The 56,725-nt window shown below is 47.1% G+C and carries 63 protein-coding genes, 1 pseudogene and 1 riboswitch (1 of these 65 cut by a window edge); of the genes and pseudogenes, 13 read left to right on the top strand and 51 right to left on the bottom strand.

Translation table 11 applies throughout. The features are described 5' to 3' along the window. The 17 genes from IEX81_RS04395 to IEX81_RS04315 all read right to left on the bottom strand — a co-directional run. On the bottom strand, positions 1-152 hold the 5' portion of the coding sequence (locus IEX81_RS04395; protein ID WP_188801860.1) for a segregation/condensation protein A. The gene continues 637 nt to the left of window position 1, outside the view; 152 of the gene's 789 nt are visible here — the first part of the coding sequence; its start codon is at positions 150-152; its stop codon lies off the left edge, out of view. A gap of 256 nt (positions 153-408) precedes the next feature. Beyond that, positions 409-783 carry a GNAT family N-acetyltransferase gene (locus tag IEX81_RS04390; protein ID WP_188801859.1) on the bottom strand — a complete coding sequence of 125 codons (375 nt, stop codon included), beginning with the start codon at positions 781-783 and terminating at the stop codon, positions 409-411. A gap of 150 nt (positions 784-933) precedes the next feature. Then, the gene (gene lysA, locus IEX81_RS04385) at positions 934-2,262 is read right to left on the bottom strand and encodes a diaminopimelate decarboxylase (RefSeq protein ID WP_188802088.1); all 1,329 of its coding nucleotides are present in this window, start codon (positions 2,260-2,262) and stop codon (positions 934-936) included. A 125-nt stretch (positions 2,263-2,387) separates the two neighbouring features. Beyond that, positions 2,388-2,571: riboswitch (Lysine riboswitch) on the bottom strand. Between the two features lie 62 nt (positions 2,572-2,633). Next, positions 2,634-4,124: a spore germination protein gene (locus IEX81_RS04380; RefSeq protein WP_188801858.1), complete on the bottom strand. Its 1,491-nt coding sequence runs from the start codon at positions 4,122-4,124 to the stop codon at positions 2,634-2,636. Positions 4,125-4,155: 31 nt separating this feature from the next. Then, entirely contained in the window at positions 4,156-4,506 is a 351-nt protein-coding gene (spoVAE, locus tag IEX81_RS04375; RefSeq protein WP_188801857.1) for a stage V sporulation protein AE, read from the bottom strand. Next, complete coding sequence (gene spoVAD, locus IEX81_RS04370) at positions 4,503-5,522, bottom strand: stage V sporulation protein AD (RefSeq protein ID WP_188801856.1); 1,020 nt, start codon at positions 5,520-5,522, stop codon at positions 4,503-4,505. Before spoVAD ends, spoVAE begins: the two co-directional genes overlap by 4 nt. A 16-nt stretch (positions 5,523-5,538) precedes the next feature. Further along, a complete protein-coding gene (gene spoVAC / locus IEX81_RS04365) occupies positions 5,539-5,988 on the bottom strand; it encodes a stage V sporulation protein AC (RefSeq protein WP_188801855.1) in 450 nt (149 codons plus the stop codon). A 182-nt stretch (positions 5,989-6,170) separates the two neighbouring features. After that, positions 6,171-6,929 carry an RNA polymerase sporulation sigma factor SigF gene (gene sigF, locus IEX81_RS04360; RefSeq protein ID WP_188801854.1) on the bottom strand — a complete coding sequence of 253 codons (759 nt, stop codon included), beginning with the start codon at positions 6,927-6,929 and terminating at the stop codon, positions 6,171-6,173. A gap of 12 nt (positions 6,930-6,941) precedes the next feature. Continuing rightward, complete coding sequence (spoIIAB, locus tag IEX81_RS04355; protein ID WP_188801853.1) at positions 6,942-7,382, bottom strand: anti-sigma F factor; 441 nt, start codon at positions 7,380-7,382, stop codon at positions 6,942-6,944. Then, on the bottom strand, positions 7,383-7,733 hold the full coding sequence (gene spoIIAA / locus IEX81_RS04350) for an anti-sigma F factor antagonist (RefSeq protein WP_188801852.1): 351 nt from the start codon (positions 7,731-7,733) through the stop codon (positions 7,383-7,385). 157 nt (positions 7,734-7,890) lie between these two features. Then, entirely contained in the window at positions 7,891-9,063 is a 1,173-nt protein-coding gene (locus IEX81_RS04345; RefSeq protein WP_188801851.1) for a D-alanyl-D-alanine carboxypeptidase family protein, read from the bottom strand. Between the two features lie 329 nt (positions 9,064-9,392). Continuing rightward, the gene (locus IEX81_RS04340; RefSeq protein WP_229727468.1) at positions 9,393-10,214 is read right to left on the bottom strand and encodes a purine-nucleoside phosphorylase; all 822 of its coding nucleotides are present in this window, start codon (positions 10,212-10,214) and stop codon (positions 9,393-9,395) included. A 41-nt stretch (positions 10,215-10,255) separates the two neighbouring features. Next, positions 10,256-11,146 (bottom strand): tyrosine recombinase, encoded by an 891-nt coding sequence (locus tag IEX81_RS04335; RefSeq protein WP_188801850.1) that lies wholly within the window; start codon positions 11,144-11,146, stop codon positions 10,256-10,258. Between the two features lie 5 nt (positions 11,147-11,151). Further along, the gene (locus IEX81_RS04330) at positions 11,152-11,403 is read right to left on the bottom strand and encodes a DUF4227 family protein (protein WP_188801849.1); all 252 of its coding nucleotides are present in this window, start codon (positions 11,401-11,403) and stop codon (positions 11,152-11,154) included. A 277-nt stretch (positions 11,404-11,680) separates the two neighbouring features. Beyond that, positions 11,681-12,181, bottom strand: a complete 501-nt coding sequence (gene fur, locus IEX81_RS04325) for a ferric iron uptake transcriptional regulator (protein WP_188801848.1) — start codon at positions 12,179-12,181, stop codon at positions 11,681-11,683. A 190-nt stretch (positions 12,182-12,371) separates the two neighbouring features. Further along, positions 12,372-13,004, bottom strand: coding sequence for a stage II sporulation protein M (gene spoIIM, locus IEX81_RS04320; protein ID WP_188801847.1), 633 nt, complete (start codon positions 13,002-13,004; stop codon positions 12,372-12,374). 118 nt (positions 13,005-13,122) lie between these two features. Beyond that, positions 13,123-13,665 carry an NUDIX domain-containing protein gene (locus tag IEX81_RS04315; protein ID WP_188801846.1) on the bottom strand — a complete coding sequence of 181 codons (543 nt, stop codon included), beginning with the start codon at positions 13,663-13,665 and terminating at the stop codon, positions 13,123-13,125. Between the two features lie 365 nt (positions 13,666-14,030). Here IEX81_RS04315 and IEX81_RS04310 point away from each other — a divergent pair. Next, a pseudogene (locus tag IEX81_RS04310) lies at positions 14,031-15,294 on the top strand (MFS transporter). 17 nt (positions 15,295-15,311) lie between these two features. On the opposite strand, the gene IEX81_RS04305 reads toward IEX81_RS04310, so the two are convergent. Together IEX81_RS04305 and IEX81_RS04300 are read right to left on the bottom strand one after the other, a co-directional pair. Then, positions 15,312-15,908 carry a DNA-3-methyladenine glycosylase I gene (locus IEX81_RS04305; RefSeq protein WP_188801845.1) on the bottom strand — a complete coding sequence of 199 codons (597 nt, stop codon included), beginning with the start codon at positions 15,906-15,908 and terminating at the stop codon, positions 15,312-15,314. An 82-nt stretch (positions 15,909-15,990) separates the two neighbouring features. Continuing rightward, positions 15,991-16,986, bottom strand: a complete 996-nt coding sequence (locus IEX81_RS04300; RefSeq protein WP_188801844.1) for an LLM class flavin-dependent oxidoreductase — start codon at positions 16,984-16,986, stop codon at positions 15,991-15,993. Between the two features lie 279 nt (positions 16,987-17,265). Between IEX81_RS04300 and IEX81_RS04295 the strand changes: the two genes are divergently transcribed. Then, the gene (locus IEX81_RS04295) at positions 17,266-17,580 is read left to right on the top strand and encodes a thioredoxin family protein (protein ID WP_188801843.1); all 315 of its coding nucleotides are present in this window, start codon (positions 17,266-17,268) and stop codon (positions 17,578-17,580) included. Positions 17,581-17,745: 165 nt separating this feature from the next. On the opposite strand, the gene IEX81_RS04290 is transcribed toward IEX81_RS04295, so the two are convergent. Then, positions 17,746-18,669 carry a cation diffusion facilitator family transporter gene (locus tag IEX81_RS04290; RefSeq protein WP_373292335.1) on the bottom strand — a complete coding sequence of 308 codons (924 nt, stop codon included), beginning with the start codon at positions 18,667-18,669 and terminating at the stop codon, positions 17,746-17,748. 251 nt (positions 18,670-18,920) lie between these two features. Here IEX81_RS04290 and gloA2 point away from each other — a divergent pair, with 251 nt between their 5' ends. Then, positions 18,921-19,313 carry an SMU1112c/YaeR family gloxylase I-like metalloprotein gene (gloA2, locus tag IEX81_RS04285; protein ID WP_188801841.1) on the top strand — a complete coding sequence of 131 codons (393 nt, stop codon included), beginning with the start codon at positions 18,921-18,923 and terminating at the stop codon, positions 19,311-19,313. Between the two features lie 85 nt (positions 19,314-19,398). Beyond that, positions 19,399-20,103: a purine-nucleoside phosphorylase gene (gene deoD / locus IEX81_RS04280; protein WP_188801840.1), complete on the top strand. Its 705-nt coding sequence runs from the start codon at positions 19,399-19,401 to the stop codon at positions 20,101-20,103. A gap of 121 nt (positions 20,104-20,224) precedes the next feature. On the opposite strand, the gene IEX81_RS04275 is transcribed toward deoD, so the two are convergent. The 14 genes from IEX81_RS04275 to IEX81_RS04210 form a co-directional block, all read right to left on the bottom strand. Beyond that, positions 20,225-20,668, bottom strand: a complete 444-nt coding sequence (locus IEX81_RS04275) for an NUDIX hydrolase (RefSeq protein ID WP_188801839.1) — start codon at positions 20,666-20,668, stop codon at positions 20,225-20,227. Between the two features lie 199 nt (positions 20,669-20,867). Next, a complete protein-coding gene (locus IEX81_RS04270) occupies positions 20,868-21,779 on the bottom strand; it encodes an RnfABCDGE type electron transport complex subunit D (protein ID WP_229727467.1) in 912 nt (303 codons plus the stop codon). After that, a complete protein-coding gene (locus IEX81_RS04265; protein ID WP_229727466.1) occupies positions 21,767-22,663 on the bottom strand; it encodes an FAD:protein FMN transferase in 897 nt (298 codons plus the stop codon). The genes IEX81_RS04270 and IEX81_RS04265 overlap by 13 nt, the downstream gene beginning before the upstream one ends. 88 nt (positions 22,664-22,751) lie before the next feature. Beyond that, positions 22,752-23,288 (bottom strand): FMN-binding protein, encoded by a 537-nt coding sequence (locus IEX81_RS04260; protein ID WP_188801837.1) that lies wholly within the window; start codon positions 23,286-23,288, stop codon positions 22,752-22,754. A gap of 142 nt (positions 23,289-23,430) precedes the next feature. After that, on the bottom strand, positions 23,431-24,507 hold the full coding sequence (locus IEX81_RS04255; RefSeq protein WP_188801836.1) for an AI-2E family transporter: 1,077 nt from the start codon (positions 24,505-24,507) through the stop codon (positions 23,431-23,433). Positions 24,508-24,923: 416 nt separating this feature from the next. Beyond that, positions 24,924-26,183, bottom strand: a complete 1,260-nt coding sequence (locus IEX81_RS04250; protein ID WP_188801835.1) for a dihydrolipoamide acetyltransferase family protein — start codon at positions 26,181-26,183, stop codon at positions 24,924-24,926. Positions 26,184-26,283: 100 nt separating this feature from the next. After that, positions 26,284-27,318 (bottom strand): alpha-ketoacid dehydrogenase subunit beta, encoded by a 1,035-nt coding sequence (locus IEX81_RS04245; protein WP_188801834.1) that lies wholly within the window; start codon positions 27,316-27,318, stop codon positions 26,284-26,286. 32 nt (positions 27,319-27,350) lie between these two features. Then, positions 27,351-28,358, bottom strand: coding sequence for a thiamine pyrophosphate-dependent dehydrogenase E1 component subunit alpha (locus IEX81_RS04240; protein WP_188801833.1), 1,008 nt, complete (start codon positions 28,356-28,358; stop codon positions 27,351-27,353). Positions 28,359-28,475: 117 nt separating this feature from the next. Next, the gene (locus IEX81_RS04235) at positions 28,476-29,258 is read right to left on the bottom strand and encodes an SDR family NAD(P)-dependent oxidoreductase (protein ID WP_188801832.1); all 783 of its coding nucleotides are present in this window, start codon (positions 29,256-29,258) and stop codon (positions 28,476-28,478) included. 835 nt (positions 29,259-30,093) lie between these two features. Continuing rightward, on the bottom strand, positions 30,094-30,360 hold the full coding sequence (locus IEX81_RS04230) for a DUF2933 domain-containing protein (protein WP_188801831.1): 267 nt from the start codon (positions 30,358-30,360) through the stop codon (positions 30,094-30,096). 21 nt (positions 30,361-30,381) lie between these two features. Further along, positions 30,382-30,579 carry a DUF2933 domain-containing protein gene (locus tag IEX81_RS04225; RefSeq protein ID WP_188801830.1) on the bottom strand — a complete coding sequence of 66 codons (198 nt, stop codon included), beginning with the start codon at positions 30,577-30,579 and terminating at the stop codon, positions 30,382-30,384. Between the two features lie 114 nt (positions 30,580-30,693). Continuing rightward, positions 30,694-30,897 (bottom strand): hypothetical protein, encoded by a 204-nt coding sequence (locus IEX81_RS04220; RefSeq protein WP_188801829.1) that lies wholly within the window; start codon positions 30,895-30,897, stop codon positions 30,694-30,696. Next, entirely contained in the window at positions 30,894-32,306 is a 1,413-nt protein-coding gene (locus IEX81_RS04215) for a HAMP domain-containing sensor histidine kinase (RefSeq protein WP_188801828.1), read from the bottom strand. Before IEX81_RS04215 ends, IEX81_RS04220 begins: the two co-directional genes overlap by 4 nt. Continuing rightward, positions 32,303-33,016 (bottom strand): response regulator transcription factor, encoded by a 714-nt coding sequence (locus IEX81_RS04210; protein ID WP_188801827.1) that lies wholly within the window; start codon positions 33,014-33,016, stop codon positions 32,303-32,305. The genes IEX81_RS04215 and IEX81_RS04210 overlap by 4 nt, the downstream gene beginning before the upstream one ends. A 409-nt stretch (positions 33,017-33,425) precedes the next feature. Between IEX81_RS04210 and IEX81_RS04205 the strand changes: the two genes are divergently transcribed. Further along, complete coding sequence (locus IEX81_RS04205) at positions 33,426-34,700, top strand: ammonium transporter (RefSeq protein WP_188801826.1); 1,275 nt, start codon at positions 33,426-33,428, stop codon at positions 34,698-34,700. Between the two features lie 148 nt (positions 34,701-34,848). On the opposite strand, the gene rnz is transcribed toward IEX81_RS04205, so the two are convergent. The 3 genes from rnz to IEX81_RS04190 all read right to left on the bottom strand — a co-directional run bounded on the left by rnz (position 34,849) and on the right by IEX81_RS04190 (position 38,264). After that, on the bottom strand, positions 34,849-35,781 hold the full coding sequence (rnz, locus tag IEX81_RS04200; protein WP_188801825.1) for a ribonuclease Z: 933 nt from the start codon (positions 35,779-35,781) through the stop codon (positions 34,849-34,851). Between the two features lie 101 nt (positions 35,782-35,882). Beyond that, positions 35,883-37,103, bottom strand: a complete 1,221-nt coding sequence (locus IEX81_RS04195) for a DNA polymerase IV (protein WP_188801824.1) — start codon at positions 37,101-37,103, stop codon at positions 35,883-35,885. 42 nt (positions 37,104-37,145) lie between these two features. Further along, a complete protein-coding gene (locus IEX81_RS04190; protein WP_188801823.1) occupies positions 37,146-38,264 on the bottom strand; it encodes a M20/M25/M40 family metallo-hydrolase in 1,119 nt (372 codons plus the stop codon). Between the two features lie 184 nt (positions 38,265-38,448). On the opposite strand from IEX81_RS04190, the gene prli42 reads away from it, so the two are divergent. Continuing rightward, the gene (gene prli42, locus IEX81_RS04185; protein WP_188801822.1) at positions 38,449-38,544 is read left to right on the top strand and encodes a stressosome-associated protein Prli42; all 96 of its coding nucleotides are present in this window, start codon (positions 38,449-38,451) and stop codon (positions 38,542-38,544) included. Positions 38,545-38,569: 25 nt separating this feature from the next. On the opposite strand, the gene IEX81_RS04180 is transcribed toward prli42, so the two are convergent. Continuing rightward, positions 38,570-39,328 (bottom strand): sulfite exporter TauE/SafE family protein, encoded by a 759-nt coding sequence (locus IEX81_RS04180; RefSeq protein WP_188801821.1) that lies wholly within the window; start codon positions 39,326-39,328, stop codon positions 38,570-38,572. A gap of 464 nt (positions 39,329-39,792) precedes the next feature. Here IEX81_RS04180 and IEX81_RS04175 point away from each other — a divergent pair, with 464 nt between their 5' ends. Further along, positions 39,793-40,551, top strand: a complete 759-nt coding sequence (locus tag IEX81_RS04175; RefSeq protein ID WP_188801820.1) for a phosphatase PAP2 family protein — start codon at positions 39,793-39,795, stop codon at positions 40,549-40,551. Between the two features lie 161 nt (positions 40,552-40,712). Here the strand turns inward: IEX81_RS04175 and IEX81_RS04170 are convergent, their stop codons facing one another. Further along, positions 40,713-41,663 carry a DMT family transporter gene (locus IEX81_RS04170; protein ID WP_188801819.1) on the bottom strand — a complete coding sequence of 317 codons (951 nt, stop codon included), beginning with the start codon at positions 41,661-41,663 and terminating at the stop codon, positions 40,713-40,715. 134 nt (positions 41,664-41,797) lie between these two features. On the opposite strand from IEX81_RS04170, the gene IEX81_RS04165 reads away from it, so the two are divergent. After that, positions 41,798-42,685: a LysR family transcriptional regulator gene (locus tag IEX81_RS04165; RefSeq protein WP_188801818.1), complete on the top strand. Its 888-nt coding sequence runs from the start codon at positions 41,798-41,800 to the stop codon at positions 42,683-42,685. Between the two features lie 96 nt (positions 42,686-42,781). Here IEX81_RS04165 and IEX81_RS04160 read toward each other — a convergent pair whose 3' ends face one another. From IEX81_RS04160 to lpdA, 4 genes are read right to left on the bottom strand one after another with little or no spacing between them, the layout of a single operon-like run. After that, positions 42,782-44,077 carry a dihydrolipoamide acetyltransferase family protein gene (locus tag IEX81_RS04160; RefSeq protein WP_188801817.1) on the bottom strand — a complete coding sequence of 432 codons (1,296 nt, stop codon included), beginning with the start codon at positions 44,075-44,077 and terminating at the stop codon, positions 42,782-42,784. 17 nt (positions 44,078-44,094) lie between these two features. Further along, positions 44,095-45,078, bottom strand: a complete 984-nt coding sequence (locus IEX81_RS04155; RefSeq protein ID WP_188801816.1) for an alpha-ketoacid dehydrogenase subunit beta — start codon at positions 45,076-45,078, stop codon at positions 44,095-44,097. 12 nt (positions 45,079-45,090) lie between these two features. Further along, positions 45,091-46,116, bottom strand: a complete 1,026-nt coding sequence (locus IEX81_RS04150) for a thiamine pyrophosphate-dependent dehydrogenase E1 component subunit alpha (RefSeq protein ID WP_188801815.1) — start codon at positions 46,114-46,116, stop codon at positions 45,091-45,093. Beyond that, the gene (gene lpdA, locus IEX81_RS04145) at positions 46,113-47,531 is read right to left on the bottom strand and encodes a dihydrolipoyl dehydrogenase (protein ID WP_188801814.1); all 1,419 of its coding nucleotides are present in this window, start codon (positions 47,529-47,531) and stop codon (positions 46,113-46,115) included. Before lpdA ends, IEX81_RS04150 begins: the two co-directional genes overlap by 4 nt. A gap of 250 nt (positions 47,532-47,781) precedes the next feature. Here lpdA and IEX81_RS04140 point away from each other — a divergent pair, with 250 nt between their 5' ends. The 4 genes from IEX81_RS04140 (at position 47,782) to IEX81_RS04125 (ending at position 49,560) form a co-directional block, all read left to right on the top strand. Then, positions 47,782-47,982, top strand: coding sequence for a helix-turn-helix transcriptional regulator (locus IEX81_RS04140; RefSeq protein ID WP_188801813.1), 201 nt, complete (start codon positions 47,782-47,784; stop codon positions 47,980-47,982). A 2-nt stretch (positions 47,983-47,984) separates the two neighbouring features. Next, a complete protein-coding gene (locus IEX81_RS04135; RefSeq protein WP_188801812.1) occupies positions 47,985-48,425 on the top strand; it encodes a hypothetical protein in 441 nt (146 codons plus the stop codon). Between the two features lie 139 nt (positions 48,426-48,564). Continuing rightward, positions 48,565-48,903, top strand: coding sequence for a YrdB family protein (locus IEX81_RS04130; RefSeq protein WP_188801811.1), 339 nt, complete (start codon positions 48,565-48,567; stop codon positions 48,901-48,903). Between the two features lie 231 nt (positions 48,904-49,134). After that, entirely contained in the window at positions 49,135-49,560 is a 426-nt protein-coding gene (locus IEX81_RS04125) for a VOC family protein (protein ID WP_188801810.1), read from the top strand. A 154-nt stretch (positions 49,561-49,714) separates the two neighbouring features. On the opposite strand, the gene IEX81_RS04120 is transcribed toward IEX81_RS04125, so the two are convergent. The 5 genes from IEX81_RS04120 to IEX81_RS04100 form a co-directional block, all read right to left on the bottom strand. Beyond that, entirely contained in the window at positions 49,715-50,098 is a 384-nt protein-coding gene (locus tag IEX81_RS04120) for a DUF4064 domain-containing protein (RefSeq protein WP_188801809.1), read from the bottom strand. Between the two features lie 87 nt (positions 50,099-50,185). Further along, positions 50,186-50,839, bottom strand: coding sequence for an ABC-2 transporter permease (locus IEX81_RS04115; RefSeq protein ID WP_188801808.1), 654 nt, complete (start codon positions 50,837-50,839; stop codon positions 50,186-50,188). 54 nt (positions 50,840-50,893) lie between these two features. Further along, the gene (locus tag IEX81_RS04110; protein ID WP_188801807.1) at positions 50,894-51,535 is read right to left on the bottom strand and encodes an ABC-2 transporter permease; all 642 of its coding nucleotides are present in this window, start codon (positions 51,533-51,535) and stop codon (positions 50,894-50,896) included. A gap of 42 nt (positions 51,536-51,577) precedes the next feature. Further along, the gene (locus tag IEX81_RS04105) at positions 51,578-52,444 is read right to left on the bottom strand and encodes an ABC transporter ATP-binding protein (RefSeq protein WP_188801806.1); all 867 of its coding nucleotides are present in this window, start codon (positions 52,442-52,444) and stop codon (positions 51,578-51,580) included. Between the two features lie 2 nt (positions 52,445-52,446). Beyond that, complete coding sequence (locus tag IEX81_RS04100) at positions 52,447-52,821, bottom strand: GntR family transcriptional regulator (protein ID WP_188801805.1); 375 nt, start codon at positions 52,819-52,821, stop codon at positions 52,447-52,449. A gap of 165 nt (positions 52,822-52,986) precedes the next feature. Here IEX81_RS04100 and IEX81_RS04095 point away from each other — a divergent pair, with 165 nt between their 5' ends. Further along, on the top strand, positions 52,987-54,138 hold the full coding sequence (locus tag IEX81_RS04095) for a mechanosensitive ion channel family protein (RefSeq protein ID WP_188801804.1): 1,152 nt from the start codon (positions 52,987-52,989) through the stop codon (positions 54,136-54,138). Positions 54,139-54,291: 153 nt separating this feature from the next. Here IEX81_RS04095 and IEX81_RS04090 read toward each other — a convergent pair whose 3' ends face one another. The 3 genes from IEX81_RS04090 to IEX81_RS04080 all read right to left on the bottom strand — a co-directional run. Next, complete coding sequence (locus IEX81_RS04090) at positions 54,292-54,690, bottom strand: hypothetical protein (RefSeq protein WP_188801803.1); 399 nt, start codon at positions 54,688-54,690, stop codon at positions 54,292-54,294. A 303-nt stretch (positions 54,691-54,993) separates the two neighbouring features. Beyond that, complete coding sequence (locus IEX81_RS04085; protein ID WP_188801802.1) at positions 54,994-55,305, bottom strand: hypothetical protein; 312 nt, start codon at positions 55,303-55,305, stop codon at positions 54,994-54,996. A gap of 176 nt (positions 55,306-55,481) precedes the next feature. Continuing rightward, positions 55,482-56,725 (bottom strand): ABC transporter ATP-binding protein (locus IEX81_RS04080; RefSeq protein ID WP_188801801.1); only part of this gene is annotated, 1,244 nt, incomplete at its 5' end.

Here is a 56,725-nt window from a genome sequence, read left to right as displayed (position 1 = left end):
TCGAGCCTTTGCATCTGATGAATAAAATCCAGATACTGATCGGTGATCTCCGCAACCGGAATATCATAAATATCGATCTCCAGTTTCTTGATTAAATGCAGAAGCAAATCAAGAGGACCCTCGAAAGCATCAATTTTCACTGTGTATTCCAAACTTCATCCCTCTGATTCCATTCTTGATGCCAATATCATAGCACAGTGCATCTATTCCGTGAATCCGCTGCGCAATCAATCACAGCCGATCTTCGCCGTTCAGACCGTCTCAGCAGTGACGCATCCTTCACTTAACTGACGAAACTTGCAAAAAAACTTCGGCATCGCTATTTTTAAAAACACCGATAGAATGCACAACAAAACACGTTCGCTGAATCATTCATTTTCCAGATTATCAAATGAAAAAAGAAACCAGTCAATCTTTGGTTTCTTTTTCTTCTTCGCGAAAACAATTTTCAAAATAAGATTTTATTGCCGCTGACGGTACAACTCGCACGTCTTCGCCAAGCGCCGTGCCAAGTGCAAGAATAATGGCCCTACCGACGCCCTGCGCACGGTACGACGGGTTGACACTGATATGCTCAATCTCCGCTTCATGATCGTTTTTAAAATGAATGCCGACCACGCCGATGATGTCATCCCCGTTTTTCCATAAAAATAGCTGCCATTTTTCATCTTCTTCATACTTCCTTATTGTCTGCAGAAGCACCTTTATCTCTTTCTCCGACGGGACAAAAGACAGCAAACCCATAGCTATCTTTTCATAACTCTTTTTGTAACGAATCAGCATTTTTGACCCCTCATTACCACGAGATAATGAATTTTCCACACGTGAACCTTTACTTTAAAAAGATATCACGCTCTATATTATAACCAAAAGCTGTGAAAAGTGCATCCATATAAATACGGAGAGCCGAAATTGCGCAATACGCAGACTGAATCATTCACGTGATGAGAATGTCTTCAGCGGCACATCATGCCGAATCAGATCTTCATAGGTCTCCCTGCGCACGACAATAGATGCTTCCCCGTCTTCCACAAAAACGACCGCCGGATTCGGAAGCCTGTTATAGTGGCTGGCCATGGAGTAGCCGTAAGCCCCTGTACAGAGAACAGCCAGAAGATCCCCGCTTTTGAAGGATTCAGGAACAAGCGCATCCTTAATCAGAACATCACCCGTTTCACAGCATTTTCCGGCAATCGTCACACTCTGATCTGCCGGTTCATTGGCACGGTTCGCACAAATAGCTTCATAGTTCGCCTGATACAGGGCGGGACGAATATTATCGGCCATTCCCCCGTCAACGGCTATATATTTTCGGATACCTGGAATATCTTTTGACGAACCCAAGGTATACAGTGTTGTTCCCGCTTCGCCAACGATGGACCGGCCGGGTTCGATCCATACTTCCGGAACGCTCAGAGAATGCCGTGCACATTCATCCTCAATCGTATCAACGATAGCATCAATGAACCGGCCGATCGGAAGCGGATGATCGCTGCCGGTATACTTGATTCCGAAACCTCCACCGACGTTCAGCACCTTCATGTGGAAATTCATTTTGCGCGTCCACACATTCATATGGCTGAAGATCGCTCGGATTGCCCTGACAAAACCCTCTGTCTCGAAAATTTGCGAACCAATATGGCAGTGAAGGCCCTTCAGTGCGAGATGTTCAGACCTCAAGGCCAAAAGGACTGCTCTCTCGGCCATTCCATTATCCAGATTGAACCCGAACTTTGTATCATCATGCCCGGTCATAATAAATTCGTGGGTATGTGCCTCAACTCCGGGCGTGATCCTCAGTAGAATCTCCATATTCTGCCCTCTTTCGGCACACATCTGATCAAGTACATTCAATTCTGAAAAGTTATCAACAATGACTGCACCTATTTTCGCATCCAGAGCCATTGCCAGTTCATCCTTAGACTTGTTATTGCCGTGAAAGTGAATACGTTCTGCCGGAAATCCCGCTTTCAGAGCGGTATAAAGTTCACCGCCGGACACAACATCCAATGAAAGGCCGAAATCACCCGCAAGCTGGATCATCGCAAGAGTCGAAAAGGCTTTGCTTGCATAAGCAATCTGCCAGCTCAAAGCGGTGTGCTTGGAGAAGGCCTCCTTAAATGACCTGATTTTTTGTTTCATCAGAGCTGTATCATAAACATAAAGCGGCGTCCCGAACTCTTCGGCAAGCCGGACGGTATCTATTCCGCCAATATAAAGATGACCGTCTTTTCCGATCGTTTGTGTCCCGTACAAAAAAATCTCCCCTTCCATCCATGCCGACGCACTTCCGCTATATCCCGTTCCATCGCTCTTTTTGATCAGAGGCTTTCGCACCAAACAAATAGACCTGCATAGCGAAGTATACAGGCCGTGTCGTATCCGTTCGCTCGAAAAGTGCTCCACCGCTTCATTATTTTATCCGCAGTGACAGTCTGCAGCCTGTTTGGCGGCAGCCCAGCAGCCTGCTTTTAGGAAAACAGGCGCTTCGGCAAGTTGACCTTTCCGGAATGATCGCTGCTCCCTGGGCTCCCATTCCGTACTCATTCGCCTTGCTCCTCTTATCTGTTCAAAGGATGAGATCGTGTGAAATTTAGTGTAAGTGTATCATGATCAGGGAACAAAGACAAGTTTTAATTCGACTTGCTTTTAACAGGTTGACGGTACTTATCCAGCGGACGGACAATACTTGGACGAAGCACGGATGTCGGCATCGCTCGGCGGATCAGGATATTGTAGAGACCGGTCGGATTAAAGGGAATAAACGGCCATAAATAGGGTGTATTCAGGTTTTTGACATGTGAAAGATAGATGATTGTCAAAGTGGTCACAATCATGAATCCGGGCACATGAAAAAAGGCAACCGTCAAAATCAGCACGACTCTGACAATCTTATTGGCCAGCTGGAGGTCATAGCTCGGTGTTGCAAATCCGCCGACTGCTGAAACGGAAGTGTAAAGAATGACTTCCGGTACGAAGACACCCACTTCAATGGCAATCTGCCCGATCAGGACAGCCGCTATTAGGCCAAGAGCCGTCGAAAGAGGAGTCGGTACATGTATCGCGGCCATCCGCAACGTTTCGATACCTACCTCCGCAATAAGAATTTGAATGAGCAGCGGAATGTGGAAATTTTTTTTGTCCGGTCCGATAAAACTCAGCTGAGATGGCAGAAGATGATCCTGTACAAGTAAAAGCCAGAGAGGGACCAAGAAAATAGAAGCGAATATAGCAATAAAACGTGCCCACCGCTCATACGCGCCCGATATCGTTACCTGACGGTATTCCTCAGCATGTTGTATATGATGGAAGAATGTTGTGGGCAAAATCATGGCACTGGGGGAAGTGTCTGTGATCATGACGACATGTCCTTCTAAAATGTGTGCAGCAGCTACATCCGGACGCCCGGTATAGCGTGCAAGCGGGAATGGATTCCAGCCCTGTTTAAGGACAAATTCTTCAACTGCGTTGTCCGCCATAGGTATCCCGTCAATTTTGATAGACTTAAGCTCTTTTTTTAACGTTTTAATCAATTCTGGATTGGCTAAATCCTTTATGTAGCACAGACTTACATCGGTTTTCGATCGTTCACCGACCTGAACCAGTTCACTGCGGAAGTGAGGATCACGAATGCGACGACGGATCAAGCCGGAATTTTCAATAATGTTTTCCGTAAATCCGTCTTTTGATCCGCGCACAACTTTTTCGACTTCAGGTTCCTGAGGCTGACGCCCGGGATAGTGGCGAAGGTCGATCGAAAATCCGGTTGTTTCACCGTCCACCAACAAAACGATCCGGCCGGTAAGCATTTTATCAACCACATCATTAAGCGTGGTGATCTCCTCGACCTGTTCATGAACAAGATGCTGTTTAATTTCCTGGAAAACATCGGAAGTGTGTTCATTATCGTTTGAAAAACGCATGAACTCGCGCATCATAACTACCAGTATGCTTGTGTCCATCAGGCTGTTTGTATAGTAAATCTTGCTTTCCTGTCCAAGCAGCCGGATGCTGCGTTCCCCCATATCAAAATTGGCCGGACCAAAATCAAGAATTTGCCGCATTTTTTCGGAATTTTCTCTGATATCGGCACTGATCGGTGTTTTTTCCTCTTGCTTTTGCATAGCCTCCGCCTTCCTTCTAGTTACTTTCTGATTACCCTTTAGGCTTGAAGAAGAGTGCGACAAGAAAGCCGAACAGAATGGCCGAGGTAATGCCGGAGGAGGTCAGCTTAAAAATGCCGATCGCAACCCCGAGATAACCATGCTCATGCCCCTCTGACATCGCACCATGAAGGAGAGAGTGGCCGAAACTGGTAATGGGAATCGTCGCACCTGCGCCGGCAAACGCGATCAGTTTATCGTAGAGACCGAACGCGTCAAGCAGAGCGCCAAGAACGACAAATGAAACAACGACATGTACAGGTGAAAGTTTGAAAAGATCCATAAGCAATTGTCCGACCACGCATATTGCCCCGCCGACGAGAAAAGCGTAGAGAAAAATCATTGATCTCCCTCCTTCGCTGTCTCTAGAACGACACCGTGGGCAATGCACGGGATTGTGTCTTTCTGTTTTGGTGTCGCTTTATTCAGGAGCGCGCCGGTTGCCACGACCAAAACCCTTTTCAATGAACCTTCCGCCAGCCTTTTGTACAGATAGCCGTACGTAACTACCGCGGAACAGGCGCATCCGCTTCCTCCCGCACCGACCGGCTGGTCCGAACTATAGATCATGAGCCCGCAATCCTGATGAACGTTGGAGATGTCAAGCCCTTTCTCGATCAGCAATTCTTTCAGAATAGGGGTGCCAACGCTTGAGAGATCCCCTGTCACGATCAGGTCGTAGTCATCAGGCACCCGGCCCGTATCTTGAAAATGGGTCCAGATGGTGTCAGCGGCTGCTGGGGCCATCGCAGAACCCAAGTTGTTCGGATCCCCGATTCCCCAATCAATCACTCTCCCGATCGTTGCCTCGCATACCCTGACCTTACCCCGTTCCTTCGTCACGATGGCCGCTCCGGCTCCGGTCACCGTAAAGGTTTGGGTCAGATTCAGAGGTCCGCCGTATTCTGTTGGATTACGGAACTGGCGCTCCGCCGTGGCGTTATGGCTGCTGACCGCGCACAGAACATTATCCGCATATCCGCTGTCAACCAGCTGCGCCCCGGCAGCCAGTGTCTCCATGGACGTTGAACAGGCACCAAACATACCGATAAACGGAACACGGTTCTCCTTGGCGATAAAATTGGATGTAACCGTCTGATCCGTGAGATCCCCCGCAAGAAAAAGATCCATGTCTCCTTCTTGCTTTCCCGCTTTGGCGAGACAATATGAGATCGCCCGGCGCATCAGAGCCCGTTCTGCTTCAATCCAATCTTTCTCTCCGCAATTCAGCGAGTTATAGGCCTTATCAAAATTTCCGGAAAGCGGGCCGCGCGCCTCTAACGGCCCGACCGCCGTTCCGGTAGCGGCTAGATAAATCGGATGATCAAATCGCCATGTCTGTTTTCTTACCTTGCTCACCGGCATTCCCTCCTCTTTAAAAAATCTGCTCAATAAAGAGACGTATCATGCCCAGTACGGCCGCAGAAACAACCCCGAAGACAATCACGGCACCGGCAAGTGAAAAGAGATTGGTTGCAATTCCGAGAACGACACCTTCATTTTTGTGTTCTAAGGCCGCACTGGTTATTGAATTGGCAAATCCAGTGACCGGCACGATCGAGCCCGCCCCGCCAAAGCGGGCAAGTTTATCGTAGAAGCCGAATCCGGTCATCAACGAAGAAATGAGAATGAGCGTGGCAGCGGTCGGATCGCCGGCCGTTTGTTTTGTAAAATGAAATAAAGAGATATACAAAGTTTGGAAACATTGGCCCGCGAGACAAATAAACCCGCCGACAAGAAAGGCCTTCAGGCAATTCATGAAATATGGAATTTTTGGTTGAAAGGGTTTAATATTCTCGCTGTAATTTTTCGGATCATTTAGCATAGACTCATCAAGCTCCTTTCTGGAACTGCTGAGATTTAGTATCTGACAGATGCTGAAAAATATGCAGGCCATCTAAATTAATCAACCAAGAATTTTTTTAAGTGATTTTGAATCACCGTTCAAAAAAAGCTAAAAAATCCGGCCCCTTTTTGAGGCCGGATAACTTTTGAAAAGATGAATGGCTATTCAGCCATCTGACTTTTGATTTCCTCAAGTATTTTTTTTTCAAGCCGGGAAACCTGAACCTGGGAAATTCCGAGACGCGCAGCGACCTCTGTCTGTGTCTGATCTTTATAATAACGGAGATATACGATCAGCTTTTCCCGTTCATCAAGATGTTCCACCGCTTCCCGGATCACCATCTTATCAAACCACTTTCCGCTTTCTGCATCTGAAATCTGATCTAGAATAGTAATCGGATCACCGTCATTTTCGAAGACTGTTTCATGAATGGATGAAGGCGCCCGGATCGCTTCCTGAGAAAGCACAATGTCTTCAGGAGATAGATCGAGCGCATCGGACAGCTCACCGATCGTCGGATTCCGGCCAAGCTTCTTCGATAATTCGTCACGTTTTTTTCTGACTTTGATCCCGGTTTCCTTCAGCGAACGACTGACCTTAACCACACCGTCATCTCTTATGAAACGCTGAATTTCGCCGATGATCATCGGTACCGCATAAGTCGAGAACTTGACATCAAAAGATAGATCGAATTTGTCGACCGACTTCAGCAGCCCGATACAGCCGATCTGAAACAGGTCATCCGGTTCGTAACCCCGGTTGATAAACCGCTGAACGACCGACCAGACGAGTCTCATATTCCTCTTCACAAGCTGATCGCGTGCCTCATGATCTCCCGACTGGCTGCGCTTAATCAGTGTCTTAACTTCTCCGTCGTCCAGCAACGGCTCCTTCGCTCCAATTTTCCGATCAAGCTCCATAAGCATGTCTCCCTACTTGCAAACCGCTTTATTATGGATAATTTCCTTCGTCATGATAAGGGTCGTTCCCTTTCCTTCCTCTGTTTCCACCGCCACATGATCCATGAAATTTTCCATAATCGTAAATCCCATTCCTGACCTTTCCAGTTCCGGCTTCGTTGTAAAGAGCGGCTGCTTGGCCTGCTCAACATCCTTTATCCCGACCCCGTCGTCATGAACGCTTAATCTGACGGTCCCGTCTTCAAGCTGAGCAGTAATTTTCACCAGACCTTTTCCGCTGTTTTCATAGCCATGAATAATGCAGTTTGTGACCGCTTCCGATACAACCGTCTTGATTTCCGTCAGCTCGTCCAAAGTCGGATCAAGCTGGGCCACGAAAGCTGCCACCGTCACACGGGCAAAGGATTCATTTTCACTGACTGCTGAAAAAGAAAGCGACATCTCGTTTTTCATTCATGCCACCCCCAGGGTATGCAGAGCATATTCTTCATCCATTTCAAGACGGATGATTTTAAACATTCCGCTCAACTCAAACAGCCGGCGAACGTCCGGCGAAATCGAGCAGACGACCATCTCGCCGCCAAGACCGACAATCTTCTTATAACGGCCGAGAATCACCCCGAGGCCTGAACTGTCCATAAATGTCAGACTTCCAAGATTCAGCAAGATATGATGAACCACTTCTTCCTCCATTACCGCGTTGACCCTTTCCCGAAGTTCATCTGCCGTATGATGGTCAAGTTCCCCTGCGAGCCGGATACAGAGCACACCGTTTTTGACTTCCAAATCAATTTGTAAACTCAATATGACTCTCTCCTCTCCCTGTCAAACCTTATTTCTTAGCTGCAACTCATTCAGCTGCTATGAAACAATTTTACTAGTTGTTCTTTTCTCTACCCGTTCTTAATGTTCCTTCCCGCTGACAGAACTAGTGCTCAATCAGCAAATCTCGCGTTTTCACTCAATGCACCAAAATTGATCCGGCGCTTCGCTTAAAAAGCTGCCACCAGGACGCTCTTTTAATGTTTTCCTTTACAATCAAAGGCGTTTTGGAGATGACCTGATTGTGTTTACTGATTGTGTAGTAGCCAACAACTGTTCCCGCCTTGATAGGCGCCTGAAGCGGACGCGATATGTCGACTTTTTTCTGAAGCCCGTTCGCGCTCTCCCCCTTCTTTAAGAGCAGAACGGCAGAATTTCCGGTGACAATAGGAACCTGGCCATGATCACCTTTATTCACTTTGGCTGAAGCAACTGCTATATTTTTTCCAAGTATCTGCTTAGTCGTATAATTGGCAAACGCTTCGTCCATCAGCCCTGCTATTTCCTTATTCCTTTCTTTTGGGGAAGGCGCGCCCATGATAACAGCAATCACTCTCATGCCGTTTCGCTTAGCCGTCGCAGTGAGACAGTATTGCGCCTCATTCGTAAAACCTGTTTTCAATCCGTCCGCACCCGGATACGTTTTGATCAGTTTATTTGTGTTGACCAGCCAAAACTTCTTATCTGTGTTCTGACGAAGGTAGTCCTCATATTTGGAGGTATAGTGAAAAACCTGATCATACCGGGCAAGCTCGCGGGCCATGATGGCCATATCATGTGCGCTCGTATAATGATCCCGCACCGGGAGTCCCGTCGGATTCTGGAATGTCGTGTGCGTTAATCCCAACGATTTCGCTTCCTGATTCATCTTCTGTACAAACGCTTTTTCAGATCCGCTGATATACTCGGCCATCGCCACCGATGCATCGTTTCCTGACGCAATAGCGATCGCTTTGAGCATCTCGTCAACGGTCATTGTTTCCCCAGGTTCAAGAAAAACCTGCGACCCTCCCATGGACGCAGCATGCTCGCTGACCGTTACCTTCTCATTCAATGAAATCTGATGCCGACTCAGCGCCTTAAAAATCAATAAAAGCGTCATTATTTTCGTCATGCTTGCAGGCGGCAGTTCCTTGTCTGCGTTCATCTGATAGAGCACTTTTCCCGTTTCCTCTTCGATGACAATGGCCGACTTCACCTGTTGAACCTTCTCAGCCGGTGTTCCGGCGGTCTGCACAGAAGCTGCTGCTGCCGGAACAAGCGCGGTGAAAAGCAGCACCGCGCAAATCAAACATGCTGAAAATGCCTTCATGAATCTACCTCCTCGCTATTATCTTCACTATTTTTTCCACAATCGGATCTTTTATACGGACAAAGAATAGAAAAAAAAAGATCCTGCCAAGGCAGGACGTATACTTCTTTTTTATTGGTAACCGTTGCACCATTATGATCTATTCACTATGTGAATACCATCACTCAACGGCCTATTATCGCGTTAATAAACAGGCTCTCCCCGTACCATCTTTGAATCTTTGCAGACCGAGGGTCCGGCTGCTTTTCCGCAAAATAACAAGGGGTGATTCAGAAAAGAAAAAAACAGTGGAGAGATAAACAGCTTTTCAGATCGTTAAAACTGTTTTCTCAGGAACCAATATGCCGCACAATTTTTTTCACCAGTCTTGTGAAATCTTCTTTCACGCGATTCGCCGTATCGATGACTTCGGCATGAGAAAGCGGCTTGTTCAGGATACCGCTTGCCATGTTCGTGATACACGAAATACCGAGGACTTTCAGGCCCGCGTGGTTGGCTGCAATGACTTCCGGCACGGTCGACATGCCGACTGCGTCCGCACCAAGGGTACGCATCATCCGAATTTCCGCCGGTGTTTCATACTGGGGGCCATGGGTCGCAAGATAAACACCCTCCTGAATGCCGATGCCAAGTGAAGAGGCTGCCCTTTTTCCCAAATCGATCAAAGCGGGATTATAGGGTGCGGACATGTCGGGGAAACGAGGTCCCTCATTTTCATTATTGGGTCCGATCAGCGGGCTTCCGCCAAGCATATTGATATGATCGCGAATCAGCATGAGATCCCCGGGATGAAAATCCGTGTTGATTCCGCCGGCAGCATTAGTTACAATCAGGTTCTCGACTCCCAGAGCCTTCATGACGCGCACTGGAAAGGAGACCTGCCTAAGGGAATAACCTTCATAGTGATGATAACGTCCCTGCATCGCCATAACATTTTGTCCTTCCAATTGACCGATCACAAACTGCCCTTTATGCCCTTTAACGGTCGGTTCCGGAAAGTGGGGCAGCGTTTGATAGGGAATTCGGTCAGCATGCGTCATATCCTCAGCGATATCGCCCAGCCCCGATCCGAGAATCAGTCCGATCTTAGGATTTTGCCGGGTCATTGCCCGTACGACTTCAATAACGTCTTCAACCTGGTTCATCTTCATCTTTCCACTCCATTTGTTTTCTTTTTTTGGTCAAAAAGCTGTCAGGCACGGGGATGGAAGCGCGCATAAACGTCCTTCAGCCGTTGTTTCGCCGGACGCGGGTACCTTTGAGAAGCCAGTTTGTCCATGCGGCCCATCAACTCTTCCACTGATTCGGGATCCGCTCCGTTTTCAAGCATATGTGCTTCCAGTGAATGCCGCAGCGTTTCCGGAGACAGTGATTCTCCGATTCCCGTTTGCCTTGCATACTGTTTGAGAAGTTTCCAGAAGCCCTGTCTCGTTATCCGGCGTCCCTGACGATTAAGAAAGAGCGCTTGTTCATCCTGAAAACCATTCACTCTTTTCCGTACTTCTGTTATGTAGGTTTTCATGGTCTGACGCGCCTGCCTGCCGAGAGGAATGACGCGTTCGCTTCCTTTGCCCGTGCTGCAGCGGACAAAACCCATAGACAGATTCAGATCATCGAGGTCCAGCAGGACGAGTTCGCTTACCCGCATGCCGGTCGCGTATAACAATTCCAGCATCGCGCGATCCCTGCACCCCGATTCGGTCTCTTCATCCGGAGCGCCAAGCAGTGTTTCAACCGCACTCACTGAAAGGATTTGGGGAAGCTTCTGCTCGACCTTGGGTACTTCCATGGCGTATGACGGATCACGATCCGTCTGGTGATTTCTCAACAGAAAACGGTGAAAACCGCGAACCGCAGCTGCTTTTCGGGCCAGTGTCGCCGGAGCGCTGCCTTTGTCCTTCAGCCAGTAAAGATACTTCATCACGTCAACTTCCGTGACCTGCGACCATAAATGACACCCGGCTTCGTCATTCAGAAAATTTATATATTGTGCAAGATCCCTGCGGTAGGCTACCAGCGTATTCACTGAAAGCCCGCGTTCATGTTTTAGCCCGTCCAGAAACTCGTTCAGCTTCTCCTGCATGTCCCTCATTCTCCGTCTCGCAAAAATTCAAAGATCCGTGCCCAAAAATCCCAAGTCCTGTTCTCAAAATTTCCGCGGCCCGCCGCCGGCTGCTGGAGGCTGACTCTAACCGCACCACCGCCCGGTTCATCATAGCGATGAAAATTTGCCTGCTGCCTGTCCACCCAGGCGAGTCCGAAATAAAAAGCAGCCGTCAGCACTATGAAAAGCGTCAGCATTTTCCAGATCCGCAGAGTCATTTGCAGATACTCTCTCACCTTCCGTTCACCTCATCAGCACGGCTTATCCTACTTAAGAGGATTCACTTATATGGATATGCCTTAAGTGCCTGAAAACATACCGGCGGAGACTGCATTTTTCAATAACGGGTTTTGGCTCGGATTGCGGTCATTGCCTGCATGCTACAATTGTATCTGTTCTGATTAAATTAGAAAAGATCGAGGCAGAACAAATGAAAAAACAGCCTGCTCTTTTTGTTCAGACTGCCTCGTTCGATACGCTACTCGGCTCGATTTATATTTTCGCCGATCGCTGTTATACTTTTTCCACTTCATGTTCCAGCTCATTTTCATGATCCTGCCTGTTCTCAGCCTCACGTTTCTCCAGACACCGATGACAGATGCCGTGAAAAGTCAGGCGATGATCCTTTACTTTAAAGTGCCACCGGCGCTCCACGAGTTTTTCCACATCGCCAAGGAGATCTTCCTGTATCTCGTCCACTGCGCCGCATTCGATGCAAACCAGATGATGATGAAAATGGTTGGCGCCCTCCTGCCGCAGATCGTAGCGTGAGACACCGTCTCCAAAATTTATCTTGTCAACAACTTTCAGTTCGGTTAATAGTTCAAGTGTCCGGTACACGGTGGCCAGACCGATTTCAGGTGCCTTTTCTTTCACGAGGAGGTAAACATCTTCAGCACTGAGATGATCTTGTTCATTTTCAAGCAAAACTCTCACTGTTGCTTCACGCTGAGGTGTCAGCTTATACTTTTGTGCATGAAGCTGTTTCTTGATTCGATTGATCCGACCTTCCATACAAATCCCTCCCGGCATGATCACAGAAGAATTATAATCCTTATCAAATCGGGTGTCAATTTTAAATAAACTAATTTTTAAATTGAAATCATTTTATTTTGAGAAAGGAAAATGAATCGGTAAACCGCCGTGGAGTAAATTCACATTATCATTTGTTTAACCCATTCTCATATTTAATCTCTCAAATTCATTACGGAATAAAAAGGCGTATAAGTGCTGGTGAAATATACGCTTCATAACTGGATGCCGCGGCCAGAACGACAACCGAACCCGCAAAAGTTATTCCGTAGCCGACAAACTGGGGGAGAATCGGGTCATTGCGCTTTTTCACCAGCAGCTGACGGATAATCTTCAGGGAAAATGCCACAGAAATGACCGCAAGGAACAAATAGTTGGGCATGATCAGCAGGTTCTGTGGAAAGACACTCACCATTGAAGCAAGAAAACCGTGCAGACCCAGCTGGCTGACAAGGAAACCAACCGTAAATCCTAGAACCATACCCTTGACAAAAACAAGCAGGAAAATAATCGGAAGCCCTATTATCGAAAGCCCTAATAGAAAGATCAGCCCAAGATACTGCAGGCCGTTAAGCAGGCTCTCCTTGAACAAAAGGCCCGGATCTGCAATTTGTCCCCGTGACAGTTCCCCAAAGAACTGCTGAAGATAATGGAGCAGATCGCTCTTCGATCCATAGGAGAGACTATTCACGACAATCGCCCCGAATATAATGCCCATCAGAAACAGTCCGGTCACGAATGTGTAAAGCGATAAGTATTCTTTGACGTGCTCAAAAACAATCTTTTTAATCCTCTGCCCGATCATTTCAGAACCTCCCGCCCGGATTCTCTCAAATAGAAACGATAATCTATTCTATGATTCTCCGAGAAAGCTATGCCCGGGGAGGAAGAGATTTTATCCAGCCGGTTCTTTAGCAAACCTATTATTTTTGCATGGCCTTAAGCTGCATGTATTGGACGGCATAGACCGTTTTCGCATCGGCAATGCGATGATCGCGAACCATTTGAACGGCTTCGCCCAGGTCAACCGCATAGACTTCAAGAAACTCGTCGTCGTCAAGATGCTGCCTTCCATTTGTCAACGTATTGGTAAAATAGATGTTCAGCAGTTCATCGGAAAACCCGGGTGAAGAATAGAATGAAGCGATCCGTTCCAACTGCTCGCACTGATGTCCTGTTTCTTCTTCCAGTTCACGCATAGCCGAATCGTCAGGATTTTCTCCCGGTTCGAGTTTGCCCGCCGGAATTTCATAGATAATTTTGTCAAGAGGATAGCGATACTGTCTGACGAGCAGCATTTTCTCATCTTCAGTGACCGCTATAATTGCCACGGCGCCGGGATGCCTGACAACTTCTCTCGTCGCGTCATTGCCGTTCGGAAGGCCGACTTTGTCAACCAGAAGATGAACGACCCTTCCTTTAAAAATTTCCGTTGATTCTATTTTTTTTTCTGTTAATCCATCCATTACACCTGCACGCCCTTCTTTTTTCTACTATAAGTAGAAAATTTTTAAGGATTATCGTATAAGCAGCCGAACACAAGCACCGCGGCCTGCTCGGCATTAGGCCGTCCAGGTCCCTGCAAGCTAAGGCAACGCCCGCGCCAAAAGCTTGGTTAAGCCAAGTTTTCTAAAACTATTTTATCATATTTACTGATTGCATTTTTTGATTTTTAGACCGCCCTGTCGCTAATTGACGGCAACCCGAAGGAAGAATACACTAATTTTATATCACGAAAATCAGACGAGATCGTACAGTCTATTCAATCAACAATCGATTTCGAAAAACAAAAAAGTGAATGATCCTGATCGAAAAAAAGAGGCATTGAAAAATGAATGAAACACAGCGCATGACTCAATTACGAAAATATCCGCAGCTCATCGAACCGCTGATCGCTTCACGGGCATTTCGCGCTCTGTGGATCGGCAATTCGCTGTCCGTGTTCGGGTCGTCGATTACAAGTGTGATCGTTCCTGTCATCGTTTACTCACTGACCCATTCAACAGTGGCGATGGGACTGATCATGACGGCTTATATGCTCCCCAATGTTGTCATTCTGCCCTTCGCGGGCTTGATTGTCGATCAGGTCAATCGCGCCGTATTGATGCGTTCCGCCGACCTGATCCGATGTTTTCTAGTCCTCTCTGTCATGATCTGTGGATTAGCCAGCCTGCTGACCGTTCATTTATTAATGATTATCGCTGTTTTTCTTGGGCTTATGGACGGCTTGTTTCAGCCCGCTTTCTCAGCAATGCGCGCAACCGTTTTCGTTCCGGAAATACGCAATTCAGCCAATGCACTGACTCAGCTCACTGTACAGGGCATGCGCCTTCTTGGGCCGGCGATCGGCGGTTTGATCGTCGGCATTTTATCGGCTCCTGTCGGCTTCGGCGTTGACAGCCTGACTTTTTTCATTTCTTTTATTTGCCTGCTCTTTTTGACGAAAGAAGGGCGCGTCAAAAAAACCGGATCAGCTTCAGAAAAGAAGTCTTTCCTTCATGAATGTTTCGCAGGGATTCAGGTCATCAGGAAAAACACTTGGCTTTGGGTAACCATCCTTGCTTTCAGTTTTATTAACATATGCACCTCAGGGATTATTGCCATTCTGATTCCGTGGCTGATCAATATTCATCAGCATCTTCCCTCATATGTATACGGACTGGTTATGTCCGGAGACGCGGCCGGCGCCGCTCTGGCGGCTTTCGTCTTCGGAATGCGGAAAATCTGGCATCTTCGCGGGCTGATCGCCTACGGCGGTGTCGGAATCAGCGGACCTGTCCCTTATTTTCATGCCGCTCACGCATTCCGCATATATGCTGATCGGACTAATGATACTGGAGGGTGCCGGCATGATGGCATTCGGGCTGATCTGGGAAACAAGCCTTCAGGAACTGGTTGCTCCGGAAGCGTTCGGCCGTGTCGCCAGCCTGGACATGCTCGGATCATTTGCCCTGCTTCCGGCCGGATTCCTCTTTACCGGCTGGTTTGCCAATATCATCGGCGGAGCAGCGGCTATAACCATTTTGGGCGCCACGGTGGTTCTTTCGACGGTTCTCATTCTTCTTTGTATTCCCGCGATCCGCAAGTTCGACTGAAACCACTTTGAAACGGTTCATGCGTGTTCCGTTTTCTCTAAGATCTGCCTGTAGCAGAAGCAGCCGGTTTCGTGATCATTGACCATTCCGACCGCCTGCATAAAGGCGTAACAGATCGTTTCGCCGACAAACTTAAATCCGCGTTTTTTTAAATCTTTACTCATCAGCTGTGATTCCCTGCTTGAGGCCGGAATCGGGTCATGGGCCGAATAATGATGAACAATCGGACGATCCCCGACAAAATGCCAGAGATACTTACTGAAAGGCTGCTCTTTTTCAATCTCCAGATAGCTTTTCGCATTGGCTATAATGGCCTCTATTTTCCTCCGGTTGCGGATAATACCGGGATCAGTCATTAATTCTTCCACTTTCTCCTTTGAATAATCCGCGATCATCTGCGGATCAAATCCTGCAAATGCCGCCCTGTAATGATCGCGCCGTTTCAGGATTGTAATCCAGCTCAATCCCGCCTGCATCCCTTCAAGGCAGAGCATCTCGAATAATGTCCGCGAATCGAACTGGGGCCTCCCCCATTCTCGGTCATGATAGTCCAGATAAACAGGATCGGACGTATTCCAGTTGCACCTCTTCAAAATAAGTGATTCATTCTTCATTTAGCCGGCTCCTCTTTTTCTTTTCATTATAGCACATGTGTTCCCTTTCGTGATCATAAAAATCCCCGGTCTCCCGGGGGCGTTAGTGCATCACTTTAGCGATAAGTTCAAATGAGCGCAGCTTTGCTTCAAAGTCGTGAATATTGGTAATCAGCATGACTTCATCGGTTTGATAGGCCGCCGCAAGGTTTTCAAGTTCGCGCTTCACTTTTCGCGGACTGCCGACAATCATTCGGCCGCGATTTTCTTCCATCATCCCCCGTTCCCACTCTGATGGATTAAATTGTTCAGCCTCCTCGATCGTTGGAATAGCCGCGGACTGGCCCTGAGCGATTTTAATCATCCAATAACGGAGCGTGGAAGCTTGTCTTTCTGCTTCCTCATCGGTTTCGGCACAAACAGTAAAAATACAAACGGCAGACTTTGGATCCTTGTACAAGACCGAGCTTCGAAAGCGTGCTCGATAAGACTGAACAACTTCACTTCCGCCATGAGGGTTTATAAAATGGGCAAACATGAACGGCGTTCCCATTTCTGCTGCGATGCCTGCGCTTCCGTCTGATGATCCAAGCAGAAACATTTCAGGCGTTTTACCGGATCGCGGAGTAGCTCTTACCATTCGCAGCGGATGGTCCGGCGGAAGATTATCGGTCAGGAAACCAATCAAATCGCGCACTTTTCTCGGGAAGTCATTGAGGTCCCGCCGACTTGTGTCATTTAAAGCCCATGTGGCCCCCGGCATACCTCCCGGTGCACGTCCTATGCCAAGGTCAATTCGGCCGGGATGAAGATTTTCGAGCAGATGAAAGTTTTCGGCAACCTTATAAGGGCTGTAATGTGGAAGCAGCACACCGCCTGATCCGACATGAATCCGCGACGTCTGTGCGGCAACGTGGGCGATCATGATTTCAGGTGAGACGCTTGCCAGTCCTTCAGAATCATGATGCTCCGCGAACCAGATGCGCCGATAGCCCCATTTTTCTGCGGCCTTTGCAAGACGTGTACTGTTTTCCAGTGCCTGCCCGGGTGTCGATCCTTCGGAAATAGGCGACTGCTCTAATATACTAAGTTTAAGCATAAACTTAACCTCCGAACATTTGTATTGGCCGTCTTTCCTCTGAATGGAACCGGCATTTTCTTCTGATCGGATTTATCAGAATTTCTATTAGTGCTCGATTCAGCAGTCCGCTGAACGGCGAGCAGTTTCACTTCCCTTCTGTCTCTCTACTTTAGCATGTGCCGAGATGAAGACAAAGAAATTCAACCTGGCCGCATGTCGTGCAAAAATGTTGGAACTTATGATTCGATCTGTTAAAATAATTACATTTAAAATGAACCTACGAGAGGAAGCCCTGAAATGAAAGCTATTGAAACAGCGGAAGAATTCAAAGAAGTGACCGGCCAGCCGAAAACCGTGATTATCAAATTTGAGACAACCTGGTGCCCGGACTGCAAAAGACTGAACACGTACGTTGACGATATTGTAAAGGATTTTAGCTTTGAGTGGTTCTCGGCCGATCGCGATAAATTCCCGGATCTTAGCGAAAAATACCAGGTTCTCGGTATTCCGAGCCTGCTTGCTTTCAGGAATGGAGAAAAAACCGCACATCTGCGTGCAGATGACAAATCACCGGATGAAATCCGTGAATACTTAAAAACGATTGAGGCTTAAGAAAAACTTGGTGAAGCCAAGTCTTTGACGACGGCCTGAGCCTTAATTTTTGACGACGGCCCGAGCCTTAGTTTTTCTTATACTAGACACCTCTAATCTTTTATTTTTTATACTTTTGTATTTGTATAAAAAAATCATCCGCTCGGCGGATGATTTTTTATTCATTCATGCATGCTGTTTTCCCCCGGCGCAATCTGTATGACAACCTGAGAAAGCCGTTCCTTCGATCTGAATCGTCGAATGGTCCAGGTTATACGGTTCAAGAACCTGCTCGACTTTTCTGAGCATCTCGTCACGATCCGCCCGGTCATCGACTGTCAGATGACAGCTCAGTGACAAAAAACCGGAGGTAATCGTCCAGACATGCAGATCGTGAATCCCGCGTATACCCTCAACTTCAATGATCCGGTTGCGGACTTCTTCGATGTTCAGGTTATCCGGCCTGCTCTCCATCAATATGTTGATCGAAACCCTAGTTACCTGCCAGCCGCTCTTTACGATGATCAGTGACACAATGACACTTGCCAATGGATCGGCAATCGTCCAGCCAAAAAAGCCGATCATCAGCGCCGCTGCGATTGCACCGGCCGAGCCAAGCAGATCCCCCAGTACATGAGCGAACGCGCTTTTAACGTTCAGGTTTTCTTTCGTTTCTCCGCGCATCAGCATCCAAGCGACAGCAAGATTCACGAGAAGTCCGGCGGAAGCAACAATCAGCATGCCGGTGCCCGCCACTTTTACCGGATACATCAATCGCAAAATAGCTTCATAGATAATCCATGCGGAAACAATCAGAAGCAGAACCCCATTGAAAAGGGCGGTGAGAATTTCAAATCTCCGGTAGCCGAACGTCTTATTATTGTCGGCCGGCACTCTTGATCCGACTACAAGGGCTGTAAAGCTCAGGCCAAGTGAAACGGAATCGCTTAGCATGTGGCCTGCGTCCGATAAGAGTGCGAGACTATGGCTGACGAGGCCGCCAATTATTTCAATGATCATAAATCCGGTGATCAACATGAACCCGGCCAAAAGCGCTTTTTTGTTCGCTGAATGGCTGTGGTGATGTAAAATCTCATGATTGTGAGGAATTGTCTTCTCAGAATGAGCGGTTTTCATAACAAGGTCCCACCTATTATATGCTTTAAAAATCGGCTTCACCTAATCTCCGGCGATGCCGCGGGAATTAACATATGAATAGATATTCATGTGTTAAATATGACTGATTTTATCTGAAATGTCAATAGAACCGTGCCACTTTATGATAGCGCTTCCGTCTCTGAATCAGCCGTCCGTTTCTGATATACTATTCTTGAGCTTTTCATTCGACTGGAGGGTCAACTATGCAATGTCTGGGCATCCATCATTGTGCCATTATCTGTTCCGATTATCAGAAATCCAAGCATTTTTATGTTAATCTGCTTGGATTCAGAATTATCCATGAGACTTACCGCGCCGACCGGCAATCGTATAAGCTCGATCTGCAAATCGGTGACGGTTCATATGGACAGATCGAATTGTTTTCTTTTCCGGAGCCGCCGGAAAGGCCGACCCGCCCCGAAGCACGCGGTCTGAGGCATCTCGCATTCATCGTCGACGATGTCAGGGCGGCTGTAAGTGAACTGAAAGAGCAGGGAATTGAAACCGAGCCGATTCGAATAGACGAATTCACGGGAAAGCCCTTCACATTTTTCAGGGATCCCGATGATCTGCCGCTTGAACTCTATCAAAAATAGTGGACGGGACCATATCGCGTTGGTCCATTCGTTTTCCGGCATGGTAGAATATGAGGGATCCATACATAATCCGAGGGGGAATAACATGAGTATTCATATCGAAGCAAAACCAGGAGAAATCGCCGATACCGTCCTGCTTCCCGGCGATCCGCTCAGAGCGAAATATATTGCGGAAACATATCTCGAAGACGCGGCCTGCTATAACCATGTGCGGGGCATGCTCGGATATACCGGCACCTATCAGGGAAAACGTATATCCGTCCAGGGAACGGGTATGGGTATCCCTTCGATTTCTATTTATGTAAATGAACTGATTCGCGAATACGGCGTCAGAACACTGATCCGTGTCGGTACATGCGGAGGTATCAAGCAGGATATGCATGTCCGGGACGTTATTCTGGCCATGTCTGCCGCAACGGATTCAGCAGTCAATCATGCTGTTTTTCCTGACATCGACTATGCGCCGACGGCAGACTTCGAACTGCTGAGGAAGGCCTATGATATCGGAACGGAACAAGGTGTATCTCTCCGTGTCGGAAGCATTCTTTCCGCCGACGTATTTTACAGAGACAGCATGGACATCATGAGAAAACTGGCTGATTACGGCGTTCTGGCTGTCGAAATGGAAACAACCGCGCTCTATACACTCGCGGCAAAATACGGCGTGCGTGCGTTAACTATTCTTACCGTCAGCGACCATGTTTTTACCGGGGAAGAAACAACAGCTCAAGAAAGGCAAACTACATTTGACGATATGATTAAGATCGCTTTGGCGTCGTCGATCGGCTGACCCGCTGCAAATTTAAACAAAGAGAAAACGGACCCGTTGCAACCTATGCTGGGTCTTTTTTCAGTTCATGCAAATTTTCTTGAACTGCACCAATTCCATAATCCATACCCGAATTTTTCTTTTAAAGATAATCGTTAAGAATGTACCGATGGCTCTTTAACAGTTTTCCCGGAAGATTATCCGGGGCACGGAACTCGAACTTGATCGATTCGGAAGTATCGATGATGAACTCTCCTTTAAAAGTACTGGTCGAGTAGGCAACGGTGACGGCATAAAATTGATCACCATTTTCAGCAGTAACGAAATTTTGCGGTCCGGAATAGACATTAACTAACCTAAGCTGATCGATAACCAATCCCGTCTCTTCAAATACTTCCCGTTTTGCAGTTTCTTCGGCGGATTCCCCTAGTTCCATAAGTCCCCCCGGAATTCCCCATACTCCATCTGGAGAGCTGCGTTTCTGCAGGAGAATCCTGCCGATGTTATCGGTGATGATGGCCACAACCCCGACAAGGATTAAAGGCCGGTGTCCGACCAGTGCTCTTATTTCCTCTATATACCCCATTCTTTTATCCCCTTTCGCCTATCAAAGTATAGCATAACACGACAAGTTTACGGACAATAACGATTTTCTGTCTGACTATTATCTTATGAAGGATCCGGCTGATTCTGTCTGAATGCCCCCTAGCCAATTAAAAAAGCCCGCATTGACCAAAATAATGGCTACGGACTTTCCGGTACTGAGATCTATTCTTTTTCTTCACTTAATTGACATTCATCTGACGCCGTCTGACGGGCCTGTTCTGATGGCGGCTCGCCTGCAATACTTTCCAGGCGTTGGCGGCAAGCAGTCCGACAAGCAGATAGGACAGTTTGCTTAAATATAAGAACGCCACTCCGCTGACAGCGGCGGCCAAAATTCCGAAAAATACCTGCTCAGGATATTTTGCAGGGGAAGTCGGGGGATCCGTCAGCATGAAGAAAGCCAGGAACAAAGCTGAATTAATATAAGGCATGCGCAGTGCATCGCCTGCACCGGTTACCCCGAGAATACCCATCAAAAGGAAAAAAAGTATATAGGCGGCTAAAAATGAAAAGACAAGCGGAAATTTGTTTATGCGGTCAACCATGATGAAACCGGCAACGATTAATAGAGCCGTCATCCATGGTGGAAGCATGGACAAGCCGCTCCACCAGCTTTCGCCTGCTGAGAAGAACGTTGCACTGACAAGAAGTCCGATCGCCGCAGGATTAAAAACCGGTTTTCGTTTGTCTTTGAAAATATGCTTGAAGGCCAGAGCGACAACGGTTGTCAGCATGACAAGATACCAGGGCGCCGCCGGACTGAGTATGCCGCCGATAATTAGCCCGGTGACAAGTGCACCGTCCGAAAAACGCATAGGCCTCTCCATCAGATAATTCACGATATAATCCATAAATAAGCCGGTGATGACCGCCAGTATGATATTCCTGATGCCGCCTGAGCTGTTCGGATAAGCGAGCCCAATGAGCGATAAGACAATCAGGATTGAGAAAACGATCCCTTTTGGCGACTTGATGAATTTTTTGAATGAGAAACCGGCCTTTTTTCCGGTTTTCGCCGGATGCATTTTTTCCATTCTTGAATCAGGGATTTTTCGCAAGCCGCGCTGCGTATTCGTTCCTAATCGTTCCATGACCATTTCTCCTTAAATTTATTTGTTGATCGTACATCTAACGACCGAGTAATCATGACACAATCCAAATTCATCTCTTCCATTTTTTTCAGGCCCTTGTCGATGCCCATGATGAACGAAGCTGTAGAAAAAGCATCCGCCAGCATCGCAAATGGAGCGATAACCGAACAGCTGGCTATATTTTCCGGAGACTGATTTCTGTGCGGATCTAGCAGGTGATTCTCACCAGGCAGCACCTTACTAGGCCGTTCATAATCCCCCGACGTGCAGATTGCCGCATTCGATAATCGGACCGACCCAATCCACTCCGATCGTCTGGCGGGATTCCTGATTCCTATTTTCCACGGTTTTTCCCGTACATTATGACCCGCGGCATAAATGTCGCCGCCGGCGTTTATGATAAAATTCACAAAACCCTCATCCCGGATGGCCTTCGCCGCTACGTCAATTGCCATTCCCTTCGCTACCGCACTCAGGTCGATAACCATTGGTTTTTTTAATAAAATTTCCCTGTTCTCTTCGTCAAATGAAAGATCTTCGTAAGTTGCCCTTTCGGTATCGGCAAACGTTGACCGGACTTTTTCACCCGATAAATAATTTTTATCAAATCCGCGCCGCTCCATGGATCTTCCTATTGAAGGATCGAATGCGCCGCCTGTTTCGCGGGCCGTTTCAACTGCAAATTTAACGGCCTGATACAGAAGCGGAGAAACGCTCACACTCTTTCCTGCATGACGTGACAGCTGCATCAATTCGCTATCCGGGTCAAAGCGGCTGCAAGTCCTTTCAATTTTATAAAAAAAACCTGCCGCCTCGTCTATGGCTTGATCGATTTTATTTGTTTTTTGCTGTGAGACGATTTTAATCGTTACCGTCGTGTCCATGCAAATGAATTTCTTTTCATTAAAAAACATCCGAAGAAAAGAACATCTCCTCATTGTAAATTTAAGGGTTTATCAAATCAGAGATGGTTCATGCCTGTGCCTGAGAGAGGGCCTGCTGAACCGCCGTTACAAAGTCATTCGTGCTCTCGGTTGCTCCCGACACATTATCAACATTCGCGTTTTGACGGGAAACCACTTGTGCAGGTAGCGGATCAATTGCACTTTGAGGATAGGAAGTCGTGCAATCCGTAATCTGAACACTTGCAATTTTTCCTTGCTTTATCGTCACGCTCACGGCAACCGATCCAATCTGGTTCATTCCCTGGCCGGTATAAGTACCGTCTTTATAACCGGATTGGGATTGCGTTTGGCTGCTGCCCTGACTGCTCTGACCGCTCTGGCTGTTCGACGGAGCCTGGCTGCTTTGATTACCCTGACTGCCGGAATTCCCTTGACTATTTGGTGTGCCCTGATTTTGCGAGCCGTTTACCCCCGACTGTACACTGGACTGTGTTGCTAAAGAAACTGCCGCCGCCTTTGGTTCAGTGACTACATACCCGGCTGTATATGCCAAACCAATTGCTGCCGTGCACAAAGTAATCCATTTTGGACTGAGCTTGCTCATCCGACAAACCTCCTATAGAATAAATGTTTCATCGATTTCTTGCTCCATGTTCCATTTTGTATTCTACTAGGCAAGTCTGAAAAATTACTGAAAAATTCTTCAGGAACACCTGTATCCGGAAAAAGCGGCGAATAATTTCAAATTAATGTCTCCGGAGCTGTATCAGCTGATAGGTGCGCGTTACAATCACTTTGCATACCGCATAGACCGGGATTGCCAGCAGCATTCCGATTATTCCGGCCAGATTGCCGGCAGCAAGCAAGAGACAGATGATTGTCAGAGGGTGAACATCCAGTTTTCTTCCCATAACCATCGGAGAGATCACATTACCCTCAATCTGCTGGACAACGACGACTCCGATAATCACATAAAGCGCCAAAATGGGTTCCTGAATAAACGCAACAATAACCGCAGGAACGGTTGCAATGAAGGACCCGATAAAGGGAATGACATTTGTAAAAAAGATGACTAATGCCAGTACCAGGGAATAATTTAAGCCGATAATCGCGTACCAGATAAAAATGAATACAAAGTCAAAGAGAAGAACGATCATCTGGCCCTGTATATAACCGCTCAGTGCCTGATCCATGTCAGCGAGAATCTCCACGGCCTTTTCCCGGTGCTCTTCAGGAATTAATTTAATGATCCCTCTCGACATCTTTTCCCCGTCTTTCAGAAGGTAGAACAGAATGAAAGGAACGGTGACTATAATGAGAAGCGTTCCCGTAACCGACTGGATAATCGACAAGACATTGTTTCCTATAGATGTGGTTATAGCCGAAAGGGATTTAGAAAATCTGTTCGTTGTATTGATATAAGAAATCTCATTCAAGTGCAGCTTGATAAAAAACTGGCTGTGCTGAAAAGTATTCAGCTGGTAGCCCAGTTGCTGCACAAGACGCGGCATGCTTGTGACTAGAGATAGAAATTGCGTGTACAGCAGTGGACCGACCCATAGAATCAGTAGCGTAATAGATCCGATTGCAAGCAGATAAATAATTAATATGGCGACGACTTTCGGAATTTTTAACGCCGTCAGCCCTAAGACGAGCGGACGTAAGATATAGTACAAGAGTCCGGAAATAATCAGCGGAGCGGCCAGAGAGGTGATCAGAGTACCTACCGGCTGAAGTATAAAAGTGAGTTGTGAACCTACCAATAGAATTAGTAGAATAAAAAGCAGCCAGACTGCAAAACGAAAATACCTTGACTGTGGCATAATAGTTCCCCTATCCGTCAAATTTGCGAGTGTTTACGACCATCGTTCTTTTATATGACGCAACTATGCCCGGAATCACTGAATGGATGGCCGGTTTCTTCGGCGCCCCGGGCATGGCTTTTGACTGCCGGGCATGACTGCGTTGAATGGACGGTATCATTGTTTACTCATTGTCTTTATTATGAGCAATCTCTTATAGTATTGTAACCTATTTTTGGGAAAATTAATCCATCGAAAGGAATTCCTACGAAGAGACCCTTTTTAACAGAGCAAGGCGGTTCCCAATCGATGCGATGGGAACCGCCCTGCTTTGCCAAAACTGAAAGCTTCATTATAAATGGAGATTGAAGTTCATCGTCTTTCAATACGAAACGGCTTTTCAATTATCCTTATACAAAGTATGTTTCGCTTAATAACTAAAGGACCAGTGTAAATGGAGCTTCAAGATTCGCCTTGACAGCCGCAAGAAATTCCGCAGCAGGCGCTCCGTCAATTGCCCGGTGATCGAAGGTCAGACTAAGCGGCAGAAAACTTCTCTTTTGAATGTCGGCGCCTATATACGCGGGCTGCTCGCTGATCGTTCCAACGCCGAGTATGCCTATTTCCGGAGGATTGAGCACCGGTGTAAAGAAGCCGATCCCGTACGTTCCCAGTGAAGTAATTGAGAAAGTCGATCCTGTTAATTGCAGTGTGTCAAGACGTCCTTCTCTTGCGGCCCTGCTCGCTTTGCGGATTTCTCTGGAAATCGCACTCAGCGATTTCTTATCCGCATCCTGAATGACCGGAACAACTAGCCCTTCGGCCAATGCCACCGCAATGCCGAGACTGACTCCGTCATAAGTTGTGATTGTGTTATCGCTGTACGTGCTGTTCATCTCTTTATGCACAAGTAGAGCGTTGATCACGGCTTTTGCAATAAAATCCGTGATCGTCAGCCGCACTTCATCGTCGATCGGATAAGCTTCTCTGGCCGTTTTTTGAAAAGCGAGCAGGTCCGTTACATCGACGGTTGTCTGCAGTGTGAGCTGCGCGGTTTGCTGAAGACTGTCATACATGCGCTGGGCAATAACCTTTCTCATCCCGGTGACTTTCCGCGCTGTTCCTTTATCCGGTACTGCCGCTGAGCTTTCAGTCACAGATTTTTCCTTAATTAAAGTCGCAGGCTGAACAGGCAGGCGATTTTTTTGCTCATCAGCTGCTGCGGCAACGTCAGCTTTAGTTATCCGCCCGAGCGGACCTGTCCCTTTGACCGTCTTCAGATCGATCTTCTCAGTTCTGGCAAGCTTTCTAGCCGCAGGCGAGACACGTAATCTAGGTTGTACTCCGTCTCCTACAATCTCCGCCACAACTGCGGCCCGATCCTCTTTTGTTTCTATTGTCTGAACAGATGATGCCCCTTCCTTATCGGGAGCGGCGGTATCCCCACGTACCGATTCTCCCTCTCTGCCGATATAGCCGAGGGCCTGGCCGATCGGAACGACGGCATCTTCTTCAGCTTCAATACCGATCAGCACGCCGTCCTCAGGTGCTTCAAGATCTTTTTCAATTTTATCCGAGCTGATTGAGACAACCGATTCTCCTTTTTTTACCGGTTCTCCTTTATGCTTCAGCCATTCAACAACGGTTCCTTCTTCCATTCCCATACCCATTTTAGGCATAATGATTTCAGTCGCCATTTCGTCCACTCCTTTTTGATCAAAATGAGAGAGGAACACCTGAGGTATTCAGGAAATCGGCCGGTGCCGTCCCTCACCCTATGAAACTGTGTTGCCTTTTTCACACAGTCGTGAAAACGTTGTCACCAACCATCGTACTAAATGCATCAATGATTTTCTGAGGTGAAGGCATATACAGTTTTTCAAGCGGCGGAGAGAAAGGAACCGGGCTGTGAGGCGCCGTCACCCTTTTAATAGGCGCATCCAGATAATCGAAAGCTTTATCCCCTACGATAGCAGCAATATCTGTTGCGGCACTGCAGCGGGGATAGGCCTCATCGACAATAATCAGTCGGCCGGTTTTTTTTACAGAATTGATGATCGTGTCTTCATCAAGCGGTGAAAGTGTGCGCGGATCAATGACTTCTGCTTCGAAGCCTTTTTTCGCCAGCTGGTCGGCCGCTCTCAAAGCGGTGTACACCTGCTTGCCGATCCCGACAATGGTCAGATCCTTGCCGGCCCTCTTAATTTCCGCTTTACCGAACGGAATGGTGTAAAAGCCCTCGCCAACCTCCCCTTTCATGCCATAAAGTGTCTTGTCTTCGAAAACGATCACCGGATCGTCATCAAAAATCGCCGTGAGAAGCAAGCCTTTGATATCGTACGGACTGCTTGGTACGACGACTTTTAACCCCGGAATATGGGTAAATAGAGCATACAGACTTTGAGAGTGCTGAGCGGCCGCATTGAAACCCGCACCGTCAATCGTACGAATAGTCAGCGGCACTTTGGCCTTTCCGCCGAACATATAGTGGAATTTGGCCGCCTGATTCATCACCTCATCCAGACAGCTTCCAATAAAATCATTGAACATCAGCTCGGAAATAGGTCGAAGACCCGTTGCGGCGGCCGAAACTGCCGCACCCATATACCCTGCTTCCGCAATTGGTGTGTCAAGGACCCTGGTGCGTCCGAATTCTTCAACGATTCCCTTGGTAACTCCAAAGACGCCTCCCCATGCACCTTCATTCTGCAAGTGATCGACCTCGGCACCGCCTGCTACATCTTCGCCTATCAAGATAACGTTTTCATCTTTACGCATGGCCAGCCGGATTGCATCGTTGATCGCTTCAGAGTAAGTCATTTGTTTTGCCATTATAATCACCTCCAGATAATATCCATACGAATTTAATAGGAAACATAAACATCGGTCGTTAGTTGTGAAGGTTCCGGGAACGGACTTTCTTCGGCAAATTTGACTGCATGTTCAATTTCCGTCTTAACTTCAGCATCAATGGCTTTCATTTGTTCCTCGCTGAGCCATTCATTCGTTTTAGCATAATTCTGGAATCTTAAAATCGGATCATTTTCTTGCAGCGCGTGTTCCTGAACGTCCTTATCTTTATAGGTCTGTGTATCACCTTCGAAATGTCCGTAATCGCGATAGGTCAGGCATTCGAGAATAGTGGGACCTTCACCCTTTCTAGCCCGCTGCACCGCTTTTCCTGCGGCCTCATAGACGTCCTGCAGATTGCGGGCGTCAACGGTTTCACCCGCTATTTTATAAGCCTTTGCAAAATCAGAAACCCGATCGCATGCCGCGGCATAATCGAAAGGCGATGCTTCGCCGAACCCATTATTTTCGCAGACAAAAATAACGGGCAGTTTCCATATCGCGGCCATATTGACCGATTCATGGAAAGTCCCGTGATTGCTCGCCCCATCGCCAAAAAAGCAAACGGCCACATGATCAGTTTTCTTCACTTTAGCAGTCAGTCCTGCGCCGATTGAAAGAGGAAGCCCCGCACCGACAATTCCGTTGGCTCCAAGCATCCCTTTGCCGACATCGGCAATATGCATCGAACCGCCTTTGCCTTTGCAGAGTCCTGTTGAACGGCCGAAGATTTCCGCCATCATCCCGTCAATGTCACAGCCCTTCGCGATACAATGCCCATGTCCCCTGTGCGTGCTCGTAATATTGTCACTGTCTGTCAGGTGAGCGCAGACGCCGACGGCCACTGCTTCTTCGCCGGCGTAAAGATGCACGAATCCCGGAATTTCGCCCTTTTCAAAGATTCCATGGACAGTGTTTTCAAACTGGCGGATCTCCTGCATCTTCTTATAGATCCATTTCGCCTTCTCAACGGTCATGTCTCCTACGGATGCTTTCGTTCCAGCTTTCGTTCCAGCTTGCATTCTGACTCCTCCCGTCTAATCATGCCACACCTTGCAGTGTTGGTGTAAGCGGTTTCTTACTCTTTAATAATAGTCTATGCCGCCTTTTTTTGCAAAGCACACGGCAAATTTCAATAGTTACTTCATTTTTAGCCAGCGTCCTCCCAAACTCTCGACAAGTTCCGGACACAATTGATAGATTCTTGTCCCGAGATCCATATACCAGGGCAAATTAATCTCCCTTTTTCTCTTTTCAATCCCCTTAACTATTTTTCTTGCAACAAATTGAGGAGAAAGCATAAAACGACTGACTTCGTCCGCATAGTGTCCCGAAGGATCCGCAGTTTGAAAAAAAGCGGTTTGAATCGGCCCCGGATTAACCACTGTAACAATAATACCCCGATCTTCAACCTCCATCCTCAGGCCGTTTGAAAAACCGATGACCGCGTGTTTTGTTGCCGCATAAACCGTCGACTTCGGGGTGGCAAGTTTTCCGGCAATGGAGGCAATATTGACAATGTGCCCTCCCCCCTGCCCGATCATCAGTGGCAGAACCGATCGGGTGCAGGCGATCAGGCCAATGACATTTACGGAAAACATCTTTTTCACGTCTTCCATTTTTGTCGAATCTAAGGCGGCAAATTTCCCTGTGCCCGCACAATTAACCAGAACGTCTATCCGTCCATACTTACCGGCGATTTTTCTGAAGACTTTTTCCACCTGATCTGAGTCTCCGATATCAACTGCAAAGCTGCCCGTGCTGTATCCAAGTTCATTGATTTTACGTTCCGCACTTTTAAGTTTTTCGGGGTCCCGCCCAATAAGAACGGTTTCGGCACCTTTTCCTGCGCAGAGAAGAGCTGTCTCCAACCCGACTCCGCTCGACGCTCCGGTGATCACAACCACTTTGTGACTCAGCATTTCTCACTCTTCTTTACTTTTTATTTTTATCGATAAACCCATTATAAGAAATGCGGCCATTTTTAAAAACACCTCTTTGTTCTGGAAGACTTACGAATGAGGCGTTAAAAAAAACAACCTTTTATTGAAAGGCTGCCATGTGTTGGACTATTTCCTCTGACGTTAATCATAAGACGGGCATGCTTTATGCTAACTGAAAGACCGTACGGTGTAAAGAACCATGCGAACAATCCGTCCGGTAAATTCAGAAGCTGACAAATGACCCCTTTATCTTGCATCAATAACACCCAGCCTTCCGCGAATAAATAAGAAGGCGTAAAAAAAATCAGCAGATCGTAACATTGACAAGCCTCTCGGCATAGATCCATTTACGATGAATCATAACTGCAAAAAAGGTTCCGAGGACAGCGGCAATCAGAGCCGTCCCCGAGCCAAAAATGAAAGCATTAACAATTGACTGATAGGTGTAGCTTGGGCCGGATGAGGTGGCCACTCAAGATCGTGAAAATTTGTTTCACCCTAATACTATAGAAAAACTACCCATACGAAAACCCTGATCTAACAAACCTTTTTTATGAAGACTTCTTTTAAACAGCCCTCGCTTTCTTGTTAGACCTTCTCCTCTTTCTAAAACCGGGTAAACATATTCTCTGATTTTTTGTTTCTTCCGTACCGGATTGCGCTTCATTTTTTGATTTTTTCATTTCTTGTTTCAGCTCAATTTATTTTTTTAACCACACAAGCAGATAAATACTTAGTAAATAGAGACGAAAAACCCGATTCGATTTTTCGTCTCTATAGGAGTAACAATCGTTTTCAGCTCTATTATCATCGATCAATGATGGTGGCCATTATCCTTCTTCATCATAGACGGCATCATGAACATGTGCATTAACGGGCAGATAAGGAGCGCTGCCAAGATAAGCAAGCTGCTTGATCCTGAAAAACTGCCGGTAAAAAACAAAACTGCTGCAACAACTACCGGAATGACAAAGCAGATCGCCATAATCAAGTTATGGGCATGATGATGGTTACCTTGGTTTTGATTTTCCTGAGCATGGTTTTCATGATCTTGATTACTGTGATTGCCGCAACATGACATAAAGCATCTCTCCTTGAGTAATTATTCCTTGTTTTTTAACTGCTGAAGCTGTTCCCGCAATAGGTTGTTCTGTTCTTTCAACTCGTTCAGTTCATTGGAAACCTTTTGGTGTTCAGAATGATCCGTTTCAGAATGACTTCCATGACCTCCCTTCATCATAAACATCATCGGGAGCATCATTAGCGGACAAGCAAGTAGTAATAGCCAAGACCAATCCATAAGTTCCACCTCCTCTTGTTCTTCAATAATGATTGTAGAAAAGAATTGTGTGGAATCTGTGTTGAAAACATGTACTATCTGAGTAATTTATGGAAAAGAAGGAGTAAATTCATTTCATTCATTTTTATTCTTATAGTGAAACCACAAATAAAGGATGACAAGCAGTATCACCGGACAGGTGACCCACATGCAGACTTGGAAAAAGATTCTTCCAAAAGAAAGAAAACTCTCATGGCCAAATGCATTCGCAGCGAAGAACAGACAGGTCAGGCCCATAATGATCAAAATGAGCGAAAAAACCCAATCGATTTTTTTCATGGATTTATCCTGTCCTTTCCCAGCTTTTTTTCTTGAGGAAAAATCAATGTGAAAGTCGTTCCGGTACCTGGCTCGCTGTCAACCTGTACCGTGCCGCCCTGCATTTCGACATATTTTTTTACAATGGACAAGCCTAAACCTGTCCCGCCGTATTTGCGCGCCCGTGATTTCTCGACCCGATAAAACCGCTCAAAAATGTAGGGCAATTCTTCTTTTGAAATGCCAATACCCGTGTCCGAAACAGATAGAACAGTTGCTTCTTCATGCCTGACCAGCCGGACAAGCACACTGCCCTTCTCCGTGTAGCGGATCGCATTTTCCAGTAGATTTAACAGCACCTGTTCCATACGTCGACGATCCCCGCGGATGTCAGGCACCCGATCATGTAAATCCATTTGCAGACTCAAACGTTTTTTTTCTGCCTTGAGTTTCACTTTTCGAACGGCTGTTTTGATGATTTCCTTCAGATCCAGCCACTCCAATGTGAGTTTGATCTGCCCCTCCTCCATCTTTGAAAGGTCAAACAGATCATTAATCAAGTGTTCGAGGCGTACCGATTCCTGATAAATAATCGATATATACTGTTTTTCTTCTTTGTCGGATTCAACTAATCCGTCTGCCAGAACTTTGGCATACCCTTGCAGGTAAGTCACGGGTGTTCGAAGCTCGTGTGAAATATTCGAAAAAAAAGCCCGCCGAGTGTCCCGATATCTTTGCAGGCTGGCTGCCAGATCATTAATCGAGTGCCCAAGCATCCCGATTTCATCGCGGCTCCCTACCCGGAGTCTTGCATCCCAATTTCCATTCGCCATTTTTTCCGTCATTTTCTGCATCTGGAGCAGCGGGCGGGACAGCAGTTTGCTCATGATCAGAATCATGCCCAAAGCGAGGAGAAAGGCCCCTAACCCTGATAACATCAGCAAGTTTCTGAGCCGCAGCAAAGAGTTGTCAATCTTTTTCATAGAGGAGACAATATAGAGCGCCGACCGAGTCGATGATCCCGCCTTTATCGGTTTGCCCACCACATAGAAACGGTTTCCACTCGCGTCACTGGACATAAATTCTACAGGGTGACCGGAAAGCAGCCGCTGAGTGTCACGTACCCTGACGAAAGATGGATTCGTCAGTTTTGCCCCCGAAAGTGTCAGAATCTGTCCGTCGGCATTCAGCCAGAAGACCTTCACATCGGAAAACTCGGCAAAATTGCGGATCATGGTTTGTACAGACGGGTCACCGGACTCCGCCATTGTTGTAAAATGGTCGGCGATTCCCTGTGTATTGTCCCTCATTTGAGCATCATAAAAATTAGTGAATAACCGGTTAACAGCAAAACCGGAGGACACAAGGATCACAATCATCAGTACAATGACCGCCGCACCTAATTTCAGACCGATTCGATTGATGCTCATGGCTTTCTGACCTCAGCCTCGAATTTATAACCAACTCCCCATGTCGTTTGAATAGGATTGTAGGCTAAACCGGATCTTTTTAATTTTTCTCTTATATTTTTAATATGAATATCGACAACCCGTGCATCGCCTTCGAAATCATAGCCCCAAATTTGTTCAATTAATTGCTCCCTGGACAGAACTCGTCCGCTGTTTTTGGCCAGCGCGGCAAAGAGGTCAAACTCTTTATGCGTCAGCTCGACGGGTTTATCATGAACAAAAACCCGGTGCCCGTCCCTGTCAATCGTCAATGCAGGAAAATTCAGGACACTGTTGGCCGTTTGTTTCGATGAAACAGATGATGCCCGGCGAATCAGAGCGTGAACTCGGGCAATCAATTCTTCCGGATCAAAAGGCTTCGTTAAATAATCGTCTGCCCCGATTTCCAGCCCCTGGACCTTCTCTTTGGTCTCACCTAAAGCGGTCAGCATCAGAATGGGGACGGATTGTGTTTGACGAATAGACTTGCAGACCTCCCATCCATCCATATTAGGCATCATCACGTCAAGTATGACGAGATCGAAGGGCTGACTTTGAATCTTCATCATCGCCTCGCTGCCATCAGATGCCTGAGCGGTATCAAATCCTTCTTTTGACAAATAGATGCGCAGCAAATTGCGCAGCTTCCAGTCATCATCCACCAGCAGGACTTTTAATTTTTTCATGATCATCACCTTCTCTAATCATACAACAAACTTTTCCCAGATTACATTTTTTAACAGAAAACGGCCGGTTACTCTCCCTTTATCTTCTGAAAGACGGCACATTCCTAAGATACGCTGTTTTCAGAAAACCGACCATCCCCTGCTTCATGCTGCGGCATAGGCCGGTAGCACTGATCAGGCCTGTTATAATGAAGAGCATTTCATTAGAAGTAAAGATCTTCTGCCAAGTTTCTACATCTTTTTATGCACTTAATGTGCAGCCGGTCATCCGTCGATACGCTCCCCCAAAAAAGAACAGATCGTTTTGATTGTAAGCCCTTTCAAAAATAAATGAATATTTTTAATATTTAGTTGTAACTTTTACTAACACGATATGTTATAATATCTTCATAATAAATGAGAGGAGCATAAGCACATGAAAGTTGTTAGTCCTTATGAATTATGGGTATTTATTGCAGCAATCTTAGTCCTTTTAATGCAGGCCGGTTTTGCTTTTCTGGAAGCAGGATCACTGCGCAGCAAGAACGCCGGTCATATTACCGGCAAACAAATTATCACCTTGGCCGTTGCTTCCCTGGCTTTCTGGGCATTTGGTTATGGTATAGCTTTCGGAAACGGAAATGGTTTCATCGGTCTCTCGAATTTCTTTCTGAGCGGTTTGCCGACTGGAACAGATTCCGTATCCTTCCTTTTCCAGCTCGCATTTGCCGCCGTTTCCCTTGCCATTGTCTGGGGCGGCTTTGCTGAACGTGCGAAACTTTCGGTTTATTTCATTTTCGGTATCATATTTGTTGCATTTATCTATCCAATCGTCGGTCACTGGGTATGGAATTCCAGCGGCTGGCTGGCTTCGCTTGGCATGCAGGACTTTGCAGGATCTACAGTCGTTCACCTTCAGGGTGCGACAGCAGGTCTGGTCGCCACCCTGCTTCTCGGGCCGAGAATCGGGAAGTTCACAAACAAAAAACCGAATGCCATCCCGTCACACAATATTCCTTTCGTTTATCTCGGTACATTCATCCTTTGGATCGGCTGGTTTGGTTTTAACCCCGGGAGCATTGCTTCTACTGTCGGCCAACCGGAATTCTATGGATATGTTGCACTGACAACGAACCTCGCCGCGGCGGCTGGTGCTTTAGGTGCTTTGTTCACGGCAATGATTCTTTCGAAAAAGGCGGACATCGGCGCAATGTGCAACGGCGTACTCGCAGCTCTTGTAGCCATCACCGCTTCCTGTGCCTTTGTTGAACCGTGGGCAGCAATTGTTATCGGTGCGGTTGCAGGATCCGTTACTTATTGGACTTCGTTGTTCTTTGAAAGCAAAGGACTTGACGATCCGATTTATGCTTTTTCAGTACACGGCATCTCAGGTATGATCGGTACAATCTCGACCGGTTTCTTTGCGGCTCCGAAACTTGTTAAAATTGTTGGCGTCGGCCATCCGGGTCTCTTCTATGGCGGCGGTTTCTATCAGCTGGGCATTCAAATATTAGGCGTTGCTTCTGCCTTCGTTTTCGTAGGCGTTGTATCCTTTATCGTTCTGAGCATTATCAAGGCAACGATTGGTATCCGTATTACCGCTGATCAGGAAAAAGCCGGAATTGATATCAGCGAACACGGAGCATATGGTTACGGCGAAACGAACGGCGAATACAGCTTTGCTGAAACGGCAGCAAGAGAAGCCAAGTAATTTCAGGTATGATGTTTTTCTCTGAATAGTTATCAAACACAAAAAGGGTCCTTCACTTGAAGGGCCCTTTTTCATATATCAAAAAATGTTTATACATCTGAAAACTTGAAAAATAGTGTTATAAATTATATCTGAAACCGCGGAATCTTCAGCGCGGCTGGCGTATCAAATGATACGTCCACAGATCCGCAGCAAGCAGCGTATTTAAGAAAACGCCTTTTGCTTCCTTAAGAAGAGCAGACTGCTCTTCTTTCTGATATCTTGAACTGAGATGCGTCAGAATCAGCGTTCGGGCAGATGCCCTTTTGGCAATCTGTGCCGCCTGAACCGACGTAGAATGATGATAATCGTGAGCCATTCCGGCAGCTTCGTGACGAAACGTCGCTTCATGAATCAGAACATCCGCATGCTCGGAAAGTTCAACGGCCTGATCACACGGGCGAGTATCGCCGATAATGGCGATGCGTCGCCCCTTCCTCTTCTCGCCGACAAATGGCGCTGTTTTGACGCATCGTCCGTCCGGCAGAACAACAGCCGGTTTTTCCTTGAATTCCCTGTAAATGGGTCCTGGTTCAATCCCATTCTGTCTGAGCTTTTCAACAAGGAGCTCGCCGGGCTGATCTTTTTCGGTAATACGATAGCCGTAACTCAGTATCCCGTGATCCAGGCTTTTCACCGCTACGACAAAATGTTCATTCTCATGGACAATGCCTGATTGTACTATTTCACGAACAATGACCGGATAATGCAAATGCGTTCCCGAAACATGCAGAGAGGTTTCGACAAATTTTCCCAACCCCGGCGGTCCGATGATGGTCAGCGGAGTTTCGGCTCCTTGAAACGAACGGCTGCCGAGAATGCCGGGGAGACCGAACAAATGATCTCCATGCAGATGTGTCAAGAAGATCACCGTTAATCTGGTCAGCTTAACAGAGGAATAAAGTATCTGACGCTGAGTGCCCTCTCCACAGTCGAAAAGCCAAAGGTCGCCGTCGTACTCCGGAAAACTTAAGGCAAGCGACGTCACGTTTCTCTCTTTCGCAGGCATTCCAGCTCCGGTCCCTAGAAATGTAAAATCCATTCAATCCACCCTTTTTTCTAAAGAAAGATAAACGGTTGGGGAGCCGCATATCGGGCAGTAAAAAGCTGCAGCAAATACACCGCTTCCGTCTATCTTCTCGTTCAATCATCCACCGGCAGACTATTTTTTCTTTGATCAATCAGGCTGCCGGCCTGACGGATTGCCCCGTCTCCGAACTTTTCATTGATTCTGTCAATCAGATTAATCAGCGGCTCATTCCTGGCGTCATCCTGATAAGAAAATAAGTCAAGCTGTTTTGTAGACAGACTGACCGGCTGAAAAGAAGAGAGTGTCACCCCAAGAAGGCGCACCGCGCCGCCGCTCCAGTGTTTATAAAAAAGGTCAAGCGCATCGTCCATAATTTCTCTTTTGGAACGAATGGGCTGTATCGAAGACATGTGTCTCGTTACCGTTTTCCAGTCCTGATAACGTATCATCACCGTTATCTCGTAACATACTACATGTTCAAGTTTGATCTTACTCTCGAGTTTTTTTGAAAGCCCGTCAAATGTCTGGCGAATGATGGCGTCTGATTTCGTGTCACGGGCTAATGTGATCGAATGGCCGATGCTCTTATAACGATCCCACGCCTCCGGATCAACAGCGCGGTCATCGATTCCATTCGCCCGCTCAAGCAGCCTTTTTCCAGGTACACCGAACCATTCAGCGATTTCCCCCGGTTCGTGTTTTGCCAGATCGCCGACCGTTTGAATCCCCGCTTTATGAAAACGTTCTTCCGATTTCGGACCAACGCCGTGCATTTCCCCAATGGGAAGGGGCCAAAGTTTTTCCGACAGCTCGCGTTTCCGCAGAACGGTAAGACCCATCGGTTTCTTCATGTTGGAGGCAGTTTTTGCCAAAAATTTATTAGGCGCAATACCGATGCTGCAAGGTAAATGAAGCTGACAAAAAATCCGCCGCTGCAATTCTTTAGCAAGTTTCAAAGGATCAATAAGCGGAATCAGATGGCTGACATCCATATACCCTTCGTCAATCGAAGCCTTCTCGACAAGAGGAGTGTATGTTTTCAGCATTTTGAAGAGCTGATCGGATGTCGTCCTGTAAAGCTCAAAATCCGGATGTTTCACGATCAGCTGAGGACATTTCAGGCGTGCTTCCCGGACGGTCATCGTTGTCCGGACGCCCATCTTCCTTGCCTCATAACTGCTCGTTACGATGATACCGTGGCGTTCTTCTGCTTTACCGGCAATAGCGAGCGGCATTCCTTTCCATTCGGGATGATGGGCTATCTCAACAGACGCGTAGAAACTGTTCATATCAACGTGAAAGATGACGCGCGTTTTCTTCGCAGTGCTTCCCATTTGCATCCCTCTCCCCGCCAAACATTGTTCCTGGCGATTAAATTATCGGCCGGTCACTTGATGAATGAGTGAAAGGACCAGCTCGCTGGTTTTCTCAAGTTCTGCGATCGACATCCTTTCCCGAGTCGTGTGAATTTTTTCATAACCGACGCCCAGATTAATGGTCGGAATGCCCTTTCCGCAAATCACATTCGCATCGCTCCCGCCTCCGCTGCTCAACAGATGCGGCGTCCGGCCGATTGCTTCGACCGCTCTTGCGGCGATTTGAACAATCGCATCATTTCCGCTGAAACGATACCCCGGGTACATAAAATCCGTCTGCACAACGGCTTTTCCACTCATTTCCTCCGCAGTCTTTACAAAGGCGTCGGTCATCCTCCTCACCTGCGTTTCCATTTTGGCTTGGACCTGGGAACGCGCCTCCCCGAGCACACGAACGTAGTCACAGACAATGTTGGTCGCTTTTCCTCCCTCAAAACGACCGATATTTGCGGTGGTTTCTTTATCGATCCGGCCAAGAGGCATTCTCGCAATGGCTTTTGCGGCCATTGTGATTGCGGAAATTCCTTTTTCTGGAGCGATACCCGCATGGGATGTTTTCCCGAAAAGATCGACCGTGAGTTTCGTCTGATAGGGGGCTGCGATAATAATATCGCCGACAGGCCCGTCGCTGTCGAGCGCAAATCCGTATTCAGCTTTCACAAGAGATGTGTTCAGAGCCTTGGCTCCGAGCAGTCCTGACTCCTCGCCAACGGTCACTACGACCTGCACATCGGGATGAGAAAGCCGTTCTTCCTGAATGACTTTTAGTGCCTCAAGAATGGCGGACAGTCCTGCTTTATCGTCCGAACCAAGAATCGTCGTTCCATCCGAAACGATCCACCCCCCGGCAACGGAAGGGGTGATATTTTTACCCGGAAATACAGTATCCATATGCGAGCCGAAATAAATCGGTGTTCCTGCGGCATTTCCCGGAAGCGTACAAATCAAATTGTTCGCCGCGTGTCCGGTTATCGCCTTTGCATCATCTTCCTCAATTTTTAAGCCAAGCGCGGCAAATTTCCGCTTCAGAACCTCAGAAATTTTCTTTTCTTCTCCGGTTTCCGAATCTACTTTCACCAGTTCAAGAAATTCATTGACAAGACGTTCTCTATTGACCATCACCATCACCCGTTTCTATTCATCATCCGGCTGCACGTGCCCTAATCCTTCATTTATTTTATCATACTGCCCCATGAAAAATCAGTCCAATCGTTGTCAACAGGTCGCCGGGCCGTCTATAATGGGTAAGTAATCCATGTTTCTCAGATCGTCGGTTTCTATAAAGTAAAAGGAAGTTACGGACATGCCAAACAAACTCTTTAAATTTGTCATTTACATCATGATCGGTGCGCTGATTTTATCCACTGTCTCGGCCCTGATTTTTGCGATTATCGGCTGATGGAGGAGCGTCGTCCGTTCTTAGGTCAGATAACGAGCAGCAAGGCTCCGAGAACCGGAACGAGGATCATCGCCGTCTTGAGGGCAGTCGGAGGAAGCCTTTTTGTAAATTTGGCTCCGATATAAGCACCGCTCATTGTTCCAGCAACAACTTCAAGAAGCAGGGCCAGATCGAGGTATCCCAGCCGCAAATCATTGATCCCGGCAGACAGTGCAATGGGGGTAATCACAAGCATCGTTGTCCCTGCGGCGCGTCTGACAGAAAAGTTCAGCAAAAACATCATGCCGAGCTGAATAAACGGAGTGGATCCGATGCCAAACAACCCGGAAAGGATACCGCTGGAAATGCCGACAATCGCAGCGTACAGCCAAAAGTGAAACCCGGCAGGCAATATGTCCTGCCGTTGATTCTCCTTTATTCCGCTGTTCACCATCATTCTCAGCCAGATCAGCAGCGCGGATAGGAACAGTATGCCTGCGGTCATCCATTTCAATTCACCCGCGGGGATCATTGCCGACCAGGTTGAACTAAACCACGCTCCGGCCGCACCGAAAAGCCCGACCGGAATCCCGGCATTTAACAGCATATTCCCTTCTTTGTAATGACTGATCGATCCGGAAACCGACGTAAAAATCATTGCGGCAAGCGCTGTTCCGAGCGACGTATGGATGGAAAAGCCGAAAACAGTCGTCAAAATCGAAATAATGAAACCGGATCCCCCTGCTCCCACAAAACCAAGCAGAAGTCCGACCATAAACATGATCATAATAATTCCGACAATCATCAGTCTTTAAACGCTCCTTTTCCGGACGGCACCCCGCGCTCCGCCATGAGCACCTTTTGCAAACAGACAGTTTAATCATAGTACAGCTGTGATGGACTGTCGACAGCGAACATCACATGTTTTAAAAGCCGTGTGTCCCTCGCGTCATAAGTCTGACGAAAGTTACATATAATCGTTCTCATCGTCTTCTCACTAACTTCTCATCCGCAAATCATTACACAACGTTTCGTTGCTTGTAGAATGAAGAAAACGGTATTCATATGCCATTTTTCTGAGTCCGCATTCCCGCCGATGATGAATGGTCGTCAGGACTATTTGCTGAAATTTTTTTTCAGAAGAAAGAAACCGATTTTCAGACGTGTCAGCGAAAACTTTGTCGGTAGAAAAAAGACGATAGCGCTCTGAATGTTTCAGAGCGTCACAAGACCGGACAAAATGTGCGGCCATTTAAGGAAGTGCAGAGTATGAAAACTGTCAGTCAAACGAAGGTAAATTTATTATTTTTTATCGGAAGCGTCGCTTTGCTATTATTTACTCTCGAAAGCGTCACAATTGCTCAGAACATCCAAAGAATCGGCTACTTTGATCTTTATCTGATCTATCTTATCCAAGGTCACATCACTTCCCTGAACACAAGTTTCATGATCGCTGTGACACAGCTCGCCAGTCCCGTGATCATGATATTTCTGACATTTCTCGTCATCATTCTGCTTCTGATCAGGCGCTGTCTCGTCACAGCTTTTTGGATCAGCGCAACGCTTGTTATCAGCGCCGCCATAGTCAACCCGCTATTAAAACAGCTGATCGGGCGCCCCCGTCCCACTATTGACCGTTTAATCCATGTATCCGGCTACAGTTTCCCGAGCGGCCACTCGATCGCTGCTACGGTATTCTACGGAATGATCGCGACGATGTCTTTCATCTATCTGCGAAAAATCTATCAGAAAGTACTAATCGGACTAGCGGCAACAAGTATCATCTTTTTGATCATGTATTCAAGAGTCTATCTTGGCGTTCATTATCCGACGGATGTTGTCGGCGGTTTTTTGCTCGGAACCGCCACAGTCTGCTTTTCAACCGGCTTCTTTGTTCTTTACGGGCCGATTCTCCATCAACTTCTTAACTCAAAAGGGTGGCCCGACCGAAGCCTGAGACGAAACGAAGATCAAAATAATCTGGATATATTAGAAAATTTGGCAAAGTCAAGCCATGGCGCAGGCTGAGCCTTAGTTGCGGGGGCCAGGACGGCCTAATGCCGAACATGCCGCAGGACGTGGCGATCTGTTCGGTCGCTTACACATAATCCTTAAAATTTTTGTACTTTCCTATAGTGTAAAATCAATCTATTCATCGACCATTTTTGTTTCGGCCCTATCCTATCGCGTCAGTGATCATGATGGACAAGGGTTTTTTGAAAAAGATTCAGGCGGCAAGCAACAGCCATTATTTTCAATAGTTTAAGCCGCACCGAAACTGACGGGCGGCGCTTTTTGATGTTCATTTCTGATATCACAACGCTTAACAGGACGAGACACGCTCCGATATAGCCTCTGGCCGAAAGATTTTCACCAGCAAATAGATAGGCGAAAAACGCAGCAAAAACGGGTTCCAGCGTAAAAATAAGTCCGGCATGAACTGATGTTGTAAATTTCTGGGCGACCATTTGAAAGATATAACCAACCGCGCTGCATAAAATACCAAGTCCAAGAACAGAGATCCATGCTTCCGGCGTCTGCGGCAGCTTTGGTGTTTCTAAGAAAATACTGAGGATCCCGGCGAACAGGCCGGTAAAACCCAATTGCCAGACCCCCAGAGCAATTGAATCAACGCACTTCGTGAAACGGTCGGCGGATAGAATATAAACAGCGTTGAAAAGCGCTCCAAGAATACAATAGACATCCCCCTCACTGACACCGAAATGACGGTTCAAAGTCAGAAGGCCGATCCCCAGGAGTGCGATACCTATGCCAAGCCAGAACTTTATCTTCAATCTTTGATGAAGGAAGACAGAGGATAAGATCGGAACAAAAATGACGGTCAGGCTGACGAGAAATCCGGCATGAGATGTCGACGTGGATCTTAAACCGAACATAATAAAAGTAAAAACAAGAAGCAGATTGATTCCCAGCAAAAAACTGCGGAAAAGTGTTCCGGCATCAGCTCTAAGAAGACGATGATAAAAGAGCAGGCCGGTCAGGGCAAAAGCGATCATAAACCGTAAAGCGATTAAGTTAAATGTCCCCATTGATGAAAGTCCCGTTTTCATGAATAAATAGGATGAACCCCAAAAGACCGTGACCATTATAAGTACGGCATCCGCTTTTCTCTGACTCATTCTTTAATCCCCCGTTGATTGTCCCGCATTCTCGAATATCGCTATGATTATTCAGTATATCTTTTCTATTTACATAAATAAAATGAATGTTTATAATCTTTATCATGAATATTTTTCATGATGGGGTGGTTTATTTGAGTCTGGTGAAATACGGCATTTTCATCAAAGCGGCTGAACTGAGCAGTTTCACAAGCGCAGCGGACAGCCTGGGACTGACGCAATCCGCGGTAAGCCATGCAATCACGAGTCTAGAAAATGAGTTCGGGTTTCAACTGTTCAGCAGGACCCGTTCCGGCATCAGCCTGACAAGAGAAGGGGAGATCCTGCTGCCGTCAATACGCAAAGTTCTGCTCGATAATGAAAAAGTCCGCCAAGAAGCCGCCGGAATTCTCGGCATGACGAGAGGAACTATTCGCGTTGGCGTATTTACTAGTGTTTCAAAACATTGGCTTCCGCAAATCATTCAGGAGATGGATCAAAAGTATCCCCATATTCGGATCAGATTATCTGAAGGAAACTACTCTGAAATTGAGCAGGGAATTGTAGACGGTAAACTGGATTGCGGATTTGTGAATGTCTCTCACTCTCCCCTTTTTGAGGTTATTCCTCTGAAAAAAGACCGGATGTTCTGTATCGTTTCTAAGAAAAGCAGCCTGTACAACAAGACGTCCATATCGTTCAGGGAAATCGAAAAAGAACCCTTTATCATGCCCGCTTTCGGCGGCTTCCATGAAGTTAAACGCATTCTTGCGGAAAATCATGTTCAGCCGATGATTCGCTTCGAACTGCTGGAAGAGAATGCCATACTCGCTATGGTTTCGCACCATCTCGGAATCAGCATTCTGCCTGAGATGGTGCTTCCTTCTTCTCTGTCGCCGTTAAAAGCGGTTCCTCTCGAAAAAGATAGCTACCGGACCATCGGGCTGGCCAACCGGTTTTCCCCCTCTCCTGCAGCAAAAAAATTTGCCGAAATAACAAAACAGCTGCTCATTGATCAGGCTTCATTCCCTTTTCAGGACTGATTTGTAAGAAATGCAGATATTCATAACGCCGGGTGGTCAGCCCGGCGTTTTCATACAGTTTATTCTTTTGTTTTCTTAAGTCCGTAAAGAAAAGTTTTAATAAATCGGAGTGTTTTCTGCGGAAATGTTTTCAAGCAGCTCTTTAATCCGGGCAAGAAAATGCCCGGTAATCAGTCCGTCAAGCACGCGGTGATCGATCGATATACAGAGATTGACCATATCCCGGATCGCGATCATATTGTTGACGACAACAGGCCGCTTCACAATCGACTCAATTGACAGAATGGCTGCCTGCGGGTAGTTGATGATCGGCTGCGACTGTATGGAACCAAACGAACCGGTATTGTTGACGGTAAACGTTCCGCCCCGCATATCGTCGGGTGACAGCCGGTTATTGCGCACTTTCGACGCCAGATCATCGACAGCAATCGCCAAACCCTTGATGCTCTTTTCATCGGCGTTTCTGATGACCGGAACGTAAAGCGCATCCTCCGCCGCGACGGCAAGCGAAATGCTGACAGCTTTTTTCTCAATAATTTTATCTCCTGCCCAAGTGCTGTTCATCCGTGGATATTCCTTCAGAGCCGCCACAATCGCCTTAATAAAGAAAGGCAGGTAGGTCAGTTTATGTCCTTCCTTTTTCAGAAATGTATTCTTGATCTGATTTCTATAGTTGACCAGGTTTGTCACATCGACCTCAATCATCGTCCATGCGTGAGGAATTTCGTGCTTGCTGCGTACCATGTTATTGGCGATCGCCCGGCGTACACCGGTCAGCGGTACATCGACATCGCCAGCCTCATTCTGAGCACGCTGAACAGGTATTTGAATCGGTGCCGCCTGACGCGCAGCTTCCGAGAAAGAGGCAGCCCCTGTCTGCTCTGTTCGGGTCAGATCATCTCTTTTTTCCGATACTTTTCCGCTGATTGTCTCTGAACCTGCCGCGATAAACTTTTCAACATCTTTGCGGGTAATCCGGCCGCTTCTTCCCGAGCCGGTCAGTTTCTCCAAATCAACATGATTCTCCTGCGCCAACCGATGAACAGCCGGGGAGTAGCGTTTTTTCATCGATGTGTCATTCGCTTCAGGCTCTGAAACCGGTACGGCTGGACTCCGCCGTTCTTGAGATGAAACGCCTTCATGCTCTGCGCTTTCGACCTCAATGGAACAGATCGGCTGACCGACAGGAAGCGTTTCACCCTCTTCGGCAAGCAATTCAGTTATTTTTCCTGAAAAACTTGACGGAACTTCGGCGTTCACTTTGTCCGTCGTGACCTCGGCAATCGGATCATATTTATTAACGCTATCGCCAACGGATACAAGCCACTGACTGATCGTCCCTTCAGTGACACTTTCTCCTAATTGCGGCATCGCCATTTTTTCTATGCTCATTTATTCCGCCTCTTCCCTTAAAATTCCGCCAGATCACGGATTGCCTGTTCCAATTTTTCTGGATTAAGCAAAAAAGTTTTTTCTAATGGAGCCGCAAAGGGCATAGCCGGGGCGTCCGGTGCCGCCAGTCTTTTGACGGGCGCATCCAGATCAAACAGGCAGTTTTCAGCAATGATTGCCGCAACCTCGCTGATCACGCTGCCTTCTTTCGTGTCTTCGGTCACGAGCAGGACTTTTCCGGTCTTTTGCGCTGCTGCGATAATCGCCTCTTTGTCAAGCGGATAGACTGTGCGCAGATCAAGAATTTGGGTGGAGATCCCTTCCCCGGCAAGTTTTTCTGCAGCCTGAAGGGCAAAATGAACGGCAAGCCCGTAGGTGATAACCGTTACGTCGTCTCCGTCCCTTTTGACATCCGCCTTTCCGATCGGCAGCACGTATTCTTCGTCGGGCACTTCGCCCTTGATCAGCCGATAGGCACGCTTATGCTCAAAAAAGATCACCGGATCGTTATCGCGAATCGAGGCTTTCAGCAGCCCTTTGACGTCGTACGGTGTCGACGGCATGACAATTTTGAGTCCGGGCACGTTTGCGAAAATCGCCTCCATTGATTGTGAATGATAGAGACCGCCATGCACGCCTCCGCCATAAGGGGCGCGGATCGTCAGCGGCACCGACCAGTCATTGTTGGAACGATAACGTGTCTTCGCCGCTTCGGAAATAATCTGATTAGTCGCCGGAAGCATAAAGTCGGCAAACTGCATCTCAGCGACCGGACGCAGTCCGTACATAGCCGCGCCGATACCGACGCCGACAATCGCCGATTCGGCAAGGGGCGTGTCAATCACACGTTTTTCTCCGAACTCATCATATAAACCTTTGGTCGCCTGGAAGACACCGCCGCGTTTGCCGACGTCTTCTCCCATGACAAAAACATTTTCGTCGCGTTCCATTTCTTCCTTCAGCGCCTGAGTAACGGCTTCAATATACGAAATCACAGCCATGATCGTTCCCCCTTAATCCTTTTCCTCGTAAACATAGCGAAGAACAGTCATTGGATCGGCAAAAGGCGCTTTTTCGGCGTAGTCCGTCGCTTCGTCGATTTCTTTTCTGATCCGTTCTTCCATTTCTTTTTCTCTTTCTGGTGTTAAAACGCCGAGTTCACGTAAATAGGCAGCGAACGTCAGCACGCCGTCGTGCTTCTTCGCTTCTTCTACTTCCGCTTTCGTCCGGTAGGTCATGTCGTTGTCATCACTTGTATGCGGTGTCAGACGGTAGCAATTGGCTTCAAGGAGGGAAGGTCCCTCGCCGCGGTGTGCTCTGTCCGCAGCCTCTTTTACAGCCAAGTAGGCGGCCAGCGGATCATTGCCGTCAAACGTCTTTCCGAACATGCCGTAGCCTTTTGCCCGGTCGGATACATAGTCGCAGGAAAGCTGATGTTTCAGCCCAACCGATATTGCATAATGATTATTCTCACACATAAAAATCACGGGCAGTTTGTGTACGCCGGCAAAATTGGCCGCTTCATGAAAATCGCCCTGATTGGCCGACCCTTCGCCGAAAGTCACAAAGCTCACAATATCGTCGCCCTTTAATTTGGCCGCGAGGGCAACGCCGACCGCGTGCGGATTCTGCGTCGTGACAGGAGATGAATGGCTCAGCATCCGGAGCTTTTTGTAACCGAAATGGCCCGGCATCTGCCGTCCGGCGGAATTCGGATCTTCCCCCCTGGCAAAATTATTCAGCATCATTTCGCGGACCGTCATGCCCCAGGCAAGTACAAATCCGTAATCACGATAGTAGGGCGCAACATAATCTTTTTCACGGTTCAAAGCGAAAGCCGCGCCAACCTGCGCCGCCTCCTGGCCCTGACAGGAAACAACAAACGGAATTTTCCCCGCTCTGTTTAAAAGCCAGAGACGTTCGTCAACCCGCCTCGCCGTCAGCATGATATCGTACATTTTCAACACGTCCTGATCCGAAAAGCCCAAAGCATGATGACGATTTTCCATTATTCTCTCCCCCTCGTTTACTTGAATCATATATGAATCGCCTTCCCGTCTACGGCTAGTGCCGTTTCTCCGATAATCTCGGTCAGCGTCGGATGCGGGTGGATCGCTTCCGCGACTTCCCACGGAGTCGCGTCAAGCAGCTTAGCCAGTGCCGCTTCAGCAATCAGATCCGTTGCATGAGGCCCGAAAAGATGCACACCAAGAATATCGTTGCTCGATTTATCGGCAATGATTTTCGCGAAGCCCTCAGAATCACCGTAAACCAGCGACTTGCCGATTGCGCCGAAGGGCACTTTGCCGACCTTTATGACATGTTCCTTTTTTGCTTCCGCTTCCGTCAGGCCGATCGAGGCTGCCTCGGGCCGCGTGTAAATGCAGCGGGGCACCAGCTCCGGATCAAGCGGCTCAACAGGAAGCCCTGCCAGATGCTCCACAGCCCTTATTCCTTCACGCGCCGCTACATGAGCGAGCTGAAGCCCCCCGATCACATCGCCAATCGCATAAATGTGCGATTCTTTCGTCTGACCAAACGCGTTTGTCCGAACAAACCCTTTTTCCATTTCAATCGAGGTGTTCGAAAGTCCGATATCCTCTGTGTTCGGCCGCCTTCCGACCGAAACAAGCAGTTTCTCAGCGGAAAAAGTTTTCCTTTTCCCCGAAAGATCGGCTTCAATGCGCACACCGTCCGATTTCTCCAGTGTATCCGGCAGTACCCGGGCGCCTGTGTAGATTTCAATGCCGCGCTTCTTGAGATTTCTCGTCAGTGCCTGCGAAATCGCACGATCTTCTGTAGGTACGATCCGTTCGCTATATTCAACAATCGTCACCTTTGAACCGAAATCAGCCAGCATCGACGCCCACTCGACACCAATGACACCGCCGCCGACGATTAAGATTGAGTCCGGGCACTCCTTCAGATTCAGCGCCTCATCCGAAGTCAGGACGCGGTCACCGTCAATCGTTAAACCGTCAAGAGAACGCGGCCTCGATCCTGTGGCGATGATCACATTCTTTGAAGTCAGAATATCATTCTCGCGATCACCCTCGTATTCAATCGATACAGAGCCTGGAAGCGGTGAAAAAATTGAGGGACCAAGGAGCCGCCCAAATCCGTGATAGACATCTATTTTTCCTTTTTTCATCAACTGTATGACTCCTTGATGGAGCGTTTCGACAATTTTCTGTTTCCGTTCCTGGATCTTTTCAAAATGAAGCGTTGCCTCAGAGACCCCGATACCGAACGTATCACTCGCTTTCACTGTCGAGAAAACCTCGGCGCTTCTCAGCAGCGTCTTCGTCGGGATACAGCCTTTATGAAGACAAGTCCCGCCTAAAGCCTCTTTTTCAACAATGGCCGTCTTCAGCCCGAGCTGGCTGGCACGGATCGCTGCCACGTACCCGCCCGTGCCACCTCCTAATAGGACCAGGTCATAATTTTTGGCCATAAAAAAGTCACTCCTTCTCCATACTCTAACTACGAAACAGTTATCAAAAAGTTTCATGCGATTCCGGTATTTTAGTCGTATTAAGAAATAACAATGGCTTGAATTGCCAGCTCTTCATTCCTTTTCATATTACTCTTATTTAGGGAATGATACAAATTTAACTTCAGAAAACGTTATGTGAAAACGCAATATATATATTGCATTACGGAATTTATATGTTACAATTCTTGTTGTGAGGTGACTGAACGCATTGATGAACCACGTAAAAATTACCCGTGTCGAAGCCGGCCTGACACAGCAGCAGTTAGCGGAAAAGATCGGGGTGACGCGGCAAACCATCAGCCTGATTGAAAAAGGAAAATATAACCCGACGTTGAAATTGTGCCTGGCCATTTGCTACACGGTCAACAAAACGCTGGATGACGTTTTTTGGATCGAAAAGGAGGAGTAAAGATGAAACGAGTGACAGATGAACGGCTGAAAATAGACATGCTGAAAAACATCCGCATTGTTTTTATCTTTCAAACACTGGGAATTCTGGCTATCTTGATTTATACAGGAATTTCAAAAGGACCGGACGCGGCATTTCACTCCCCACTGTCTCTTGTATTTTATGGGACAGGGGTTATTTTAGGTTTTCAGCAGCTGAGAGTTTCTGCGGATATGGACGAGATGGGCAAGCACAAACTTAAAAAACCGATGCCTTATTATGGACTGGTTTTGATCGCGCTGGCTGTTGGCCTGGGTGCTGGTTTGCTGACGTTCCTCACCGACCCGCTGCATAAACTGAACGCATGGATCATAGGCGGCGTCTTTTTCATTTGTTTTCTCGCCGCTTATTCAGTCGGATACTTTATTAAGAAAAAACGTGCCGAAGATGATGAAGATGAATGAGTGCGGCGTTTATCCGGTCTTCAGTTCCCTCCGCTGCCGTTTGCGGCGATGACGGCGCCACGGAGGCGGCCATGACCGCCTCCTGACAGCTTACAGATGATCTTAATTATCATAAAATTGACTGAAGGAGCTGAATCAAGTGGGGATTCTCGAAATATTCATTCTGGGACTTGTTTTCCTGTCCGAATTAGCGATGCTCGCTGCATTCGGTTACTGGGGATTCAAAATGCCGGGTGGAATTTTTCTCAAATGGTTATTCGGCATCGGTGCACCGCTGGTTATTGCCGTGATATGGGGCCTGTTTATCGCCCCAAAGGCGCGCTTTCCTGTCGCTCTCCCGATCCGCGTCCTTCTGAAAGTGCTCGTCTTCACGCTTGGCGCATGGGCACTGCAGGTCGCAGGGCAAGGACAGCTCGCTCTTTATTTTCTGGGCGTTTCATTATTGCTCGTTGCCTTAACGGACGTTTTTAAAATATAGTTTGAATAGACCATCCAAAAATCGGCTATTCTATTACTCCTATACTCAACGTGATGAATCTATCAACTTGTTTCACAAATTCCCGTTTCAGGCATTCGCTTACATTAAAGGTTCTGTAAATGTGTCAAAAATCGTAACAATGCGGTTGCAAACATATGTTCTTTCCTGTATAATCGTTTTATGGAATAAGATATATGAAAAATGAGCAGGATAAAAAGGAGCTGATTGATCATGCCTTTGCAATTAAGCCCATATTTAATGATGAACGGAAACGCCGAGGAAGCCATTCAGTTTTATGAAAAAGCGCTGGATGCCAAAGTCGCCTTCAAACAGACTTTCGGAGAAATGCCAGAAGATCCGAATTTCCCCCTTCCAGAAGAAGCAAAGGGGCTCGTTTCACATGCCTTGGTAAAAATCGGCGATTCCGATCTGATGTTCTCCGACAATTTTCCTGGCCAGTCCAGCAAGTCGGGCAATCAGGTAACCATCTGTATCACTGTCGACGACAAGGAACAGTCAGACCGGATTTTTGAAGCTCTGAGCAAAGGCGGTTCTGTCAAAATGCCGCTGCAGGAAACGTTCTTCAGCCCGGCTTACGGCATCGTAACGGATCAGTTCGGCGTTACCTTCCAAATCTTCACGCAAGGTAAAATGTGAGAAGAAGACTTCAATTTATCGTGTAACTTACAGAAAAACGGCTCCGTCACCCATGAGTGACAGAACCGTTTTTCTGTTTTTTAAAGATTCGGACGGGCGCTCTATACCCACTATTTTTCAAAGCGATCAAGCACTCCATACTTAAACAGATACATTATTGAGGCATCGGCTTTCTGACTAAAGCCATGATTCCTGCAATGATATAGAGAATGCCCGGAACGATTTCAATTAGACTCGCTGCACCGGATAAGATCAGGAGCCATCCCCCAAGTTTCGGACGGCTGCGTTTCAGAAAAATGAGTGCAATCACCGCCAGAATGATGCTGATGATCGAAAGAATGATGAGAAAGGTTCCCGCAGTATGAAACAGACGAATGACATTATTAATATCCTGTGAACTCAAGTTGTTTCCTGCTGCGCTGAGCTGCTGTTTTAAGACGGACGAGTTCGCCGCAAGGGCGCGGATTCCGTAGAACAGCGCCAAAAGATTAACAACACCTGCGATAATAGATAGGACAAATTCACCGGTTCTTTTCATTAAAAAGGCCTCCTCGAATTAATCGATTCAAAAAATTTTTTGGTTTTTTCGAAAAAAGTCGCTTTTCTGCTTGATATTGTGCCTCGCTTATAGCTCTTTCTTCTCATAGAAATAAGCGGACAATAGGTAAGAAATAAGAACAATAATTACGGTGATGACCGCACAAGAGATAATCGGATCGTTAAACAATCCGGAAAGAATGCCGGATTTGAAATTCAATGACAATAGCCTTCCGAGCCCGAAGGAAAACGCGAAAAAGAGTATTATTCCAAACATCTGAGCAGCTTTATACCCGAATTTATAATAAACAGGGTAGGACACGGATGAAAGAATATAAGTGAAACATAGCGACAAAATGAGTATTTTCAAATCAACAAACGGGCTGAACGATTCATGAAGGACCCGTTTTAAAATACTCACCAGAATGATGGAGGAAATATATGCAAACAGCCACCAGACGCTGATCATGAGATACTTGGCATCGATGACCGAACGTCTTATCAGCGGCAGGCTGAGCACAAGGCTGTTTTGCATTTTGTCGCTTTCTCCCGTGCTGAAATTAGTAAAGATCGCCATGATATAGGCAATAAAAGCAACAGCAAGACTGTACACCAAAGGCATTGGTGAACCCGAATGACCAAGCTCTTTTCCCATTTCCAAAAAATAAAGCAGAAAAAAAACAGGCGCGGCATAAGCCTCCTTTCTTTGCGTGTAAATGTCTTTCATCATTAAACGAAACATGGTATCTGCTCCTTTTGATTGACTTTCGACATATCTATCTGATATTGCGTAAACTTAAAAGTCCTTACTGCTAAAAAATTGAACCGAAAGCTCGTAGGAGATAAAGACGGCAACAAGTGTGATTGCGGCCGCAGGCAAGAGAACGGTTTGTTCAGAAACAGCACTCAGATAAGTATTCAGAAATGTAAAATTTGTCAGTCCACTGAAGAACAGGCCGATTGATATCGCCCCAAACAACTCCGCAGCCGTCTGAGCGACCTTATAGCCCAGTCGGTAATAAACTGGATAATAGACGGACATCAAAAAATACGTCAGGCAAAGGGACAGAATCAATGCGTTGAGATAAAACATTGGCCTTCCGGTCTGAAATGAAGAAAAATCTTTGATCAAAAGCAGCCCTGCACCTGGAATAAAAGCAGCCAAAAACCAGACACCATTCATGAAATATTTGGCGGCAATAACCTCTTTTCTCGTCACCGGCAGGCTCAGCAAGAGACTCTGCTGCGCTCTGTTCCCTTCCCTTCCATTGAAATTGGAATTAACCGCCATGACGAAGGCGATCAGAGCCGTGATCGCACTGAATATGAGAACAGAGGACTCTGTGTTGGAAAAATTCAAGATATAAATGAAAAGGAAGAATACTAGAAACGATTTTTTCCTCTGAATTCGGAAGTCTTTGATCATCAAATGAAACATTGCATGAGCACTCCTTCCTCCGTCGCTCATCCATAAATATGATTAATTTTTCTTACCCGATTTGACCATGTAGTACATGATCTCTTCCAGACTCGGCCGCTCAAGCCGAAGATTCGGTTTACTCGCCAGCAGCCTCGCTTCGCTTCCCTCCATGAATGCTTCGAACCCGAGAGATGTTTCCTTTAAGGCAATCGGCCGGGCTGTTTTGACTTGCGGCTCCGCGCTTTTTGGTCCTTTGACCAGTGAATAGGCTTCCAGCAACTCATCCGTCTCCTCGCTCGCCACAACTTTTCCATCAATAATAAACGTGATGTAATCAGCTACTTTTTCAAGATCCGTTGTAATATGGGTTGAAAAAAAGATCGCTTTGCTTTCATCCTGAATGACATCAAGCAGGACATCGAGCAACTCCTTCCTGAAAACGGGATCAAGCCCGGACGTCGGTTCATCCATGATGATCAGTTCTGCGTGATGGGAGAGCGCCATGGCCAGAGCGAACTTCATTTTTGTCCCCTTGGACAGGGTTTTCATCTTTTTGTTTAACGGTACGGCAAATTCTTTGATATAGCGGTAAAAAACATCATCATCCCACTGTTCATAAAACGGGGCAACAACCCTCTTATTTTTTTCGCCGGTAAGATCGTCGAAAAAAACGTCCTGATCATAGACAAACCCGATTCTTTGCTTTAGCGCCTTCATATTGTTATGGAAACTTTCGCCGAATAATCGGATATCGCCGCTGTCGATATGGACAAGATCCATGATGCAGCGGATCGTCGTGCTCTTCCCTGCACCGTTCGGCCCGATAAAACCCATGATGAAGCCTTTTTTCAGCGAAAAGCTGACATCTTCCAGAGCGAAGCCTTTAAATTTTTTGTTGACGTGATTCAATTCCAGAATATTTTCCATCGTCAGTCCTCCCTGTACCATTGCCGGATCAGCCGGATCAGCTGTTCCAACGTGAACCCGGCCCTTTTGCCGTCTTCAACAATCCGTTCCAGTTGTTTCTTGATCGCCTCCTGGCGCTGTTTTTTCAGCGTTTCTTTATTTTGTAGTGAAACAAAGGATCCTTTTCCGGGTACTGTATCAATGAACCCTTCATTTTCCAGCTCCTCATAGGCCCTCTTCGTCGTGATCACGCTGACTTTCAATTCCTTGGCCAGTCCGCGAATCGAAGGAAGCGGCGATCCTTGTGGCAACCGACCGTCCAGAATTTGCTCCGCGATCTGACTTTTGATTTGCTGATAAATCGGCTGGTCGGACGTGTTTAAAAGAATAATATCCATCAACAACACCCAATTGTTTATACTGTATATATTTAGTATATACAGTATGGATACAGAAGTCAACGGTATGTTTTTAAAATTAAAGAAGTTTTATTCCGTACATGCGCTCAAGGTCATAACATGCTATGATAATGAATAATTACATCTTTTTTGTGGAGTGACATCATGGTGAACAATTTTGATTGGCTGACAAAAATCACATGGACCGACGGTATCGTTGCCGTCGCCATTTTTCTCTTATTTTTTCTGGCAGGAAAACTGTTTTCAAAGTATTTTCTTAAACTAACCTCCAAAATTGCCAAGCTGAACAAAAGCCAGGTCGATGACGCGCTGTTTTCCGCATTTCGCAGGCCTGTCTTGTTCATCCTGCTGATGACCGGTATTTATTTATCGCTTTCCTATCTGCCGTTGCCGTCCGACTGGAAAACAGTTCTTTCACTTTTGTACAAATCGGCTGCCACTTTTTCGATCGGCTGGGGATTCTTTCTTTTTTCCGATGCAATCGGCATATTTTTCAACCGCATGGGCGACCGCTTCGATCTACAGTTCAATAACATTATCATTCCGTTTCTTTCCAAGCTGGCCAGATTTATTGTCATCGTGCTGACATTCGCGCTTATTCTCGAACAATGGAATTATCACGTGACCGGGCTGATCACCGGTCTCGGCATCGGCGGACTCGCTATTGCCATGGCCGCAAAGGACACATTGAGCAATTTGTTCGGCGGTTTTGTGATTATCACCGATACGCCCTTTACGATTGGCGATCTGATCCAGACCGGAACCGTTGAAGGAACCGTTGAAGATATTAATTTTCGTTCGACAAGGATCCGCACACCGGAACAGGCGCTTGTCACCGTACCAAATTCTACGCTGGCCAATCAGCCGATCATCAACCTGTCGAAAATGGAGAAGCGGCGGATTTCACTAAATATTCAGCTTGATCTTGAAACGACGAATGAACAGCTGACGGCCTGTATCGGACGCGTCCGCCGTCTTCTTTCCGGCGATTCACAGATTCTTAGTGACGGGCTGATGGTTTATCTCGACCAGATTACTTCATCCAGCAAGAATTTGATGGTTCAGTTTTTCATTCCGACGACCCAGTATGAAGAATGGCTGAAAATGAAAGAAAAGTACAATCTGGCTATTCTCAGCATACTGGAAAATGAAGGCATTGAGCTGGCAAAGGCTTTCTCGCAAACGATTCCGGAATCTGATCGGAATAAGTCGAAAAAGACACTCGGAATTCCAGTCAAACCGGCTTCCGAAGAAAAAAGTCTGACTGACACGATACAGCTCAGATCCAGAGAATAGGTACTCAGGTAAATAAAAAGCAAAAAAAAACGCATTCCATGCCCCCGCTCCACGCAGACGGATGCGTTATCCTCTTTCAAGTGTTTTTATATAAAATCGTTAATGATCTCCCTAATGCACGGATCGGGCTTGCAAAATTGTATAAATCTTTGTCTACTCAGTACACGGTTTTCTGAGCAGAGCAATGATACCCGCGGCCATTAGAATAAGTCCGGCCGGGAGGCCCGCTGCAAAAAGAACCACACTATTCTCTGCGCCCGCAAGAATCAGCATGATGCCTGTCAGTGTCCCTTTTTTACTGTCCATCATGAAGAGTGCGGCCGCAGCAATGATGAATGAGACAGCGCCCGCAATGAAAGCCTGGGCGCTAAAGGCTGTCAGACTGTTCACCGCGCCGTTAACATTTGCCATGCCGGCTGTTTTTACGATTCCCGCGTTGACTGCAGAATACTTAAGAGCAATTAGCAAGAAAAAGCCGAAAAAAGCTTGAAGAGCAGCAATTACGATACCGATGCCTCCCATAATTTTTTCGGCAAGTCTCCGATCTCTCATGGCTTCCTCCTTTGCCGCAGATCATTCTTATTATAAAGAGCACGGTTGTCTGACAATCTTGCCATCGATTTCCGATCAGAACGAACGAGGCGCCTAGGTGAAAGTTCTTCCGGTACATGGACAATCTTTTTTTGCTTCATTTTATGTCCCTTCGGATGAGAACATGCCTTTAAATTAAGAGAGAATTTGATTACCCTTTACGCTCTGCAGCACCCATCAGGCAATTTTCCTTTATATCAGAAAAGCGGGGCACCGCTGCCTCCGCTTTTCTGATTTCTTCTCTATTAATTTTGGATCGGACGGTCAGTTTTTCCTATATAAACCGGGATTCTCACGCGCGTTTTCCCTTGAGAGATTGATGGAATCCAGGATTTTCCGGTGCAGCCCCTCCGCATCTTCACCTTCAATGACAAGCAGTACTTCCTTCTTTTGGACAGAAGAAAGGAAATGAATCGTCTTCGGCAAATCGTTTATAGAGAAAGTCATTCCATTAACAGAAAAATACGCAGTACTCCGGCTTTTTTTTATCGTTTCATACAAGCGCAAAGCGCGTTTCAGTGTCAGCGCACTGACCGACTTGATCGGAACTTTGATCGATACGATTTGTTTTGCCATAATGAAAAATCACCTCGTACTCAATTTCTCTCCAGGTCTGCCATGCCTATTCTTATTATATGTCATATTCTCGTTAACACGGAAAGTGAAACAGAGTCTGATCGCTGATCATTAAAGGAGCCGCCCAACGCTTTCAGCAATTTCAATTAGGTTTCTCATTGCTGACAAACGGGTAATTACCTCGCCAGCGATTCGTTCAGCCTTCCCTTTCCGTGCTGGAGCTGATACATATTGAAATAGAGCCCTTTTTCTCTCAGCAGCGACTGATGTGTCCCCCGTTCAACGATTTCGCCGTGATGAAGGACAAGGATCTGATCCGCATCCTGAATGGTTGACAGACGGTGAGCGATCGCGATTGTCGTTCTTCCCTCTCTCATTTTTTTCAAAGCAGCCTGGATCGCTTCTTCTGTTTCAGTGTCCACATTGGCCGTCGCCTCATCGAGCACAAGGATTTTCGGATTTAACGCCATTGTCCGCGCAAAGGACAGAAGCTGGCGCTGCCCGCTTGAAAAAGTCGCTCCTCGCTCCCCGACCGGCTCGTGATATTTGCGGGGAAGCTTCTCAATGAACCGATCAGCCTGGACGAATTCAGCCGCCTTTTCCACCTCTTTATCGGTCACCTGATGGTGGCTGAGCCGGATATTGTCGGTCACATCGCCGACAAACAGGAAAGAATCCTGCAGGACAAGTCCCAACTTCCGACGCAGCTCTTCGTCTGAAAAAGCCTTTAGCGGTTCCTCGTCTATGTAGATACCGCCCCGCCCGACCGGATAAAAGCGCATCAGCAGGTTGATGATCGAACTCTTGCCGCTTCCCGTATGCCCAACCAGTGCAACGGTTTCTCCGGGCTCAGCAACAAACGAAATATTTTTGAGGACATCGGTCTTGCCATCATAAGAAAACGTGACATTTCTGAACTCCACACGGCCATTTTTGACAGCAGGGGCTTCCATACCTTGCTGAACCGGCGCTAACCGGTCATCATCAAGCAGACCAAAAACGCGTTCCGCCGAAACCATCGCCTGCTGAAAAAGCGTCAGCTGCTGCATAATCTGGTTGATCGGATCGAAAAAGCGATTCAGATAGTTGACGAATGCGTAAAGGACGCCAATCTGGACAACACCGCCAAAAGATTGAATACCAAAAAAGCTGAGAATCATGATCAGACCAATCAAGTAGACGGAATAAACAGCCGAGCGCAGCATCAGACTGTTCAGGCGTACACTTTTCATCATAGCATTTTTATGTTCATCGTTGATTTTACCAAATTCGCTCCGCAGACGCCTTTCCTGACGCATGGCCTGAATCATCGCCATCCCTTGGAGCGACTCATTCAGCTTCGCATTAAGCTGGATTGAGTCAAGTCTTTGTAGGCAAATTTTTATCTGCCAGCGTGTACCCAATAGTGTAAACGAATTCA

Source organism: Sporolactobacillus putidus (genome assembly GCF_014647035.1).
GTDB lineage: Bacteria > Bacillota > Bacilli > Bacillales > Sporolactobacillaceae > Sporolactobacillus > Sporolactobacillus putidus.
This window is presented reverse-complemented; position numbering and strand designations above follow the sequence as displayed.

Coding starts and splice junctions, on each gene's coding strand:
- IEX81_RS04390 (WP_188801859.1), bottom strand. CDS start 783: ATGCTGATTCGTTACAAAAAGAGTTATGAAAAGATAGCTATGGGTTTG.
- IEX81_RS04380 (WP_188801858.1), bottom strand. CDS start 4,124: ATGCAAAAGCAAGAGGAAAAAACACCGATCAGTGCCGATATCAGAGAA.
- spoVAE (WP_188801857.1), bottom strand. CDS start 4,506: ATGATTTTTCTCTACGCTTTTCTCGTCGGCGGGGCAATATGCGTGGTC.
- spoVAC (WP_188801855.1), bottom strand. CDS start 5,988: ATGCTAAATGATCCGAAAAATTACAGCGAGAATATTAAACCCTTTCAA.
- sigF (WP_188801854.1), bottom strand. CDS start 6,929: ATGGAGCTTGATCGGAAAATTGGAGCGAAGGAGCCGTTGCTGGACGAC.
- spoIIAB (WP_188801853.1), bottom strand. CDS start 7,382: ATGAAAAACGAGATGTCGCTTTCTTTTTCAGCAGTCAGTGAAAATGAA.
- IEX81_RS04345 (WP_188801851.1), bottom strand. CDS start 9,063: ATGAAGGCATTTTCAGCATGTTTGATTTGCGCGGTGCTGCTTTTCACC.
- IEX81_RS04340 (WP_229727468.1), bottom strand. CDS start 10,214: ATGAAGATGAACCAGGTTGAAGACGTTATTGAAGTCGTACGGGCAATG.
- IEX81_RS04335 (WP_188801850.1), bottom strand. CDS start 11,146: ATGCAGGAGAAGCTGAACGAGTTTCTGGACGGGCTAAAACATGAACGC.
- fur (WP_188801848.1), bottom strand. CDS start 12,181: ATGGAAGGTCGGATCAATCGAATCAAGAAACAGCTTCATGCACAAAAG.
- spoIIM (WP_188801847.1), bottom strand. CDS start 13,004: ATGATCGGGCAGAGGATTAAAAAGATTGTTTTTGAGCACGTCAAAGAA.
- IEX81_RS04315 (WP_188801846.1), bottom strand. CDS start 13,665: ATGGATGGATTAACAGAAAAAAAAATAGAATCAACGGAAATTTTTAAA.
- IEX81_RS04305 (WP_188801845.1), bottom strand. CDS start 15,908: ATGAAGAATGAATCACTTATTTTGAAGAGGTGCAACTGGAATACGTCC.
- IEX81_RS04300 (WP_188801844.1), bottom strand. CDS start 16,986: ATGCTTAAACTTAGTATATTAGAGCAGTCGCCTATTTCCGAAGGATCG.
- IEX81_RS04295 (WP_188801843.1), top strand. CDS start 17,266: ATGAAAGCTATTGAAACAGCGGAAGAATTCAAAGAAGTGACCGGCCAG.
- gloA2 (WP_188801841.1), top strand. CDS start 18,921: ATGCAATGTCTGGGCATCCATCATTGTGCCATTATCTGTTCCGATTAT.
- deoD (WP_188801840.1), top strand. CDS start 19,399: ATGAGTATTCATATCGAAGCAAAACCAGGAGAAATCGCCGATACCGTC.
- IEX81_RS04275 (WP_188801839.1), bottom strand. CDS start 20,668: ATGGGGTATATAGAGGAAATAAGAGCACTGGTCGGACACCGGCCTTTA.
- IEX81_RS04270 (WP_229727467.1), bottom strand. CDS start 21,779: ATGGAACGATTAGGAACGAATACGCAGCGCGGCTTGCGAAAAATCCCT.
- IEX81_RS04265 (WP_229727466.1), bottom strand. CDS start 22,663: ATGGACACGACGGTAACGATTAAAATCGTCTCACAGCAAAAAACAAAT.
- IEX81_RS04260 (WP_188801837.1), bottom strand. CDS start 23,288: ATGAGCAAGCTCAGTCCAAAATGGATTACTTTGTGCACGGCAGCAATT.
- IEX81_RS04255 (WP_188801836.1), bottom strand. CDS start 24,507: ATGCCACAGTCAAGGTATTTTCGTTTTGCAGTCTGGCTGCTTTTTATT.
- IEX81_RS04250 (WP_188801835.1), bottom strand. CDS start 26,183: ATGGCGACTGAAATCATTATGCCTAAAATGGGTATGGGAATGGAAGAA.
- IEX81_RS04245 (WP_188801834.1), bottom strand. CDS start 27,318: ATGGCAAAACAAATGACTTACTCTGAAGCGATCAACGATGCAATCCGG.
- IEX81_RS04240 (WP_188801833.1), bottom strand. CDS start 28,358: ATGCAAGCTGGAACGAAAGCTGGAACGAAAGCATCCGTAGGAGACATG.
- IEX81_RS04235 (WP_188801832.1), bottom strand. CDS start 29,258: ATGCTGAGTCACAAAGTGGTTGTGATCACCGGAGCGTCGAGCGGAGTC.
- IEX81_RS04230 (WP_188801831.1), bottom strand. CDS start 30,360: ATGTCATGTTGCGGCAATCACAGTAATCAAGATCATGAAAACCATGCT.
- IEX81_RS04225 (WP_188801830.1), bottom strand. CDS start 30,579: ATGGATTGGTCTTGGCTATTACTACTTGCTTGTCCGCTAATGATGCTC.
- IEX81_RS04220 (WP_188801829.1), bottom strand. CDS start 30,897: ATGAAAAAAATCGATTGGGTTTTTTCGCTCATTTTGATCATTATGGGC.
- IEX81_RS04215 (WP_188801828.1), bottom strand. CDS start 32,306: ATGAGCATCAATCGAATCGGTCTGAAATTAGGTGCGGCGGTCATTGTA.
- IEX81_RS04210 (WP_188801827.1), bottom strand. CDS start 33,016: ATGATCATGAAAAAATTAAAAGTCCTGCTGGTGGATGATGACTGGAAG.
- IEX81_RS04205 (WP_188801826.1), top strand. CDS start 33,426: ATGAAAGTTGTTAGTCCTTATGAATTATGGGTATTTATTGCAGCAATC.
- rnz (WP_188801825.1), bottom strand. CDS start 35,781: ATGGATTTTACATTTCTAGGGACCGGAGCTGGAATGCCTGCGAAAGAG.
- IEX81_RS04195 (WP_188801824.1), bottom strand. CDS start 37,103: ATGGGAAGCACTGCGAAGAAAACGCGCGTCATCTTTCACGTTGATATG.
- IEX81_RS04190 (WP_188801823.1), bottom strand. CDS start 38,264: ATGGTCAATAGAGAACGTCTTGTCAATGAATTTCTTGAACTGGTGAAA.
- prli42 (WP_188801822.1), top strand. CDS start 38,449: ATGCCAAACAAACTCTTTAAATTTGTCATTTACATCATGATCGGTGCG.
- IEX81_RS04180 (WP_188801821.1), bottom strand. CDS start 39,328: ATGATTGTCGGAATTATTATGATCATGTTTATGGTCGGACTTCTGCTT.
- IEX81_RS04175 (WP_188801820.1), top strand. CDS start 39,793: ATGAAAACTGTCAGTCAAACGAAGGTAAATTTATTATTTTTTATCGGA.
- IEX81_RS04170 (WP_188801819.1), bottom strand. CDS start 41,663: ATGAGTCAGAGAAAAGCGGATGCCGTACTTATAATGGTCACGGTCTTT.
- IEX81_RS04160 (WP_188801817.1), bottom strand. CDS start 44,077: ATGAGCATAGAAAAAATGGCGATGCCGCAATTAGGAGAAAGTGTCACT.
- IEX81_RS04155 (WP_188801816.1), bottom strand. CDS start 45,078: ATGGCTGTGATTTCGTATATTGAAGCCGTTACTCAGGCGCTGAAGGAA.
- IEX81_RS04150 (WP_188801815.1), bottom strand. CDS start 46,116: ATGATTCAAGTAAACGAGGGGGAGAGAATAATGGAAAATCGTCATCAT.
- lpdA (WP_188801814.1), bottom strand. CDS start 47,531: ATGGCCAAAAATTATGACCTGGTCCTATTAGGAGGTGGCACGGGCGGG.
- IEX81_RS04135 (WP_188801812.1), top strand. CDS start 47,985: ATGAAACGAGTGACAGATGAACGGCTGAAAATAGACATGCTGAAAAAC.
- IEX81_RS04125 (WP_188801810.1), top strand. CDS start 49,135: ATGCCTTTGCAATTAAGCCCATATTTAATGATGAACGGAAACGCCGAG.
- IEX81_RS04120 (WP_188801809.1), bottom strand. CDS start 50,098: ATGAAAAGAACCGGTGAATTTGTCCTATCTATTATCGCAGGTGTTGTT.
- IEX81_RS04115 (WP_188801808.1), bottom strand. CDS start 50,839: ATGTTTCGTTTAATGATGAAAGACATTTACACGCAAAGAAAGGAGGCT.
- IEX81_RS04110 (WP_188801807.1), bottom strand. CDS start 51,535: ATGTTTCATTTGATGATCAAAGACTTCCGAATTCAGAGGAAAAAATCG.
- IEX81_RS04105 (WP_188801806.1), bottom strand. CDS start 52,444: ATGGAAAATATTCTGGAATTGAATCACGTCAACAAAAAATTTAAAGGC.
- IEX81_RS04100 (WP_188801805.1), bottom strand. CDS start 52,821: ATGGATATTATTCTTTTAAACACGTCCGACCAGCCGATTTATCAGCAA.
- IEX81_RS04095 (WP_188801804.1), top strand. CDS start 52,987: ATGGTGAACAATTTTGATTGGCTGACAAAAATCACATGGACCGACGGT.
- IEX81_RS04090 (WP_188801803.1), bottom strand. CDS start 54,690: ATGAGAGATCGGAGACTTGCCGAAAAAATTATGGGAGGCATCGGTATC.
- IEX81_RS04085 (WP_188801802.1), bottom strand. CDS start 55,305: ATGGCAAAACAAATCGTATCGATCAAAGTTCCGATCAAGTCGGTCAGT.